The sequence below is a fragment of the Streptomyces sp. NPDC053542 genome, assembly GCF_044544685.1.
Lineage (GTDB): Bacteria > Actinomycetota > Actinomycetes > Streptomycetales > Streptomycetaceae > Streptomyces.
Genome location: NZ_JBITXL010000004.1, coordinates 56,578 through 112,986 on the forward strand (window position 1 = coordinate 56,578; position 56,409 = coordinate 112,986).

A 56,409-nucleotide genomic window follows, 5' to 3' on the forward strand; every position below is an offset into this window, starting at 1 on the left:
GCCGCAGGCGCACCTGGTGGTGGACGGCTACAACGTCACCAAGACCGGCTATCCGACGATGCCGTTGGACAAGCAGCGGCTGCGGCTGCTGGGCGGGCTGGCCGTACTGGCCGCGCAGACCGGCGCCGAGATGACGTGTGTCTTCGACGGCGCCGAGCTGGCCGCGCCGGTACTGCTCGCCCCACCGCGGGGCGTAAGGGTTCTTTTCAGCAAACCGGGCGTAACGGCCGATGAGTTGATTCGTCAGCTGGTACGGGCCGAACCGCCGGGCCGTCCCGTCGTGGTCGTCTCCACCGACCGCGAAGTGGCCGACGGCGTGGCGAAGGCGGGGGCCCGCCCGGTGGCATCGGCCTTGCTCCTCAAGCGACTTGCCCGCACTTGAGCGGGCGTCGGCCGCGGCGCGGACGGTGTGGGATAGAACACTCCGCGGCCCTTCCGGCCGTATCGGAGCGTCAGTTACCTGCTACGGGCGGTGCCACATTGGTAAAGGATGCGCGTGTGGCCAAGTTTTTTCCCGTGAAGATTTGAAGCGATCACAACTCGGTTACTAAGGTCAGCCCCGAGCCTTCATGCAGTTGATCATCCAACCGGGATGAACAGTGAAGGAACCGCCGAGTCCGCACCGTTCACGCGGAGCCGGGGACCAGTTCCCCCCACCACCCGGTAGGCGGCTGAAGGAAGAAGGAGCTCGCCCCCGTGGCGTCCCACCGTCGACCCAAGCAGCCGAGCCGCACTCGCGTCACCGTGTTCACCGCGACCGCAGCGGCGGCCGTCGCGCTCTCCTCCCAGGCCGGGTCCGCCCAGGCCGCCCCGAAGCCGACCAAGGAAGAAGTCAAGTCCCAGGTCGACAAGCTCTACGAGCAGGCGGAGCAGGCCACCGAGAAGTACAACGGTGCCAAGGAGGACCAGCAGAAGCTGCAGAAGGAGGTCGACCGCCTCCAGGACAAGGTCGCCCGTGGCCAGGAGGAGCTGAACAAGCTCCGCAAGGGCATCGGCTCCCTCGCCTCCGGCCAGTACCGCAGCGGCAGCATCGACCCCTCGGTACAGCTCTTCCTCTCCGGTGACCCGGACACCTACCTGGAGAAGGCGTCCACCCTCGACCAGTTGAGCGGCAAGCAGGCGTCGCAGCTCAAGGTCATCGCGGACAAGCAGCGCACCCTGTCGCAGGAGCGCGAAGAGGCCGCCGGCAAGATCAAGGACCTCTCCGACACCCGCAAGGCGCTGGGCGAGAAGAAGGACGAGATCCAGGGCAAGCTCGCCAAGGCGCAGGATCTGCTCAACAGCCTCACCGCCAAGGAGCGCGCGGCGCTGCAGGCGAAGGAGGAGCGCGCCAACCGCGCCAACAGCCGCGTGGACCTCGGCGGGGCCGTTCCCAGCTCGCAGCGGGCCGCCGCGGCCCTCGCCGCCGCGAAGACGAAGATAGGCTCGCCCTACGTCTGGGGCGCCACCGGTCCCTCCTCGTTCGACTGCTCGGGCCTGACCCAGTGGGCGTACCAGCAGGCAGGGCAGTCGCTGCCGCGCACCTCGCAGGAGCAGGCGACCGCCGGCACCCAGATCGGCCGCGACCAGCTCAAGCCCGGCGACCTGGTCATGTTCTACAGCGACCTGCACCACATCGGCCTGTACGCGGGCAACGGCCAGGTGCTGCACGCGCCCAAGCCGGGCGCCGCGGTGCGCTTCGAGGCCATGGACAACATGCCCTTCATGTACGGCGTCCGCGTCTGACGCGGTACGCGGCTGACGCTGCGTGACGACGGCCGGCCCGACACGCCGGAGACGTCCGAACGTGCCGCCCGATCGGGGGAATCGCGGCAGCCGCCGCTGACTTACCGCCTCGCCGGTGACCTGCGCAGTCACCGGCGAGGCGGATTTTTGTACGGGTCCGGAGGTCTTTGGCCGGGGTGTACCGGCGCGATTACTGTCTGCCCTCGCAGCCGCCGGACACGGACCGCCCGACCCCGGGCGGCAGGGGCTGCACGGGAAGGGAGTGCGGCCTCACGTGGCGTCCCACCGCCGTTCCTCGCCGGCCGGCCCGCAGGGCCCGGCACGGATCACCCTCATCTCGGCCGCCGCAGCGGCCGCCGCCGCCGCGCTGACCGCGGTCCCCGCGACCGCCGACCCCGGCACCGGCACCGGCCGCACCGCGAGCCACGCGCAGCTCACCTCGCGCGTCGACGCGCTCTACGCCCGCGCGGAACGGGCCACCGAGCGGTACAACGGCGCCAAGGAACGCACCGCCGAGCTGCGCGACCAGGTGACCGTCCTCCAGGACCGCGCGGCCCGCGCCCAGGAACGGGTGAACCGGCTGCACGACCGGCTCGGCGCGATGGCCGCCGCCCAGTACCGGTCCGGCGGCGTGGACCCCTCGCTCGCCCTGATGCTCTCCGCGCGCCCCGCCGACTACCTCGACAAGGCGCAGACCCTGAACCGGCTCGGCACCGCCCAGGCGGGGCGGCTGAACCGGCTGGTGGACGCCGAGCGGATGCTGCAGCGGCAGCGCCGGGAGGCCGCCGGGCGGCTGGCCCGGCTGGAGGAGGCCCGGCGCGCCGTCGCCCGCCACAAGCACGCCGTCGAACGCAAGCTCGGCGCGGCCCGGCAGCTGCTCGCCTCGCTGCCCGCGCGCGACCGGGCGGCCTACGCCCGCGCCTCGCGCGGCGCCCGCGCGGGCGCGCTCCCGGAGCTCACCGAACTCGCGGGGCTCTCCGGCCGGTCCGCGCTCGCGGTGGCCGCCGCCCGGTCCGCGGTCGGCGCCCCGTACGTCTGGGGCGCGTCCGGCCCGCGGTCCTTCGACTGCTCCGGGCTGATGCAGTGGGCGTACGCCAGGGCCGGGGTCTCCCTGCCGCGCACCTCGCAGTCGCAGCGGTACGCCGGGCGCCAGGTCCCGCTCTCCCAGGCCCGCCCCGGCGACCTCGTGATCTACCGCTCCGACGCCAGCCACGTCGGGATGTACGTGGGCAACGGGCAGGTCGTGCACGCGCCGCACCCGGGCGCGCAGGTGCGCTACGACCCGGTCGGCATGATGCCGGTGTCCGGGGTGACCCGCGTCTGAGCCCTCTCCCGCCGGAAGCGGCTGCCGGGCGTCCGAATGTCGCTCACCGGTATCCGCTCACGCGTACGATTCGGCGGGTGGCGGAAAAGCGGCGGCCGTACCGGCGGCACACGGCGGCGACCTGGGCGGCGGCCTGTCTGGCCCTGCTGCTCGCGGTGCTCACGGGCTGCGGGGGGCCCGCCCGCGAAGTGACCGACAGGACGGCCGTGCAGCGGGCGCTGGATGCCCGCGCCGCCGCCGTCCGCGACCACGACGAGGGCGCCTTCCTCGCGTCGGTGGACCCGGCGGCGGACGGCTTCCGGGACCGGCAGCGGGCGACGTTCGCGAACCTGCGCGGCGTGCCGCTCGCCGACTGGCGCTACCGCCTCGTGCGCACCGGTGCCTTCCCGCTCCCCGAGGCCGCGGGCGGCGGCCCCCGCGTCGCCGCCGAGGTCCGGCTGCGCTACCGCCTCGCCGGGTACGACACCGCGCCCGTCACGGCCGTCCAGTACCTCACCCTCACCCGGCGCGACGGCCGCTGGCGGATCACCTCGGACACCGACGGCGCGCTGAACGGCAAACGGACGGCGCGCCAGCTGTGGGACCAGGGCCGGGTCCGTCTCGTACGCGGCGAGCGCAGCCTGGTGCTGGGCACCGGGCAGCCGGCCGCGCGCCTGCGCGAGCTGGCCCGGCGCACGGACGCCGCGGTACCGGCCGTCGCGGACGCCTGGCCGGGCCGCTGGTCGCGCAAGGTGGTGGTCGAGGCGCCGGACTCGGTGCGCCGCATGGCCGAGCTGCTGGGCTCCTCGGACGACTCCGCGTACACGGGCATCGCGGCCGTCACCACGGGGGAGGCGGGCGCCTCGAACCGGGCACCCGCGGACCGGGTGATCGTGAACCCGCAGGCGTACGGCGAGCTGAGCGACCTCGGCCGGCGGATCGTCCTCACCCACGAGACGGCCCACGTCGCCACCCGTGCCGTGACGACGCCCGCCACGCCGCTGTGGCTCTCCGAGGGCTTCGCCGACTGGACCGCGTACCGCACGGCACGGCGCACGCCGCGCGCCGCCGCTCCCGAACTGACCCGCGCGGTGGCCGCGGGCCGCCTCCCGGAGCGGCTGCCGACCACGGCCGACTTCGGCTTCGACGCGGGCGCCGACCGCCTGAACCGCGCGTACGAGGGCGCGTGGCTGGCCTGCCGCCTGATCGCCGACACATGGGGCGAATCCCGCCTGGCGTCGTTCTACCGGGCCATGGCGACGGCCCCGAGGGGCGCGGCGGGCCTGGACCGCACGATGCGCGAGGAGCTGCAGGTCTCGACGGCGGAGTTCACGGCGAAGTGGCGGACGTACGTGCAGCAGGAGCTGGGAAGCGCCCCTTAGGGGCGCGGGGAACTGCGCGAGCAACCACAACGGCGCGTCGCTGGATCACCGACCGCACCCGGTACTGTCGCATCCGATGGACAAGACCCTGATCGTCACGAACGACTTCCCGCCCCGCCCGGGCGGAATCCAGGCATTTCTGCACAGCATGGCGCTCCGCCTCGACCCCGAGAAGGTCGTCGTCTACGCGTCGACCTGGAAGCGCAGCGCGGACGGCCTCGCGGCGACGGCGGCCTTCGACGCCGAGCAGCCGTACCCCGTCGTCCGGGACCGCACCACGATGCTGCTGCCCACCCCCCGCGTCACCCGCCGCGCAGCGGCCCTGCTGCGCGAACACGGCTGTACGTCGGTGTGGTTCGGCGCCGCGGCCCCGCTCGGCCTGATGGCGCCCGCGCTGCGCGCCGCGGGCGCGCGCCGGATCGTGGCCACCACCCACGGCCACGAGGCGGGCTGGGCGCAGCTGCCGGGCTCGCGGGAGCTGCTGCGGCGGATCGGCGAGGGCACGGACACGCTGACCTACCTCGGCGAGTACACCCGCTCCCGGATCGCGCGGGCGCTGACCCCCGCGGCGGCCGCGCGGATGACCCAACTGCCGCCCGGCGTGGACGAGAAGACCTTCCATCCCGGTTCCGGCGGTGACGAGGTGCGGGCCCGCCTGGGGCTCGCCGGCCGCCCGGTCGTGGTGTGCGTGTCCCGGCTCGTGCCGCGCAAGGGCCAGGACACCCTGATCGAGGCCATGCCCCGGATCCGTACCGCGGTCCCGGACGCGGCCCTGCTGATCGTCGGCGGCGGCCCGTACGAGAAGGACCTGCGCGCCCTCGCGGAGACCCGCGGCGTCGCCGACGACGTGTACTTCACCGGCGCCGTCCCGTGGGCGGAGCTGCCGGCGCACTACGGCGCGGGCGACGTCTTCGCGATGCCCTGCCGCACCCGGCGCGGCGGCCTGGACGTGGAGGGCCTGGGCATCGTCTACCTGGAGGCGTCCGCCACCGGGCTGCCGGTCGTGGCGGGCGACTCCGGCGGCGCCCCGGACGCGGTGCTGGACGGCGAGACCGGCTGGGTGGTGCCGGGCGGCTCCCCGACCGCCGCCGCGGACCGCATCGTCCCCCTGCTCCAGGACCCGGACCTGCGCCGCCGCATGGGCGAGCGCGGCCGCGCCTGGGTCGAGGAGAAGTGGCGCTGGGACCTGCTCGCGGAGCGGCTGCGGACGCTGCTCTGACGCGCGCCGGGCGGGGCGGCCGGGGGCTGGAAAAGTCCCCGACCCGCCCCTTCCCGGCTGTGACATATGCGGCTCCGCCGCGTGGGGGCTCCGCCCCGGACCCCGGTCCTCAATCGCCGGACGGGCTTGATTTTCAGCCGCGGTACAGCGCCTCGATGTCCTCCGCGAAGTCCTTCGCGACGACATTGCGCTTGAGCTTCAGCGACGGGGTGACGTGCCCCGACTCCTCGGTGAACTGGGTCGGCAGGACGCGGAACTTGCGTACCGACTCGGCGCGCGAGACCGCCGCGTTGCCGTCGTCCACCGCGCGCTGGACCGCGGCCAGCAGCTCCGGGTCCTCGGTCAGCTCGGCGGTGCTCTTGCCCACCTTGCCGTGCTCCGTGGCCCAGCGCGGCAGGAACTCCTCGTCCAGGGTGACCAGCGCGCCGACGAACGGCCGGCCGTCGCCGACGACCATGCACTCGGCCACCAGCGCGTGGGCGCGGATGCGGTCCTCGATGACGGCGGGCGCGACGTTCTTGCCGCCGGCCGTCACCAGGATCTCCTTCTTGCGCCCGGTGATGGCGAGGTAGCCGTCCTCGTCCAGGGTGCCGATGTCACCGGTGTGGAACCAGCCGTCGGACAGCGCGTCCGCGGTGGCCTGCTCGTTGTTCCAGTACGTGGTGAAGAGGTGCTCGCCGTGGAGCAGGACCTCGCCGTCGTCGGCGATGCGGACGACCGAGCCGGGGAGCGGCTGGCCGACCGTGCCGATCTTCTGGCGGTCCCAGGGGTTGAACGCGGTCGCGGCGCAGGACTCGGTGAGGCCGTACCCCTCCAGGACCGTGAAGCCGATGCCCCGGTAGAAGTGGCCGAGCCGCTCGCCCAGCGGCGCGCCGCCGGAGATCGCGTGCGTGGCGCGGCCGCCGAGCACGGCGCGCAGCTTGCCGTAGACGAGCCGGTCGAAGACCTTGTACTTGAGCTTCAGGCTCATCGACGGGCCGGCCGGGGTGTCCAGCGCGCGGCTGTAGGCGATCGCGGTGTCCGCGGCCTTGTCGAAGATCTTGCCCTTGCCGTCCGCCTGCGCCTTGGCCCGCGCGGTGTTGTAGACCTTCTCGAAGACGCGCGGCACGCCGAGCACCATCGTCGGCTTGAACGCGGCCAGTTCGTCGGTGAGGTGCTTGATGTCCGCGACATGGCCGAGCTTGATGGGGGCCATGACGGAGGCGACCTCGACCAGCCGCCCGAAGACGTGCGCGACGGGGAGGAAGAGGAGGACGGAGGAGTCGCCGGTACGGAAGAGGGGGCGCAGCCGCTCGACGATGTTGCCGCACTCGGCGAAGAACGCGCGGTGGCTGAGGACACAGCCCTTGGGGCGGCCCGTCGTGCCGGAGGTGTAGACGATCGTGGCGGGGGAGTCGGCGTCGGCGAGGGCGCTGCGCGCGTCCACCTCGTCGTCGGACATCCCGTCGCCCGCGGCGTGCAGCCGGGCTATCGCGTCCCGCTCGATCTGCCAGATGTTGGCGAGCGCCGGGAGCCGGTCGCGCACCGACTCCACCGCGGCCTCGTGCCCGGGCGTCTCCACCAGGCAGGCCACCGCGCCGGAGTCGCCCAGGATCCACTGGATCTGCTCGGGCGAGCTGGTCTCGTAGACGGGGACGGTGACCGCGCCCGCGCTCCAGATGGCGAAGTCCAGCAGCGTCCACTCGTAACGCGTGCGGGACATCAGGCCGATGCGGTCGCCGGGGCCGACGCCGGAGGCGATCAGGCCCTTGGCCACGGCGCGCACCTCGGCCAGGAAGGCGGCGGCGGTGACGTCCTGCCACTGGCCGGCGACCTTGCGGCCGATGACCGCGACATCGGGGTGCTGCGCGGCATTCCGGCGGATGAGATCCGTCAGGTTGCCGTCCGCGGGGACCTCGTACAGGGCCGGAAGGCTGAACTCGCGCAAGACTGCTGCTCCTCGGTGGCGCCGGCGTCACCACGCGGTGCGTCAGGCCGGCTGCGGTCCATGATGGGGCAAGGGGGATTGGACTGCCCGGACGTTACCCATCGGTATGCCTTCGGGGATAGGGGGTCCCGCCCAGATGTTTTATGCGTCACACATATCCGGACGGCCCCCGCGAAGCGTAGTCCAGACTTTCGGTGACCCGGAAGTAACCGCAGGTCGGTGCGGTCTCCCGGCGCCACGCCAGGGGGCCTAATCTGAGCCGTATGCGCGTACATGTGGTCAGTGACGTACATGGCAACAGCCGGGACCTCGCCACGGCGGGGGACGGGGCCGACGCCCTGGTCTGCCTCGGCGACCTGGTCCTCTTCCTGGACTACGCCGACCACTCGCGCGGGATCTTCCCCGACCTCTTCGGTGCCGAGAACGCCGGCCGGCTCGTCGAACTGCGCACGGCCCGCCGCTTCGACGAGGCCCGTGAGCTGGGCCGCAGGCTGTGGGCCGGGCGGGACAGGCACGCCGCCATCGAGGCCGCGGTACGCAAGCAGTACGCCGAAATGTTCGCCGCGTTCCCCACTCCGACGTACGCCACCTACGGCAATGTCGATCTCCCCAATCTTTGGCCGGAGTTCGCCGGTCCCGGCACCACCGTCCTGGACGGCCAGCGGGCGGAGATCGGCGGCCGGGTCTTCGGCTTCGTCGGCGGCGGCCTGCGGACCGCCATGAAGACGCCCTTCGAGATCAGCGACGAGGAGTACGCCGCGAAGATCGAGGCGGTCGGCGAGGTGGACGTGCTGTGCACCCACATCCCGCCCGAGGTCCCCGACCTCTGCTACGACACCGTCGCCCGCCGCTTCGAACGCGGCAGCCGCGCCCTCCTCGATGCCATCCGCCGCACCCGGCCGCGCTACTCCCTCTTCGGCCACGTTCACCAGCCGTTGTCCCGGCGGATGCGGATCGGCCGGACGGAATGCATCAATGTCGGGCATTTCAATGCCACCGGGACGCCGTTCGCGCTGGAGTGGTGAGCCGCGGAGCCCGTCGGGAACCGGCGGTCACCCGTGCCGTACCGGGCCATACCCACCGACCGCGGGTCGGGACGGCCCCCGCCGCGCGGTAGCCTTCAGCAGCAGGGTCGGACACGGTCGTCCGCACCGTCCGGACACGGGCCCACGAGTCGGCGCACCGGCATGAATCGGCATGGAGGAGTCACGGCGATGGCCGAACACACCAGCTCTAGCATCACGATCGAGGCGGCACCCGCCGATGTGATGGGAGTGATCGCCGACTTCGACCGCTATCCGGAATGGACCGGTGAGGTCAAGGAGGCCGAGGTACTGGAGAAGGACGACCAGGGCCGCGCCCAGCAGGTCCGGCTCGTGCTGGACGCCGGCGCCATCAAGGACGACCACACCCTCGCGTACACCTGGACCGGCGAGCACGAGGTCAGCTGGTCGCTCGTCAAGTCCCAGATGCTGCGCGCCCTGGACGGCTCCTACCGTCTGGCGCCGGTGGCCGGCGGCAAGCACACCGAGGTCACCTACCAGCTCACCGTCGACGTCAAGATCCCGATGCTCGGCATGATCAAGCGCAAGGCCGAGAAGGTCATCATCGACCGCGCGCTGGACGGCCTGAAGAAGCGCGTCGAGAGCGGCGCCCCGGGCTCCTCCGACGAGGCCGCGAGCAGCTGAGCGTGCGCACGGTCCTCGTCACCGGTCCCGGCGGCGCGGGCCGCACCACCGTCGCCGCCGCCACCGCCCTCGCGGCGGCCCGGCGGCGGCAGCGCGTCCTCTTCCTCACCCTGGAGAGCGGCGTCCCCGAGGCGGCCCTCGGCACGCCGCTGACCGGCGAGCCCACCGAGGCCGCGCCCGGCCTGTGGGCCCACAGGGTCGACACCGCCGACCACTTCCGCCGCGAGTTCCTGGCCTTCCAGGAGCGGGCGGCGGCCGCGCTCGACCTGCTGGGCGCCACGCCGCTGGACGAGGACGAGCTCACCGAGCTCCCCGGCGCGGAGATCTTCGCCCTGCTGCACGCGCTGCGCGCCGCGCACGAAGCCGGCGCCTGGGACCTGGTCGTCGTCGACCTGCCGCCCGCCGAGCGGGCCGTCCGGCTGCTCGCCCTGCCCGAGCAGGCCCGCCGCGGCCTGCGCCGGCTGCTGCCCGCCGAACGCCAGGCGGCCCGCGCGCTGCGCCCGGTACTCGCCCAGCTCGCCGGGGTGCCGATGCCCGCGCAGAAGGTGTACGAGACCGCCGCGCGCTGGGAACACGAACTCGCCGCCGTGCAGGCCGTCATCGAGGACCCGGGCACCAGCGTGCGGCTGGTCGCCGAGCCGGGCCCGGCCGGCGCCGCCGACCTGCGCACCGCCCGCGCGGGCCTCGCCCTCTTCGGCCACCGGCTGGACGCCGTGGTCGCCAACCGCATGCTGCCCGCCGACTCCGCCGACCCCTTCCTTGCCGGGCTCTCCGGTCAGCAGCAGACGGCCCTCAAGGCGCTGCGGGAGGACTTCGCCGGGGTGCCGGTGCACGAGGTGCCGCACCTGGGCCGCGATCCCCGCGGGACGGCGGAGCTGGCGGAGCTGATCGCCGGGCCGGCGGACGGGACGGACGGCGCGGCGGACGGCGGTACGCGCCGCGCGGACCTCGCCGGGACCGTCGCGGACCGCCTCGCCGAGGACGGGCTGCTGGTCTGGCAACTGCCGCTGCCCGGCGCCACCCGTGACGCCCTCGGCCTCGTCCGGCGCGGCGACGAACTGATCATCACGGTCGGCCCGTTCCGGCGCATCCGTACCCTCCCCTCCGCGCTGCGCCGCTGCACCGTCTCCGGCGCCGGGCTGCGCGACGGGGTACTGCACGTCCGCTTCACCCCCGACCCGGAGCTGTGGCCCCGGGAGCACGGCGGGCCGGCAGGGCCGTGAACGAAGGTGCTGGTCCCGGGGTTCCGGGGCCGCCAGGTACCGCCATTCCGGTAACGTCGGAAGCACCCGCACTCCGACGTACCGCCGCCAGGAGCCCGTCATGACCGATGACACCGAGCGCCCCGCAGACAACCCGCCCCGGACGGACGACGACGCCTGGGAACAGGCATGCGCCGAGGACCTGGCGGCGGAGCGGGCCCGCCGCCGCGCCGAGTACGGCCGGCAGCCGGGCAGCGCCGCCGAGGAGCTGCGCAAGCTCGCCGAGGCCGTCAGCGACAAGATCGCCGGCATCCAGCTGCCCGGCGCGGTCGGCGGAATGGCCGCGAAGGGCGCGGTCAACCAGTTCCTCCAGCAGGCCAGGGCCGCCGTCGAGCCGGTCATCGAGCGCAATCCCGAGGTCTTCGACCACCTCGCGGCGGCCGGCTCCGAACTGCTCGCCGCGTACCGCTCCGCCGTCGAGGCGGGCGAGCGGCGCTGGACCCGGGGCGCCGCCGAGGACCGGGACGCCACGGCGCGCGGCCCGCAGGCGGAGGGGCCCGAGCGGCCCCGTGGCGGGCGCGACGACGAGGGCCCGGCGGGCGCGGGCGGCAGCGAGCGCATTGACCTCGACTGATCGGCCCCGGCTGATCGGCCTCGGCCGGCGGCCCGGAGCGAGTCAGGTGTCCGGCTGGTGATCCATCGGCCTCCGGTGGGGCCCCGGCTCCGGTACGGTTGTCCGTTGGCGGGGTTCGACCGGAAAACTGAGGGACACATGGGACTCACCATCGGCGTCGACATCGGCGGCACGAAGATCGCGGCCGGCGTGGTCGACGAAGAGGGCACGATCCTTGAGACGTGCAAGGTGCCGACCCCGCCGACCTCCCAGGCGCTGACCGAGGCGATTGCCGACGCGGTCCGCAGCGTCGGGGCCGGCCATCAGATCGAGGCCGTCGGCATCGGCGCCGCCGGGTACGTCGACGAGAAGCGCGCCACGGTGCTCTTCGCCCCGAACATCAACTGGCGCCACGAGCCGCTCAAGGACAACGTCGAGCAGCGCGTCGGCCTCCCCGTCGTGGTGGAGAACGACGCGAACGCCGCGGCCTGGGGCGAGTACAAGTTCGGCGCCGGCCAGGGCCACAGCGACGTCATCTGCATCACGCTCGGCACGGGCCTCGGCGGCGGCATCATCATCGGCAACAAGCTGCGCCGCGGCCGCTTCGGCGTCGCGGCCGAGTTCGGCCACATCCGGGTCGTGCCGGACGGCCTGCTCTGCGGCTGCGGCAGCCAGGGCTGCTGGGAGCAGTACGCCTCCGGGCGCGCGCTCCTGCGGTACGCCAAGCAGCGCGCCTTCGCGACCCCGGAGAACGCCAAGATCCTGCTGGGCCTGGGCGACGGCACCTCCGAGGGCATCGAGGGCCGGCACGTCAGCGAGGCCGCGCGGCAGGGCTGCCCGGTCGCCGTGGACTCCTTCCGCGAGCTGGCCCGCTGGGCCGGCGCGGGCCTGGCCGACCTCGCCTCGCTCTTCGACCCCTCCGCCTTCATCGTCGGCGGCGGCGTCTCCGACGAGGGCGAGCTGGTCCTGGACCCGATCCGCAAGTCCTTCCGGCGCTGGCTGGTCGGCAACCAGTGGCGGCCGCACGCCCAGGTCCTCGCCGCCCAGCTCGGCGGCAAGGCCGGCCTCGTCGGCGCCGCCGACCTGGCCCGCCAGGGCTGAGCCGTGGTGGCCGAGCGCCCGGAGACCGCGGCCGGGTTCCCGCAGTCCGTGACCGAGTCCGACGGCTCCGCCGTCATTCGGGTGCTCAGCTACAACATCCGCTCGATGCGTGACGACCGGGCGGCGCTCGCCAGGGTCATCCGGGCCTGCGCCCCCGACGTCGCGCTCATCCAGGAGGCGCCGCGCTTCTTCCGCTGGCGGAAGGCCGCGGCGGCCCTGGCCCGGGAATCGGAGCTGGTGTACGCCACGGGCGGCGCGACCGCCTGCGGCCCGATGATCCTCACCTCGCTCCGCGCCCACGTGGAGCGCGCCGAGGACGTCCTGCTGCCGAAGACCCCCGGCCTGCACCGGCGCGGCTTCGCGACCGCGGTGCTGCGCATCGGGGGAGCGCGGCTCGGCGTGCTCAGCGCGCATCTGAGCCTGAGCGCGGCGGAGCGGTACGAGCAGGCGGGGCTGCTCCTGGAGCGGCTCGCGCTGCTGGACGCGCCGCACGCGGTGGCCGGCGGCGACGTCAACGACCGGCCCAGGGGCCGCAGCTTCCGGCGGCTGGCCGGGTCGCTGACGGACGCCTGGCAGGCCGCGCCGTGGGGCGGCGAGTACACCTCCACCCCGCACGATCCGCACCAGCGCATCGACGGCGTGTTCACGACCTCCGGCGTGGAGGTCCTGGCGTGCGGCGTACCGATCGATCTCCCGGGTGTCGAGGAAGCGGATCTGCTGGCGGCATCTGATCACCTACCGGTGCTCGCGGCGCTACGGGTGCCGGCCCTGGCCCCGTAAGGGGCGCGGGCAACTGCGCGACCGGCCACGACGGCGCGGCAGCCGTCAGACGACCGCACCGCCCCCGGGCCGGGGATCGTCATCCTCGTCATCGGTCTTCATCCGGGCGAACAGCGTCGCGAAACCGCCCAGGAACCCGCCGATGCCCAGCACGGTGATCCACCACGTGACGGGCTGCTGGAAGATCATCACCAGGATGAGCAGCAGCGGCCCGCCCAGTACCGCGATCCACGCGAACTTGGTCGTCACGTCGGCCTGCGGCAGCGGCGGCGGCTCGGGAGGCGTGAAGTGCCCCTCGTCGTCCTCGTCGAAGTCGTCGTCGGAGGGCGCCCCGGCCGACCAGTCGCGCGGCCCGACGCCCGGCGCGTACACGATGAAGCTGCCGGGCCGGTCACCGGACGCGTCCTCGGACCGGCCGGCGGGCGGGACCTCGCCCGGCACCTCGCCCGGCCCGTCCCCGGCACCGGACCGGTTCCCTTCGGACGCCTTCTCCCGCGCCGCGTCCGGCCCCTCCGCCGGCCCCTTCTCCGGGCCCTCGTCCGAGCCGCTCTCCGCGCTCTGCCCCTGGCTCTTCTCCAGGCCCAGCTCCTTCTCCCAGTTCGCCAGGCCCTTCTCCAGGTCCAGGTCCGTCACCGGGCGCTCCGGCTCCCCGGCCTCGGGCCGCGCCGAGACGGGCGCGGACGGCCGGTCCTCCGGTGCGGGAAAGGCCGGCTCCTCCCCGTAGGAGGCCACGATCTCTGCCCAGGCGGCGTCCTCGTCCAGAGGATCGCGCGGGTCACGCTCCCCCACTGGTGGTCGTCCCCTCCCCCTTCACGGCCGGTGCGAGGCGGGCGATGAAGTCGTAGGTGTCCTCGAAGATCTGCTCGGCGTCATGGTCCAGGGTGGCGACGTGATAGCTGCGCTCCAGCAGCTTCTGCCGCAGGTCCTTGGACGAGACCCGGCTCATGATGCGCTCGGAGTCGGCCGGCGGCACCACATGGTCCTGCGGGCTGGTCATCACCAGCAGCGGCTGGGTGACCTGCGGCAGCTCGGCGTCCACCAGGCGGAAGAACTGCCGTACGGAGTGCGCCGCGTGCAGCGGCACCCGGTCGTAGCCGGTCTCCATCGCGTTCGCCTGGCAGATGTCGCTGGTCAGGCCCTTGGTCGTACGGACGAGATGGCGCAGCACCGGCAGCAGCGGGGCCGCCGCGTCGTGCACCTTGTTCGCCGGGTTCACCACGGCCACGCCGCTGATCGCGTCGCCGTGCCGGGCGGCCAGCCGCAGCGCCAGCGCGCCGCCCATGGACAGTCCGCAGACGAAGACCTGGTCGCAGCGGGCGGTCAGCGCGCGCAGCTCGCGGTCCACCTCGGCGTACCAGTCCTGCCAGGTGGTGACCTGGAGGTCCTGCCAGCGGGTGCCGTGCCCGGGCAGCAGCGGCAGGGAGACGGTGAGGCCGCGGGCCGCGAGGTACTCGGCCCAGGGGCGGACGGACTGCGGGGAGCCGGTGAAGCCGTGACAGACGAGGACGCCGACCCGGCCGCCTTCATGGCGGAACGGCTCGGCCCCGGGGAGAAGCGGCACCGGAGGACTCCGTTCGGTAAAGGGGAAGCGAGCGGTAAGGGAGAAAGGAAGAGCGCCAGCCTGCGGCGAAAGCTGGTAACTGCAGGGTACGCAAAGCCCAGCCGCCCGGATAGGTCCGCAGGGAAGGGTGTGCCGTGCGGGGAGAGGCGGCGGGGACCGGCGGCGCCGTGCACGGTGAGGGGACGGGCCGCCGCGCGGGTTAAGGTCTTTGCGTCGGACCAAGAAGGAGTGGCGTTGATCTACGGCGCAATGAAGTTTTCCATCGGCAACTCGCTGAAGCTGGCGTTCCGCCCCTGGGTCGAGGGCCTGGAGAACATCCCTGCCGAGGGGCCCGCCATCCTGGCGAGCAACCACCTGTCCTTTTCGGACTCCTTCTTCCTGCCCGCGGTGCTCGACCGGAAGGTCACCTTCATCGCCAAGGCCGAGTACTTCACCTCGCCCGGCGTCAAGGGCAAGCTGACCGCCGCGTTCTTCAAGGGCGTCGGGCAGCTGCCGGTGGACCGCTCCGGCGGGCGCGGCGCCGGTGAGGCGGCGATCAAGAGCGGCATCGAGGTGCTGGAGCGCGGCGAGCTGTTCGGCATCTACCCCGAGGGCACCCGCTCGCCCGACGGCCGGCTCTACCGGGGCAAGCCCGGCGGCCTGGCCCGGGTGACGCTGGCCACCGGCGCGCCGGTGATCCCCGTGGCGATGATCGACACGGAGAAGGTGCAGCCGCCCGGCAAGATCGTGCCGAAGATGATCCGGCCCGGCATCCGCATCGGCAAGCCGCTGGACTTCAGCCGGTACCACGGCATGGAGGGCGACCGCTTCATCCTGCGGTCGGTCACCGACGAGGTCATGTACGAGATCATGAAGCTGTCGGGCCAGGAGTACGTCGACATCTACGCGACCGCCGCCAAGCGGCAGATCGCCGAGGCCGCCAAGAAGCAGGCCGAGGCGGAGAAGGCGGCGAAGAAGTCCGGGTCCGGCGCTTAGCCGGCCGGCGAGGGGGTGGGCCAGATGACAGCGGAGGACCGGATACCCGCCGTGCCGGCCGGGACGGCGAGCACGACGGTGGTCGAGGAAACGGCCGAAGGGGCCGGGGCGCGCACCCGTCAGCCGCGGGTGCTGCGGATGTCCGTCGAACTCCCGCTGTGGCGGGCGCTGACGGGGTACCGGGTGCTCACCCTGGTCTACGCCGTGGTGATCTTCTCCCTCAACTACACCGAGTACGCGCACCCGTTGGGCGGCGCCGCCTACATGGGGGCGCTCACCGTATGGATGGTGCTGACCTGGCGCTGCACCACCTCCGCCGAGCGGTGCAGCCGCCGCTTCCTCTTCGGCGACCTCGGCTTCGCGGTCGTCGGCATCATGGTCACCATGCTCGTCGACACCCATGCGCGGGTCGTGGGCGGCGCGCCCACGCTGCCGTCGATATGGACGGCCGGCGCGGCGCTGGGCTTCGCGATCAAGGGCGGCTGGCGCTGGGCGGCCGGTGCCTCCACGGTGGTGGCCCTCGCCAACCTCGCCGAGCGCCAGGAGTTCGCCCGCGACACGGTCCACAACGTGCTGCTGGTGTGGGTCGCGAGCGTGGCGATCGGCTACGTCGTCGAGGTGGCCAGGGCCAGTGAGCGCACCCTCGCGCGCGCCCTGCAGATCGAGGCGGCCACCCGGGAGCGCGAGCGGCTGGCCCGCGACATCCACGACAGCGTGCTGCAGGTGCTGGCGATGGTGCAGCGGCGCGGCGCCGCGCTCGGCGGCGAGGCGGCGGAGCTGGGCAGGATGGCGGGCGAACAGGAGGTCGCGCTGCGCACGCTGGTCTCCAGCGGGCTGGTGCCCGCGAAGCGGCGGACGACGGCGCCGGACGCGGCGGGCACGGAAGGCACGGGATACGAGGACGAGACGGACGGGCCCTCGTACGGGGACAACTGCGTGCCCGACGGGCAGGAGGCGCTCGCCGACGAGCCGTGCGATGTGCGGGCGCTGCTCGCGCCCCACGCGGGCGCCGGGGTGACCTTCTCCGAGCCGGGTGCCCCGGTGCTGCTCCCGGCGGCGCGCGCGGCGGAGCTGGCCGCCGCTGTCAGTGCCGCGCTGGACAATGTACGAGTGCACGCGGGGCCCGGCGCCCACGCGTGGATCCTGGTCGAGGACGAGCCGGAGTCGGTGATCGTGACGGTGCGGGACGACGGCCCGGGCATCCCCGAGGGCCGGCTCGCCGACGCCGAGCGCGAGGGCCGGCTCGGGGTCGCGCTCTCCATCCGGGGGCGGCTGCGGGACCTCGGCGGCCGCGCCGAGTGGATCTCGGTCCCCGGCCAGGGCACGGAGGTGGAGCTGATGGTTCCCAAGGGCGGCGCGCCCGAGGGCGGACGACGGGGGAAGGCAGGCGCATGAGCGAGCCCCAGGGCGTGAAGGTCATGGTGGTCGACGACCACCCGATGTGGCGGGACGCGGTGGCCAGGGACCTGGCCGAGGCCGGGTTCGACGTGGTCGCGACCGCGGGCGACGGGCCGCAGGCGGTCCGCAGAGCCCAGGCCGCCGGCCCCGACGTGCTGGTCCTGGACCTCAATCTCCCGGGTCTGCCCGGCGTCGAGGTCTGCCGCGAGCTGGTCGGCGCCAACCCCCGGCTGCGGGTCCTGGTGCTCTCCGCGAGCGGTGAGCACGCGGACGTGCTGGAGGCCGTGAAGTCCGGCGCGACGGGCTATCTGGTCAAGTCCGCCAGCACGGCGGAGCTGATCGAGGCGGTGCGCTCCACCGCCGTCGGCGACCCGGTCTTCACTCCGGGCCTGGCCGGGCTGGTGCTGGGGGAGTACCGCCGGCTGGCGAGCGACCCGGCCCCGGCCACCGAGGACGAGCCCGGCGCGCCCCGGCTCACCGACCGCGAGACCGAGGTGCTGCGGCTGGTCGCCAAGGGCCTCTCGTACAAGCAGATCGCCGAGCGCCTGGTCATCTCGCACCGCACGGTGCAGAACCACGTCCAGAACACCCTCGGCAAGCTCCAGCTGCACAATCGGGTCGAGCTGGTCCGGTACGCGATCGAGCGCGGGCTCGACACGCCCTGAGCGCCCCGGCACGGACCACTCGTACGAGTGAACGGCCGGGCTCCAACTCCCCGGAAAATCACCGGAATCAGCCCCTCGTCCCTCTCCTGAGTGACCTGGATCACCATTAGCGTGACCCGCGTCGGTCCATCACGGGACGAAGGGAAGAAGCGATGCGGGTAGGAGTGCTTACCGGTGGCGGCGACTGCCCCGGTCTGAACGCGGTCATCCGGGCGGTGGTGCGCAAGGGCACCCAGGAGTACGAGTACGACTTCGTGGGCTTCCGGGACGGCTGGCGGGGGCCGCTGGAGGGCGACACGGTCCCGCTGGACATCCCCGCGGTGCGCGGCATCCTGCCCCGCGGCGGCACGATCCTGGGGTCCTCGCGCACCAACCCCTTCAAGCAGGAGGAGGGCGTCAAGCGGATCCGGGAGAACCTCGCCAAGTACGAGGTCGACGCCCTGATCACGATCGGCGGCGAGGACACCCTCGGCGTCGCCGCGCGGCTCTCGGCCGAGCACGGCGTGCCCTGCGTCGGCGTGCCCAAGACCATCGACAACGACCTCTCGGCCACCGACTACACCTTCGGCTTCGACACCGCCGTCGGCGTCGCCACCGAGGCCATCGACCGGCTGCACACCACCGCCGAGTCGCACATGCGGGTCCTGGTCGTGGAGGTCATGGGCCGGCACGCGGGCTGGATCGCGCTGCACTCGGGCCTCGCGGGCGGCGCCAACGCCATCCTCATCCCCGAGCAGCGCTTCGACATCGACCAGGTCTGCGCCTGGGTCGAGTCCCGCTTCAAGGTGCGGTACGCGCCGATCGTGGTCGTCGCCGAGGGCGCCATGCCCAAGGACGGCCAGATGGTCCTGAAGGACGACTCCACCGACTCCTTCGGGCACGTCCGGCTCTCCGGGGTGGGGGAGTGGCTGGCCAAGGAGATCGAGCGGCGCACGGGCAAGGAGGCGCGCACGACGGTGCTGGGGCACACCCAGCGCGGCGGCACGCCCAGCGCCTTCGACCGCTGGCTGGCCACCCGCTTCGGGCTGCACGCCATCGACGCCGTGCGCGACGGGGACTTCGGGACGATGGTCGCGCTGCGCGGTACGGACATCGTGCGGGTGCCGCTCGCCGAGGCCACCGCGAAGCTGAAGACGGTCGACCCGAAGCTGTACTCCGAGGCGGGGGTGTTCTTCGGCTGACGTGGCGGCGCGCCCCGGCGGCGCGCCGCCCGTTCCGTACGGCGGTGCCGGGCGGTGGGCCGTATATTCGGCCCATCGCCGCAAGGTGCCCGATACGGGGATCAGTGGGAGGAAGCGTGGAAATCCTGGCGTTCGGCGTGCAGGCCGACGAGCGGCCGCTGCTGGAGCGCGCCTTCGACGGCCACCACCAGATCCGCTGCCTCGATGTCTCCCTCAACCGCGACACCGCCCCCCTCGCGGCCGGCTACGAGATCGTCAGCACGGCCGTCAACGACGAGCTGCACGCCGAGGTGCTCCAGGAGCTCGCCGTGGGCGGCACGAAGATGCTCGCCCAGCGCTCCACCGGCTACAACAACATCGACCTGCGGGCCGCCGCGGATCTCGGCCTCACCGTGGCCCGGGTGTCCGCCTATTCCCCGTACTCCGTCGCCGAGTTCGCCTGGGGTCTGGCGATGGCCGTCAACCGGCGCCTCGTCCGGGCCGCCCACCGCACCCGCGACTTCGACTTCCGGCTGGACGGCCTGATGGGCCGCGACCTGCGCGGCCGTACGGTGGGCGTCGTCGGCACCGGACGGATCGGTGAGGCGTTCACCCGCATCGCGCACGGCTTCGGGATGCGGCTGCTCGGCTGGGACGCCGCGGAGAACCCGGCCTGTACCGAACTGGGCATGGAGTACGTCGGCCTCGACCGGCTGCTCGCCGAGTCCGACCTGGTCTCCCTGCACGTACCGCTGCTGGAGAGCACCCGGCACCTCATCGACGGGCCCGCGCTGGCCGCGATGAAGGACGACGCGATCCTGATCAACTCCAGCCGCGGCGGCCTGGTGGACACCGCGGCCCTGGTCGACGTCCTCAAGGCCGGGCGGCTGCGCGGCGTCGGCCTGGACGTCTACGAGGAGGAGGCCGGCCTCTTCTTCTTCGACAAGTCACTCGAAGTCGTCGAGGACGACACCCTCGCCCGCCTGATGACCTTCGGGAACGTGCTGGTCACCTCGCACCAGGCGTACTTCACCGAGGACGCGGTCGGCCAGATCGTCGACACCACACTCGCCAATGCCGAGGACTACCTGGCCGGCCGCGCCGGGGAGAACCTCCTCGTCACCCCGGAGGGGCGGCTCACACCAGAACGGCAGCCAGCAGCTGGGAGGTGAGGGCCGCGCCGTCCAGCGTCAGCACCGACTCCGGATGGAACTGGACCCCCGCGAAGCCCGGCCCGCGCAGCGCGTGCACGTCCCCGGTCGCCGGGTCCCGGCTCAGCTCCACGCGGTGCATGGCCAGTTCGGCGACGGCCGCCTCGTCGCAGCGCGCGGTGAAGGTGTTGTAGAAGCCGACGGTCTCCTCGCGCCCGAAGAAGTCGATCCGCTCCTGCGCCCCCTGGAACGGCACGTCCTTGCGGACGATCTCCAGCCCGAGCACCGCCGCGATCAGCTCGTGCCCCAGGCAGACGCCGAGGAGGCCGTGCCGGTGCTCGCGTACCAGCTCGGCGGCGAGCGCGCGCAGCATCCGCATCTTCGGGTCGGCCGCGTCGGACGGGTTGCCGGGCCCCGGGCCCAGCACGATCGGCCCCTCGTGCGCGAGCGCCGCCTCCCGCAGCCCCGGCTCGTCGTACCGCCGTACCTCCACCGTCAGCCCCGAGGTGCGCAGCAGATGCGCCAGCATCGCGGTGAAGGTGTCCTCGGCGTCGATCACCAGCGCGTGGCCGCTCAGCGCCGCGGTCGGCGCGGTGGTCTGCATCCGCAGCCAGAACGGCGCGAGGCCGGCCCGGCGCGCGTCCAGCGCGGCCCGCACCCGCGGGTCCTCGGCCAGCCGCGGCGGCGCGGCGTCCGCGCGGCGGGCCGGCGCCTCCCGCACGCCCAGCGCGGTCAGCACGCCCGCGGCCTTGGCGTGCGTCTCGGCGACCTCGCTCGCCGGGTCCGAGCCGCGCACCAGCGTCGCGCCGACCGGCACCCGCAGCTTCCCGGCCGCGTCGATGTCGGCGGTGCGGATCAGGATCGGCGAGTCCAGGGTCTGCGCGCCGCCCGCGTCGCGGCCGATGAGCGCGAGCGCGCCCGCGTAGTAGCCGCGTCCGCCGGGCTCGTACCGCTCGATGACCCGGCACGCGTTCTGCACCGGCGAACCGGTCACGGTCGCCGCGAACATCGTCTCCTTCAGCACCTCCCGCACGTCCAGCGACGACCGGCCGCGCAGCTCGTACTCGGTGTGCGCGAGGTGCGCCATCTCCTTCAGGCGCGGCCCGATCACGACGCCGCCCTTGTCGCCGACGGTGCACATCATCTTGAGCTCCTCGTCGACGACCATCGAGAGCTCCTCGATCTCCTTGCCGTCGGCGAGGAACTCCAGCAGGTCCTCCGGGGTGGGGCCGCCGGCCGGGTAGCGGTAGGTCCCGCTGATCGGATTCATCACGGCCGTGCCGCCGCTCATCCGGACGTGCACCTCGGGGCTCGCACCGACCAGCGTCCGCTCGCCGGTGTGCACGACGAACGTCCAGTACGCGCCGCGCTCGGTGGCCAGCAGCCGCCGGAACAGGGCCAGCGCGTCGGCCCGCCCGAAGCCCGGGATCTCCCCCTCGTAACTCCGCCGGATCACGAAGTTCGCGCCCTCGCCCTGGCCGATCTCCTGGTCCAGCACCCGCCCGACGATCCCGGCGTACTCCTCGTCGCTCACGTCGAAGCCGCCGTCCGCGACCCGCACCGCGTGGTCCGGGAGCTGTTCCAGCGCGTCGGCGAGCGGCAGCTCGTGCCGCTCCTCGGGGACCAGTGCGACCAGCGGCGTGCCGTCGTCGCGCACGTCGAAGCCGCGCTCGCGGATCTGCCGGAACGGCACCAGGGCGAGGCCCTCGGGGAGGTCGGCGAGCCGGTCGTACGCGGCGACCGGACCGATCAGTACCTCGACGGTGTCCTGGTCGTGGCCGGGGGTGCGGCGGCGCAGCAGGGCAAAGGGCCGGTCGTCGGAGAGCAGCTCGGGCAGGTGCATGGTCCTCGTCCTTCTCACACAGGGTCTGGGGATCTGGGAGAGGAACGGCCCGTGAAACGCAGGAAGGCCGCCCCTCGGGCGGCCTTCGCGAAGTCTGTGGTGTGCGCGCGAATCAGTGGGCCGCCGGATGAGCGGTCCACCACCAGTTCATGGGTGTCTGCGCGAACATGGTGTGCACCTTACCCGATGGCGCGGCGGAGCAGCTTTTTCAGTGCGGCGTCGAAGGCTCCGGGCCGCTCCAGGTTCGGCAGGTGGGCGGCGCCTTCGATGACCGCGAGATCGCTGTCCGGGAGACGGTCGTGCAGGTACTGGGCGTCGGCGAGCGGCGTGTAGGTGTCCTCGCTGCCGACCACGACGAGGGCGGGGACGGTGATCCGGGGGAGCAGCGCCGTGTAATCGGGGCGCTCGGCCCGGCCCCGTAGGGCGGCGGCCGCCCCTTCGGGGGACGTGCCGCGCATCATCCGGCGGACGTGCGCGGCCACGTCGGGGCGGTCGGCGATGGTCCTCGGCGCGATCATCTTGTCCAGCACCTCGTCGGCGTACGGGGCCAGGCCCTCGCGCAGCAGCCGGTCCGCCATGGCGTTCCGCCACTCCTTGCCGGCCGCGGTCTCGGCCGGGGCCGAGGTGTCGGCGAGCAGGAGACCCCGTACCCGCCCGGGGAAGAGGCGGCAGAAGTCCAGCGCGATCTGGCCGCCCATGGACAGCCCGCCGAGGATCACCGGTCCGGTGACGCCCAGGTGGTCCAGGAGGGCCGCGAGGTCGCGGGAGAAGTCCGCGAGCCCGTCGAGCGGGCCACTGGTGGCCGGGGAAGCGCCGTATCCGCGCAGGTCGGGGACGATGACGCGGTACCCGCTGCCGGCCAGGAGCGCGGCTTGCGGTGCCCACATCGTCCGGTCGAAGGGGTGGCCGTGCACCAGGAGCACCGGCGGCCCCTCGCCCCGGTCCTCGTACGCGATCCGTACACCGCCGTTCAGCTCCGCGACGCCCATGGCAACTCGCCCCTCCCGTATGCCCGTTGAGGCGTCCACCGTGGGGTGCGCCTCTTGACGGCTCGATGCTATGGGCCGCACAATCTCGGTGCAATAAAAATATTGCTCTCGGTGCAATCTGGGGGATTCGTATGGCCGACACGGACGACTATCTGCGCATCGCCGACGACGTCGCCGCCGACATCGCCGCGGGGCGGCTGCGGCCCGGCGACCGGCTCGCGACCCAGCGCGCCTTCGCCCGTACGCGCGGCATCGCCAACTCCACCGCGCACCGCGTCTACCGCGAGCTGGCCCGACGCGGCCTGACCGTCGGCGAGGTCGGCCGCGGCACCTTCGTGCGCGCCGCCCAGCACGCTCCCGGCCCCGCGCTCGCCGAGCCCGCGGCGCCGGACGCCGGGACCCGCGTCAACCTGGAGCTGAACTACCCGGTCGTGCCCGAGCAGGCCGCGCTGCTCGCCGGGGGGATGGCCCCGCTGCTCCGCCCGGACGCGCTCGACGCGGCCCTGCGGCCCATCGGTCCGGCCGGGCACCCGGCAGCCCGGGCGGCGGCCGCCGCGCTCCTCGCCCGTACCGGCTTCGCCCCGGACCCCGACCGCGTCCTCTTCGCGGGCAACGGGCGGCACGCGGTGGCCGGGGCGGTGGCCGCGCTGGTCCCGCCGGGCGGCCGCCTCGGCGTCGAGGCGTACACGTATCCGCTGGTCAAGGCCATCGCGGCGCGGATCGGGGTGACGCTCGTGCCGCTCGCCATGGATGCCGACGGGCTGCGTCCCGATGCGGTGCGGGCCGCTCACCGCTCGGCGCCGCTGCACGCGGTCTACCTCCAGCCCACGCTGCACAATCCGCTCGGCGTGACCATGCCGGCCCCGCGCCGCGTCGAGCTGTCCGACACCCTCCGCGAGCTGGACCTGTGGGCCGTGGAGGACGCGATCTGGTCGTTTCTGCACGAAGATCCGGTCCCGCCGGCGCCGGCCGCTCCGCAGGCCGGGCCGGCTGCGTCACAGGCCGGCCCGGTCCCGCCGCCCCCGCTCGCCGCCCTGGCCCCCGAGCGGACCGTGCTCGTCGACAGCCTCTCCAAGCGGCTGGCTCCGGGGCTGACCGTCGGCCTCGTGCTTCCGCCCGCCGCCCGCCGGGACGCCGTCGCGTCCGCGCTGCGTTCCGGTGGCTGGACCGCCACCGGCTTCGCGCTGGAGGCCGTGACCCGCTGGCTGGCCGACGGCACGGTGGACCGCATCGTGCGGGCCAAGCGCCGGGACGCGGCGGAGCGGCAGGCCCTGATCCGCAAGCACCTCGGCGGATTCGCCGTCAGCGCCGACCCGCGCTCCTATTTCGCCTGGTGGGAGCTGCCGGAGGGGTGGCGCGCCGAGAGCTTCCTCGCGGCCGCCGCGCGGCGCGGCATCGCGGTCACCCCGGGCACCGCCTTCGCGGTGGCCCCCGAGGGCGCGCAGGGCACGGCGCCCGCGCCGCACGCCGTACGCCTGGCCCTGGCGGGCGCGCCGCCGGACCTGCTGCCGTACGCGCTCACCACCCTGGCGGCGGTGGCGCGCGGCACCCCGGAGGACGCGTTCCCGGAGTGAGCCGCGAGGGTTCCGGGGGCGGCGCGTCCCCTGTGTGCCGCTGTGTACCGCGTCTCATACTGCGGTCGGCGTACTGGACGGGCGTGAAGACCCCGTAATGTTGACGAGGTGACCGTGAACGCTGAAATCCACGCCGGTGGCAACACCTGGCGAGACCTGCCCGCGGCGCAGCAGCCTGACTGGCCGGACCAAGAGGCTCTGCGCGATGTGATCGCGGAGCTCGAGTCCTATCCGCCGCTCGTCTTCGCGGGCGAGTGCGACCAGCTGCGTGAGCGCCTGGGAGCCGTCGCCCGTGGCGAGGCGTTCCTGCTGCAGGGCGGCGACTGCGCCGAGGCGTTCGACGCGGTATCGGCCGAGCACATCCGCAACAAGCTCAAGACGCTGCTCCAGATGGGCGCCGTCCTCACGTACGCCGGGTCCGTGCCCGTCGTCAAGGTCGGCCGGATCGCCGGCCAGTACAGCAAGCCGCGCTCCAAGCCGACCGAGACCCGCGACGGCGTGACCCTGCCGACGTACCGCGGCGACTCCGTCAACGGCTTCGAGTTCACCGAGGCGGCCCGCATCCCGGACCCCCAGCGGCTGAAGCGGATGTACCACGCCTCCGCCGCGACGCTGAACCTCGTGCGCGCCTTCACCACCGGCGGCTACGCGGACCTGCGCCAGGTGCACGCCTGGAACCAGGACTTCGTGAAGTCCTCGCCCTCGGGGCAGCGCTACGAGGCGCTGGCGCGTGAGATCGACCGGGCGCTGAACTTCATGAACGCCTGCGGGGTGGACCCGGAGGAGTTCAAGACCGTCGAGTTCTTCGCCTCGCACGAGGCGCTGGTGCTGGACTACGAGACGGCGCTGACCCGTACGGACTCCCGTACCGGCAAGCTGTACGACGTCTCCGGCCACATGCTGTGGATCGGCGAGCGGACCCGGCAGCTGGACCACGCGCACATCGAGTTCGCGTCGCAGGTGCGCAACCCGATCGGCGTGAAGCTGGGCCCGACGACGACGCCCGAGGACGCCCTCGCGCTGATCGACCGGCTGGACCCGGACCGCGAGCCGGGCCGGCTGACCTTCATCACCCGAATGGGCGCGGACAAGATCCGCGACAAGCTCCCCACCCTGGTGGAGAAGGTCACCGCTTCGGGCGCGCAGGTCGCGTGGATCACCGACCCGATGCACGGCAACACCTACGAGGCGGCCTCCGGCCACAAGACGCGCCGCTTCGACGACGTGCTGGACGAGGTCAAGGGCTTCTTCGAGGTCCACAAGGCGCTCGGCACGCACCCGGGCGGCATCCACGTCGAGCTGACCGGTGACGACGTCACGGAGTGCGTGGGCGGTGGCGACGAGATCTTCGTCGACGACCTGCACCAGCGGTACGAGACGGCCTGCGACCCCCGGCTGAACCGCAGCCAGTCGCTGGACCTGGCATTCCTGGTCGCGGAGATGTACCGGGACCAGTAGACGGGCGCGTAGACGCGAAGTGGGGCGCGGATCCTGTGATCCGCGCCCCACTGCGTTGTTAAGCGCCCGCCATGGCGGGTAAGGTAAGGGTAACCTCACTCAAGATCATCCGAAGCTACGGGAAAGGTACGGGGGTGAACCGCGTGTACGTCTGCTCGTGCTTCGGCATCACCGAGGAGCAGGTGCGTGAGCACGCGGGCACGGGCGCCTGCACGCCGCGCCAGATCGCCTCCGCCTGCAAGGCCGGCACCGACTGCGGCGGCTGTGTGCGCCGCATACAGGCCCTCCTGGGCCGTGGCAGCTGCCCCCGCCGCGCGCTGATCGACCAGGGGGACGCGGCACCGCTGGCCGCCGATCCGGCGGACCCGGCAGTGGCCGGGACGTCCGTCGCCGAGCCGGTCGCGGCCGAGATCGTCGAGCCGCCCGCCCGGTACCCCGAAGCCGCCTGAGCGCTCCCGCGGCCCGTCAGCTCGGCTGTTCGACGAGCTGCGCGATGTACAGCGGCTCCCCGAGCTTCTCCACGAGCTCCAGCTGGGTGTCGAGGTAGTCGATGTGATGCTCCTCGTCCTCGAGGATGCTCTCGAAAATATTGGCCGACGTGATGTCGCCCTTGTTCCGCATGACCTCGATGCCGCGCCGCAGCCGGTCGATGGCCTCGGCCTCGATCTGCCGGTCCGCCTGGAACATCTCGGTGACCGTCTGGCCGATGCGGACGTGGAAGAGCCGCTGGTAGTTGGGCAGACCCTCCAGGAAGAGAATCCGGTCGGTGAGGATCTCCGCGTGCTTCATCTCGTCGAACGACTCGGACCGGGTGTACTTGGCGAGCTTGGGCCACCCATTGTTCTCCTGCATCTTGGCGTGCAGGAAGTACTGATTGATCGCGGTCAGCTCGGCGGTCAGCTGCTCGTTGAGGAACTCGATGACCTCGGGGTCTCCCTGCATGACTGCGGGGCTCCTTCCACACGTCGACTGAACAGGTGCCGGGCATCCTTGCACCGGGGCGCGCGGAGCGTCCAGTAAGTGCACGCTTAGTGGGAGTTGCCCGAATCAGTCCCGCCCTGGTCATCAGCACCCCTTCCGGTCTGACACCATGGGGGCATGGGTCAGCCGGATAGCCGCGAAGAGGAGCCTCCACAGCTTCCTCCGGGGCAGCGTCTGCAGCGCGGATGGCCGGTCACGCACTACGGGCCCGTGCCCAAGTTCCGCCCCGAGCGCTGGGAATTCCGGGTGTTCGGCGCCACGGCCGACGGTGACAAGCACTGCTGGACGCACGAGGAATTCACCTCGCTGCCGTATGCGACCGTCGTCGCCGATATGCATTGCGTGACGAAGTTCAGCATGCTGGGTGCCGAATGGGGCGGGGTGTTGACGCGTACGGTGCTCGACCTGGCGCCGCCGGCCCCCGATGTCACCCATGTGATGGTCTGGGCCGAGTACGGATTCAGCTCGAACATGCCGCTGGCGGACTTCGCGGACGAGCGCTGCATCTTCGCCGGCCACCGGGACGGCGAACTGCTCACCGCGGAGCACGGCTTCCCCGTACGGCTCATCGTGCCGCACCTCTATGCCTGGAAGGGCCCGAAGTGGGTGCGCGGCATCGAGTACATGACGGCGGACCGCCGCGGCTTCTGGGAGGAGCGCGGCTACCACAACCTCGGTGACCCGTGGCGCGAGCAGCGCTACTCCTACCAGGAGGAGCCGGGCGACGGTCCGGAGCTCTGAGCCGTACCCCTGAGCCGCGTACCCCAGGGCGGTATCAGTGGTACTGGTGCACCACGGCGTGCCCCTTGCCGCGCCCGATCATCCACTTGTTGACGGGCGTGGTCACCAGGAACGCCAGGACCAGCGAGAACGCCAGCGCCCCCCAGAACAGCCACTCCGAGAGGTGCGCGTCCATCGCCCCCGGCACGAGTGCGATCACGCCGTTGTCGATGAGCTCCATGACCGCGATCGAGAGGGTGTCGGCGGCCAGCGCGACCCTGACGGCCGCCTTGAAGTCCAGGCCGGCCTTCAGGACGCCGCGCAGCGTGAGCGAGTAGCCGAAGAGGAACGCCAGGGCGATGGCGAGGATCATCGTCGGCACGTTGTGCCAGCCGAGCGCGGTGCCGATCACCATGCCGAGGATCTCGCCGATCGCGCAGCCGGTGAGGCAGTGCAGGGTGGCCTTGGCCGCCATGGCCCAGCCGGCAGGCGCGGGTGCCGTGTGGTGGTGCTCGCCGTGTACGTGGTGGTCGGCGTGTGCGTGCTGGTGCTGCATGGGAGCCCCCATCCAGAGGAAACGGTTCCTGCCGAGAGCAGGAACCGTATACCCCCCTGGGGTATTCCTCAAGAGATCTGCCCGGGTGTGTCCCCGCCGTCCCGCAGCTCCTTGAGGCGCGCCACGTCCGCCGCGTGGCCCTCCTTGCCGCCCGGGGTCTCGATGACCAGCGGCACGCCCGCGGTCGCCGGGTGCCGGAACAGCTCGCGGAACGGCTCGGCGCCGATGTGGCCGGAACCGATGTTCTCGTGGCGGTCCTTGTGCGCCCCGGCCACGTCCTTGGAGTCATTGGCGTGGATCAGCTTCAGGCGGCCCTCGCCCGCGACGTCCACCAGCTCGTCCAGCAGCGCCTTCGTGCCGCCGGGCGCCGCCATGTCGTGCCCGGCCGCGAACGCGTGACAGGTGTCCAGGCAGAGCCCCGCACGGGGGTGCCGGTCCAGCGCGTCCAGGTACGGCCCGAGATCCTCCGCCAGCGAGCACAGCGAAGCGCCCTGCCCGGCCGTCGACTCCAGCAGCAGCCACGGGTCGTCGTCGTGGGTCAGCTCGTCCAGCAGCGGCAGCAGGTACTCGTGCACCTGCGCCAGCGCCGTGGCGCGCTCCCGCCCGCCGGTCGCCGAGCCGGTGTGCACGACCACGCCGAGCGCCCCGATCTCCCGGCCGCGCCGCAGCGAGTGCCGGAGCGACTCCACGGACTTCTCGACCGTCACCGGGTTGTGCGACCCGAAGTTGATCAGGTACGGCGCGTGCACGTACGCGGGGATGTGCCGCTCCGCGCACGCCTGGCGGAACGCCTCGTCCTGCATCGGATTGCCGGGCGGCGTGGCCCAGCCGCGCGGGTTGGCGACGAAGACCTGGACGGACTCGCCGCCGATCTCCTGTGCGTACGGGATGCCGACCTTGGCGAGACCGCCGGCCACGGGGACGTGGCCGCCGACCGGATTGCGCTGCTGCGGGGAAGTGCTCACACCGTCAAGGGTGCCAGGCGGCCGGGCGCACCCGGCTGTCAGGTACGCCTCAGCCGCCGGGTGCGGCTTACAGCTTGCTGTCCAGGGTGATGGTGATCGTGCTGCCCTTCGGGGCGGTGTCGCCGGCGTCGACGGACTGGCTGTCGACCGTGTCCGTGGGGAAGAAGAACGGCTTCTTCACCTCGACCTCGAAGCCCGCGTCGGTCAGCGCCTGCTTCGCGTCGTCCACCTTCTGGCCCTCGACGTCCGGCACCTCGACCATCTGCGGCCCCTTGGACAGCGTGAGCGTCACCGTGTCGCCCTCGCCCAGCCGTTCGCCCGCCGCCGGGGACTGCCGCGCGACCGCGCCCTTGTCCTCCTCCGAGTACACCGGCGCCGCGGCGAACTTCACGTGGAAGCCCTCTTCCCGCAGCTCCGCCGTCGCGTCCGAGCGGTCGTCGCCGACCACGTCCGGCACGTCGATCGCGCTGCCGCGGCTGACGGTCAGCGCCACCGCCGTACCGGGCCGCCGCTTGGCCCCCGCGTCCGGGTCCGTACGGATCACCGAGCCCTTGGCCACCTCGTCGCTGAACGCCCTGCGCTCGGTCCCCGGGGTCAGCCCCTGGTCGCGCAGCTTGCGCCGGGCGTCGGCGACCGGAGTGCCGGACAGGTCCGGTACGGAGACGATGTCCGGGCCCTTGGAGAGGGTGAGGGTGACCGTGCCGGTGCCCCGGATGCGCTGCCCGTTCTCCGGGTCGGTGGAGATCACGTGGCCGCGCTCCACGGTGGAGCTGTACGCCCGCCGCACCTTCACGTCCAGGCCCGCGCCGTGCAGCGTCCGCTCGGCCTTGGCCTGCGTCATGTCCAGCACCGCCGGCACGGTCGTGAACTGGCCGGTGGTGACGTACCAGACGCCGGTGCCCACGAGCAGCGCGGCCAGCAGCGCAAGAACGACGACGAGCGTCCTGCGGCGCGGCGCCCGGGCGGTCTCCGCGCGCCGTGCCCCTGTGGGCAGCCGGTCCGTCTTCTCGTTAGTGGCCGGCGGCACCTCGAGGCGGGCGGTGTGGCCCGCCGCGTCGTCGGCGGCGTCGGCCGTCCCGGGGAGCGAGAGCTGTACCGCGGCCGCGCGCTGGATCACGCTCGTACGGTCCTCGGCGCCGGCCGGCCCGGTCGCGGCCTTCGCCTGCGGCGGCACCGCGTCCAGCTGCTCGTCCGTAAGCGCGGCGCGCGCATTACGGGCCAGCGCGAGCAGCGTGACCGCGTCCTGCGGGCGCACCTCGGGGTTGCGCGCGGTGGCCTCGACGACCAGGTCGTCCAGCTCGGGCGGCAGCCCCGGTACGAGCGCGGACGGCGCCGGCACGTCCTCGTGGAGGTGCTGGTAGAGCACTTGGGCCGGGGTGCCGCCGCCGTGCGGCTTGCTGCCGGTGAGCATCTCGTAGAGCGCCACGCCACAGGCGTAGACGTCCGCGCGGGTGTCCGCGCTGCCGTCCTCGATCTGCTCGGGCGCCAGGTAGGAGACGGTGCCCAGCACCGTGCCGGTGGTGGCCGTCGTATTCGTGTCGACCGCGCGGACCAGGCCGAAGTCGGCGACCTTGACCCGGCCGTCGTCCCCGATCAGCACGTTCTCCGGCTTCATGTCGCGGTGCACCATGCCCGCCCGGTGCGCCGAGCCCAGCGCCGCCAGGATCGGCTCCAGGATGTCCAGCGCGGCGCGCGGCTGCAGGGCGCCGCGCTCGCGCAGCACGTCCCTCAGGGTGCAGCCCGCGACGTACTCCATGGCGAGGTACACGTACGTGCCGTCGGTGCCCTGGTCGAACACGCCGACGACGTTCGGGTGCGACAGCCGGGCCACCGACTTCGCCTCCCGGATGAAGCGCTCGACGAAGGAGGCGTCGGCGGCCAGGGACGGGTGCATCACCTTCAGGGCGAGCACGCGGTCCAGCCGGGTGTCGACGGCGCGGTAGACCGTCGCCATCCCGCCGGTGGCGATGCGCGCCTGGACGCGGTAGCGGCCGTCGAGCAGCTGTCCGACCAGGGGGTCCTGAAGGGTGGTATCCACGGCAGACGAGTCTACGAGCAGCTGTCCACCGCCCTCATGCCCTCCGTGCCGTACGGGCCGGACTGCGGCCGAACGGTGACCGGCGGAGGGGTACTAACCGCAGGTCGGAGCGGTTCGGGGCGCCGGTGGCGGGCCTTCCGGCGCCCCTGGCCGAAAGCCTCAGAAGGCGGGCCGCTCCGGGTCCAGCTCGGCCATTCCTGCCGCGGGCGAGGACGCCTCGGCGAAGTGGCGGCGCGGGATGCGGCCCGCGCGGTGGGCCAGCCGCCCCGCCTCGACCGCGTGCCGCATGGCGTGCGCCATCAGGACCGGCTCCTGCGCCCTGGTGACCGCCGAGGCCAGCATCACGGCGGCGCAGCCCAGCTCCATGGCCAGCGCGGCGTCCGAGGCCGTGCCGGCGCCGGCGTCCAGGATGACCGGCACCCCGGCCCGCTCGGTGATCAGCTGGAAGTTGTGCGGGTTGCGGATGCCGAGCCCGGAGCCGATGGGGGAGCCCAGCGGCATGATCGCCGCACAGCCCACGTCCTCCAGCTTCCGCGCGAGCACCGGGTCGTCGTTGGTGTACGGCAGGACCGTGAACCCGTCGTCGACCAGCGTCTCGGCCGCGTCCAGCAGCTCCACCGGGTCCGGCAGCAGGGTCCGCTCGTCGGCGACGACCTCGAGCTTCACCCAGTCCGTGCCGAGCGCCTCCCGGGCCAGTCGGGCGGTGAGCACCGCCTCGCCCGCGGTGTAGCAGCCCGCGGTGTTCGGCAGCGTACGGATTCCGTGTCTGTTCAGTACGGAGAGCACCGAGCCCTGCACGGTCGGGTCCAGCCGCCGCATCGCCACGGTGGTCAGCTCCGTACCGGAGGCCAGCAGCGCGCGCTCCATGATGTCCAGGCTCGGCGCGCCGCCGGTCCCCATGATCAGCCGGGACCGGAAGGCGGTACCGGCGATGACGAGCGGGTCGGCTTCGGGGGCCGCGCTCGGCGCCGCCTCAGGGGCGGCCGTCTCCTCGATGGTGTACGTATCGGCCATCTGTACGGATCAGCCTCCCTGGACTGCGGTGAGAACTTCGACGCGGTCCCCGTCGCCCAGTGGGGTCGCCGCCCACTGGCTGCGCGGGACGACCTCTTCGTTGACGGCGGCGGCGACCCCGCTGGCGGCGGTCGTCAGCGTGGCCACCAGCCGGTCGAGCGGCAGGCCGCCGGGGATCTCGCGCGGCTCGCCGTTCACGGAGACGGTCACGGGCGCGGCAACGGGGGCGGCGGGATCGGGTGCCTTCGAGGCGGTCATGCGGTCTGCTCCTGAAGTACGGCGCGCTGCGGCGCCGGAACGGGGGAAGAGGCGGCCGCGGGCCCGAAGCGCAGCGGCGTGAAGGGCCGCGCCTCCTCGGGCAGCGCGCCGGTGGTCAGCGCGTGGGCCATGACGTCGCCGGTCACCGGGGTGAGCAGCACACCGTTGCGGAAGTGGCCCGTGGCGAGCAGGAGGCCGGGCAGCGCGGTGGGGCCCAGCAGCGGCGCGTTGTCGGGCGACCCGGGGCGCAGCCCGGCGATCGTCTCGGTCAGCGGCAGCTCGGTGATGCCCGGCACCAGCTCGTGCGCGTCGCGCAGCAGCTCGTAGACGCCGCCCGCGGTCACCGTGGTGTCCCAGCCCAGCTCCTCGCTGGTGGCGCCGACGACCATGTCGCCGTTCTCGCGCGGCACCAGGTAGAGCGGTCCGCCGCGCACCACGGCGCGCACGGTGCGGGAGAGGAACGGGCCGTACGCGGCGGGAATCCTCAGCCGCAGCACCTGGCCCTTGACCGGCCGGACCGGCGGCCGTACGTGCTCGGGCACCCCGGCCAGCCGCCCGCTGAAGCTGCCCGCCGCCAGCACGACCTGCCCGGCCGGCAGCGCCGTGCCGTCCGCCAGCTCGATGCCGGTGGCCCGGTCCCCGGCCACGGTCAGCCGCCCGGCCCGCTCCCGTACGAACTCCACCCCGGCCCGCTCGCAGGCCGCCAGAAGGGCCGTGGCGAGCCGTCGCGGGTCGATCTGGTGGTCACCGTCCACCCGCAGCCCGCCGCGCACGCCCGGCGCGAGCATCGGTTCGAGCTTCCGGCACTCGCGGCCGGTCAGCCATTCCGATTCCAGGCCGCAGCGGCGCTGCAGCGCATGCAGCTCCCGCAGATGGGCGCGGTCGTCGGCGTCCAGGGCCACGGCGAGCGTGCCGCACCGCCGGTGCCCCAGATCCTGGCCGCTCGCCTCGGCCAGCTCGGCGGCGAACGCCGGATAGCGCGCAGCGGAGTCGAGATTCAGCCCCAGGAGCGTTTCCTCGCCGTAGTGCAGCTCCGTGACGGCGGCCAGCATGCCGGCCGCGACGCGCGCCGCGCCGCCGCCCGGCTCGGGGTCCACGACGGCGGTGCGCAGGCCCCGCTGGGCCGCCCGCCAGGCCGTCACGAGCCCCATGAGACCGCCCCCGACGATCACCGCGTCGGGCCGCCCGGCAGCTGTCTCCGCCGGTGTACGTGCAGGTGGATGCATGGGCTTCCAGCCCCTCCCTTCGCCGGCATGACCCGGATCAGGTTCGTACGGTCGGAGGCCGCCGCAGCCTCCCTCTCAGCCCGGTGCGTCCGGGCTCCCGCGAGTACAAGTGCCGTCAGAGTAGTACGCGTGACCGACGCACGGTAAGGGTGCTCTGCGCGGCCGGAGCGTGACCCTGTGTCAGAGATCTCGTCGCGCGGTGCTGAGTCCGGCCAGGGGGTGCGTCCTAGAGTGATCGAGTGAGCCAGCAGAGCAAGTACTCGCGGACCCCCGACCGCTCGCGCCGCGTCGTCATCGCCGGCGCGGGGATGGCGGGCGTGCAGACCGCCGTTGCCCTGCGCGAACAGGGCTGGCGCGGCACGATCACCCTGCTCGGCGCCGAACCGCACCCGCCCTACGACCGGCCGCCGCTCTCCAAGGCGGTGCTGCTCGGCAAGGCGGACGGCTCGGCCTTCGACGTCGACTTCGCCTCCCTGGCGATCGAGCTGGAGCTCGGCAGGGCCGTCACCGGACTCGACGCCGACGCCCATGAGGTGCTGACCGAGACCGGCCCGGTGCACTACGACCGGCTGGTCATCGCCACCGGGGCGGAGGCGATGACCCTCCCGGGCAGCGAGGGCGTACCGGGTGTGCACGTGCTGCGCACCCTGGACGACGCCGAGCGGCTGCGCCCGGTACTGGCCGCGCAGCAGCGCGTCGTGGTGGTCGGTGCGGGCTGGATCGGCGCGGAGTTCGCCACCGCGGCCCGCGAGACCGGCTGCGAGGTCACCGTCGTGGAGGCCGCCGACCGCCCGCTGGCCGGCGCGCTGCCCGAAGAGGTCGCCGCCCACATGGCCCGCTGGTACGCCGACGCGGGCGCCACGCTCCGTACCGGTACCCGCGTCGCCGCCGTACAGGAAGGCGCCGTCCTGCTCGCCGACGGCACGTCGCTGCCCGCGGACGCCGTGGTCATCGGCATCGGCTCGCGCTGTGCCACGGACTGGCTGGCCGGCTCCGGTGTCGAGCTGTGCGAGGACCGCTCCGTACGGGCCGACGAGCGGCTGCGCACCTCGGTGCCCGATGTCTACGCGGTCGGCGACTGCGCCTCCTTCCCGTCCGCGCGCTACGGCCGCCGGCTCCTCGTGCACCACTGGGACAACGCCCTTCAGGGGCCGCGCACGGTCGCGACGAACATCGCGCGGTGCGAGGCGGAGGGCACGGTGTACGACCCGGTGCCCTATTTCTGGTCGGAGCAGTTCGGCCGGTTCGTGCAGTGCGCCGGGTACCACGGCGTCGCCGACGAGCTGGTCTGGCGCGGCGACCCGGCGAGCACGGCCTGGACGGCGCTGTGGCTGCGGGAGGGCGCGCTGGTGGCGCTGCTGGCCGTGGGGCGGCCGCGCGATCTGGCGCAGGGACGCAAGCTCATCGAGCGGAGCGCGCTGCTGGACCGGACGGCCGCGGCGGACGCCTCGGTGCCGCTGAAATCGGCTGCGGTGCAGGCGGTTTAGCAGCAGCGCGGCCACCGGCTGTGGCTGGTGGTGTGCACTGATGGCGATGCCCGGCTACCGACTGTCAGTGGGGGATGGCACGCTTGGGGTGTGACCGAGATTGACGCAAAGATCGATGGACTGGTTTCCGCCTGGCTCACCCTCCCCGACATCGCCGAGGAATTCGGCGTCGAGGTGACGCGAGTCCGGCAGCTGGTCAAGGAGGGCCAGCTGATCGCGGTGCGCCGCGGTGAGAACAGGGCCCTCCATGTGCCGGCCGAGTTCATCAAGGAAGGCAAGGTCGTCAAGGGCCTGGTGGGGACGCTCACGCTCCTCCGGGACGACGGCTTCACCGACGAAGAGATGCTGGAGTGGCTGTTCACCGCGGATGAGAGCCTGCCGGGGACGCCCGCGCAGGCGCTGCGCGAGAATCGCGGCACGGAGGTGAAGCGCCGGGCACAGGCGCTCGCCGTCTGACACACCCGCCACCACCGCCGCAACCGAAGGCGTACGGACCGGCCGGCCCGGTCCGTACGCCCCGTCTGGGGGAAGACCCGATGAGCACCGCACGACAAGCCCTGTCCGACGCCCGCCTCTACCTCTGCACGGGAGCCCGCAAGGAGCAGGGCGACCTGCCGCAGTTCCTGGACGCGGTGCTCTCCTCGGGCGTGGACATCGTGCAGCTGCGCGACAAGGGCATGGAGGCCGGCGAGGAGCTGGCGCACCTGGAGGTCTTCGCGGACGCCTGCCGGCGGCACGGCAAGCTCCTCGCGGTCAACGACCGCGCCGACGTCGCGCACGCCATCGGCTCCGACGTGCTCCATCTCGGACAGGGCGACCTGCCGGTCCCCGCGGCGCGCGCCATCCTCGGCGAGGACGTCCTGATAGGCCGGTCCACGCACGCCGAGGCAGAGGTGGACGCCGCCCTCGCCGAGCCGGGCGTGGACTACTTCTGCACGGGCCCCTGCTGGCCCACCCCGACCAAGCCGGGCCGGCACGCCCCGGGCCTGGACCTCGTGCGGTACGCCGCGGCGCAGCGCCCCGACCGCCCCTGGTTCGCGATCGGCGGGATCGACGCGGGCAATCTGGACGAGGTGCTGGAGGCGGGCGCCCGCCGGGTCGTGGTGGTGCGCGCGCTCACCGAGGCGTCCGACCCCGGCGCGGCGGCGGCCGAGCTGGCGAAGCGGATCCGCGCGTACGAGGCGTGACGCAGCGGCGCACGCCGTGTGATGCCCTGCGTACAGCGGGTCGCGGCGCCTCGGGCCGATGATCAGCGGTCTGACGTGAAGTGTCCGACTGGTGAACAGGAACCCGGCAAACCGGGTCATAGTGCCGGGCATGGTTGGGGGCCTGCCTGGCCGGTGGTTAACCTGCCGGTATGGCCCTAGGTACTGCTTCCACCAGGACTGACCGCGCGCGTACGGTGCGCGAACTGCTTGCTGAGGGCAAGCGGTCCTATTCGTTCGAGTTCGCCGCCCCGAAGACCGAGAAGGGCGAGCGGACCCTGTGGAAGGCCATTCGCCGCATCGAGGCCGTGGCCCCGACCTTCGTGTCGGTGACCTACGGCGCCGGCGGCACCTCCCGTGAGGGCACCGTCCGGGCCACCGAGCGGATCGCCACGGACACCACGCTCACCCCGGTCGCGCACCTGACCGCGGTCAACCACTCCATCGCGGACCTGCGCAACATCATCGGCCAGTACGCCGACGCCGGTATCCGCAACATGCTCGCGCTGCGCGGCGACCCGCCCGGCGACCCGATGGGCGAGTGGGTGCGCCACCCCGAGGGCATCGCGTACGCCGCCGACCTGGTCCGGCTGATCAAGGAGTCCGGCGACTTCTGCGTGGGCGTCGCGGCCTTCCCCGAGATGCACCCGCGCTCCACCGACTGGGACACCGACATCCGGCACTTCGTGGACAAGTGCCGTGCGGGCGCCGACTTCGCGATCACCCAGATGTTCTTCTACGCGGAGGACTATCTGCGCCTTCGTGACAGGGTGGCCGCCGCCGGTTGCGAAACGCCGATCATCCCGGAGATCATGCCGGTCACGAACGTCCGGCAGATCGAGCGGTTCGCGCAGCTCAGCAACGCGGCTTTCCCGCCCGAGCTGGCGGAACGCATCCTGGCCGTCAAGGACGATCCCGCGGCGGTACGCTCCATTGGTATCGAGTACGCCACGGAGCTGTGTGCACGCTTGACCGCCGAGGGCATTCCGGGGTTGCACTTCATTACCCTGAACCACTCCACGGCGACGCTGGAAATCTACGAGAATCTGGGTCTGCACCAGCAGACCTGACCACGGTGGCCCACAGCGGCGGAAACAGGGGCGTACATGGGCTGGACGATCCTCTACATCGCGTTCGGCATCGTGGCGCTCTGGCTGCTGAGCGAGGTACTGCTCCAGTACAAGGCCCGGCTGCGCTGGCGGCTGCTGGCCTTCTGCGGCTTCCTCGGCGTCGTCGTCGGCGTGATCCTGCCGTCCATCGTGGTCATCGCGGCCGGCGCGATCGCCTTCGCGGTGGGCCAGACCTACGTCACGCTCTCCTTCCGGCGCGGCTTCACGATGGGCTGGGCCCTCGAGGCCGGCCGGCCGCGGGTGAGCGGCAGACGGCGCTCGCGCGGCCGGGGGACCGCCGCCGGGCCGGCTCCGGAAGCCGCCGACGCGGCCGTCGGCCCAGCCGGCGGCCCGTTCCCGGACGACGACCGGTACGGCCCGCAGGAGGCCGGTGACGGCCACGGCGCCGACGACTACGGCACGCAGGCCGGATACGCCGGTGCCGCCGGCTACTCGCCCGACGCCGTCGCGGCCTCGTACACGGACGCCTACGACGCCCGCCCGGACGGCTACGCCGACCCGTACGGCGCGGACGCCACCCAGGCCGCGCCGGTCTACGCCCCGCAGCCGCTGCCCGACGAGACCGGCCAGTACGGCATCTACAGCACCGACGCCCGGACCGGGCAGCACCCGCAGGACCCCTACGGCGGCTACTACGAGCCCGCCGCCGCCCACGACGGCTACGCCGCCGATCCCTACGGCGGTTACGGCCACGCCGATCCGTACGCGGGCCAGGACCCGTACGGCGCGCCGTACGACCCCTACGCGCAATACCCGCCCGCCGACCCCTACGGCGGACAGGACCCCTACGGCCAGGGCGGCCAGGTCCCGCCGCAGTACGGCGCGGGCTACGACGGCCAGCACTACGGCGCGGGCCCGGAGACCCCGCCCGGCGGCGTCTGGGTCCCCCAGCAGCGCGCGGGCGACCTCCCGCCCGAACAGCCTCCGCACCAGCCCGAATACCAGCCGGAGCACCAGGGCTACGGCTATCCGCAGCAGGGGTACGACGGGCAGCAGTACCGGTACTGAGCCTTCGCCGGTGCGCGGCGCCGGTACTGAGGGCGCAGCCCCTGAGGGCCCAGCCCGGTCCGGCGCGCGCGTCGGACCGGCGCCGTGATCGTGCGCCGCGTCGGCCGGTGCCGTTACTGCGAGCCGCGCCAGTCGTCGCCGTTGACCACGAGGCCCGCCACCAGCGCGCCGGACATGCCCGCATGGGCCAGCCCGCCGCCCGGATGGGACCAGCCGCCGGCCGTGTAGAGGCCCGGTATCCGCGTACGGTTGGCCGGGCGCAGGGCCTGTCCGTCCAGCCCGGCCAGCGCGGGGCCGGGCACCCCGCCACCCCGCGCGCCGGTGTCGGCGGCGGTGTCCACCGGCGTCCGTATCTCCCGCCACAGGACACGTTTCCCCAGGTCCGGCACCGCGGTGGCGGCCGCCGCGACCACCCGGTCGGCGAACGCCTCGGCCACCCCGTCCGCCGTCCAGTCGACGCCTCCCGCGCCGCCCTCCGCGTGCGCCGGGACCGTCACCGTCAGCGTCACCGCCTCGTGGTCCGCGTCGGGCCGCTGCGCCGGGTCGTCGGGGCGCAGCACCGTCACCGTGGGCGCCTGCGGCAGCCCGCCGCCCCCGAAGACGCCGGTCAGCTCCGCCTCCCGGTCCGCGGCGTGCACGACCGTACGGTGCGCCGCGCCCGCCTCCCGGGCGCCGTGCAGCGCCAGCAGCACGCTGAACCGCCCGCTCGGCGCCGCCGGCGGCAGTACGTCGTCCGCGCCGCGCACCCGCCCGGCCGCGCCGGGGGAGTCGCCGGTCAGCCCGGCCAGCGTCCACGGGTCGACGCCCGCGACCACCATGTCGGCGTCCGTCACCCGCCCGTCGGCCAGCTCCAGCCCGGCCGCCCGGCCGTCCTTGACGACCAGCCGCCGCACCTCGGCCCCGAAGGTGAACTCCACCTTCCTGGCCAGGCAGCGCTCGTACAGCGCCGTGGCCAGCGCGCGCAGCCCGCCGCCGACGTACCACGAGCCGAAGGTCTGCTCCATGTACGGCAGGACCGTGGCGCTCGCGGGGGCGGTGCGCGGGTCGAAGCCGTACGCCAGTGCGTGGCTCTCCAGCAGCGCGACCAGCCGCGGGTCCTTCAGCTCCAGGGCCGCGACCTCGGCGAGGGTGCGCGCCGGGCGCCGCTTGAGCAGGCCCTTGCGGCCGACGGCCGGATACGGCTCGCGCCCCAGCACCTGCCAGTCGGGCCACAGCGGCTCCTCCAGCAGAGGCCGCCGGGTCCGGTCCCAGGCTTCCCGGGCGCGGACCAGCAGCGCGCTCCAGCGCTCGCCCGCGCCCGCGCCGAGCGCCCGGTCCAGCGCCTCGGTGACGCCGGCCCGCGAGGCGTTCGGCAGGGCGACGTCCGTGCCGTCGGGGAAGACATGGCGGCTCGCCGGGTCGACCTGGACCAGGTCCACGAGCTTCTCCAGCGGCTCGCGGCCGGTCTTGACGAACAGGTCGCGCTGCACGGCCGGGAGGTGCAGCAGCCCGGGTCCGGTGTCGAAGCCGAAACCGGCGCGCTCGAACCGCCGCAGCGAGCCGCCGTACGTCTCGCCGCGCTCCCACACCGCCACCCGGTGGCCCGCGACGGCCAGCCGGGCGGCGGCCGCCATCGCGCCCGTCCCGGCGCCGATCACCGCAATCCGTGCCATGTCCCAGACTTTATCGGCGACCACTGACAACGCCGCGGGGCGGCCTCCCGCCGCAGGCCGGAGCGGGTGCGGGCCTCGGGCCGCGGGCCCTGGCGGGCATGAAAAAACGCGCTGCCCTGGCGCGGATCGTTCCCCCTTCGACCCGACCAGGACAGCGCGTCCCCCCGTACTTCCCCCGTTCCACCGGGTTTCCCCGGATTCCCCCGTGCTTCCCCCGTTCCACCGGGTCTCCCCGGCTTCCCCCGTGCTTCCCCCGTTCCACCGGGTCTCCCCGGCTTCCCCCGTGCTCCCCCGTGGAGCGTGGAGCCCCGTTCCCCCGTGGCTCCCCCGTGGAGCCCCGTTCCCCCGGGCTCCCCCTGCCACGTCGGGGAGGCCGCACCGTTCCGCCGCCCCGTGTCGGCGGTACCGGCGCCGGCTTCCCCTCCGTGGTCTCCACTTTCCCGTCCGCGCAGGTCGCGGCCCATCCGCGTACCTACTCATCTCGCCTTCTGAGTACGTGTACTCAGGGCTGGGTGCTCATCCTCATCAGCCGAGGGCGGTACCGGCCCCGGCGCCGGCCCCGCCCGCGCCCTGATGGCCGCTCACCCGCCCCTGCAGGAGCCGGGAGAGCGCCGCGTGCACGTCGTCGATCGACCGGTCCGGCTGGAAGGACTGCCAGTCCAGCGCCGCCACCAGCACCATCCCGAACAGGGCGGAGGCCGTCAGCGGGATGTCGATCTCCTCGCTCAGCTCGCCGCCGGCCACCGCGTCCCGGATGACGTCGGCGACCACGGAGACGGCCCGTTCCCGCACCATCATCAGCGTGGAGTTCCACGTCCGGTTCGTGCGCCACAGCTCGGCCACGTACAGCTGGGTGAGCGCCGGGTACTGCGAGATGAAGTACAGCCCCGCGTGGATCATCGCATCCAGCGCGTCGACCCGGGAGCCGCCCCGCTCCGCCACCTCGTCGGCGGCGTTCTGGAGCGAGGCGGCCAGCATCTCCACGCCGTGCCGGAGCAGCTCTTCGAAGAGCACGTTCTTGCTGGCGAAGTTGTAGTAGACCGTGCCCTTCGCGACGCCCGCCCGTTCGGCGATCTCGTCCACCGTGGTGGAGGAGAAACCCTGTTCGGCGATGAGCGTCACCGCGGCCTCGAAGAGCTTGCGCCGAGTTGCCTCGCGACGCGTGTTGGAGCTGTCCATGGAGGCGATTGTGCCCCCTGCGGACGGCACCGCGGTGCGCGCGCTCACAGGCTGAGCTCCGGGTGCAGGTCCTTCATCCGTACGACCTGCCGGCCGCGCGCGGTCCACGTGGTGAGCGCGAGCGCGCCCACGGTGAAGCCCGCCAGCACGATGCTGCCCTGCCACACCGGTGTCAGGTCACCGCCCGTGATGAGGCGGCGCAGGCCCCCGACGATGTACGTCATCGGCAGGTACGGGTGCAGCGCATTGAAGAAGCCGGGGCTGGTCTGCACCGGGTACGTGCCGCCCGCCGAGGTGAGCTGGAGCATCAGCAGCGCCAGCACCAGGATGCGGCCCGCGGCGCCGAATTGCGCGTTCAGCCACTGCACGATCGCCGCGAAGCAGGCCGTGGCCAGCACCAGGAATCCGATCGTGCCCGCCGCGTTCACCATCTCCAGGCCCAGCCCGAAGTGCAGCACGGACATCAGGGCCGCGATCTGCAGCACCCCGATGGCGAACACCGGGAGCCAGCCGGACACCGCGGTCCGCAGGGCGCTCGCGCCGGCCGCCAGCGCCCGCCGGTTCAGCGGCTGGATCAGCATGTAGGCGACCATCGCGCCGACCCACAGGGACAGCGGAATGAAGTACGGGGCGAAGCCCGTCCCGTAGTTGGGCGCCTGGTGCGCCGAGCCCGAGGCGAGCTGCACCGGGTCGGACATCACACCCGTACGGGCGTCGCGCTGGTCCTTGTCGTAGTCCGGGATCTGCTTGACGCCGTCGTGCAGCCCGCCGGCCAGCTTCGCCGAGCCGTCGGACAGCTTGAACATGCCGCCGTTCAGGGTCTCGGCGCCGTTCTTCAGCTTGCCCACGCCCTCGTCCAGGTCGCCGGCGCCGGTCTGCAGCCTGCCCATACCGGTGTCCAGGTCGGCGCCGCCCTTCTTGGCGGTGCCGGTCCCCTTGTGCAGGTCGCCCGCTCCGGTGGCCAGCTTGTCGGCACCCGTGGCCACCGCGTGGGCGCCCTTGTTGAGCTCGTTGACCTGCTTGACGGCCGTGTCCAGGTCCTGGCCGAGCGTGGGGCCGTGTTCGGCCAGCGTGCTCGCGAGCCGGTGCACCTGGTCCAGGTCCCTGCCCAGCTGCGCCAGGTTCTTCTCGTTCTGGACCAGGCCGCTGACCTCCTCGGCCTTGTCGGCCGCGGCATCGGACTTGTCCCGCATGTCCTTGAGTTCGGTGCAGGACGGGTCGCGGTCCGTCAGCGCGCTCTCGCAGCGCAGCTTGTAGAAGGCCGCGACCTGGTTGGCCAGCCCCCGGGAGGCCGTGGCCCCGTCCGAGGCGGCCTTCGGCAGCTTGCCGAGGTTGTCCCGGATGGCCTGCGAGCCGTCGGCCACCAGACGCGCGGCGTCGCCGATCTCCTTGCCGTGCGCGTGCACGAAGGGACCCACGGCCTTGTTGGCCTCGTTCACCTTGTCGGCGAGCTTCTGGGTGCCCTCGGCCACCTGGCCCGCGCCCTTGGAGACCTGGCCGGCCCCCGTGTCCAGCCTGCCCGCCCCGGAGTCGAGGTCCTTCAGGCCGTTCGCCAGGTCGTGGCTGCCCTTCTTGGCGGCGTCGATCCCGTCGGCCAGGTCGCTGCTGCCCTTCTTTGCGGTGCCCAGGCCGTCCTTCAGGTCACCGGTGCCCTTCTTGGCCTTCCCGATGCCGCCCTTCAGTTCGGAGGCGCCGTCGGCGGCCTTCTGGGTGGCGTCGTGCAGGTCGGAGAACGACACGAAGATCTTGTCCAGGAAGCCGCGCGAGGACTTCGCGGACGCCGCGGCGCGCACCTCGGAGAAGACCGTCTTGGAGATCTGCCCGACGATGTAGTTGTTGGCGTCGTTCGTACGGACCTTCAGCTCGCCGGTTTCCGGGTGGTCGCCGGAGCTGGACGCGATCGACGTACTGAAGTCCGCGGGGACGGTCAGCGAGAGGTAGTACGTGCCCGACTCGACCCCCTTGGCCGCCTCGGCGGCGCTCACGGGGTGCCAGTCGAAGGTGTCGCTGTCCTTGAGGCCCTTGACGAGGTCGTCGCCGGCGTTGATGTGCTCGCCCTTCGCCGAGGCGCCCCGGTCGGTGTTGACCAGCGCGACCGGGATCTTGTCCAGGCGCGAGTACGGGTCCCAGAAGGACCACAGGTAGAGCGCCCCGTAGAGCAGCGGCAGCAGCAGGAGGGCCACCAGCGCGGCGCGCGGCAGCTTCCCCCTGCCGAACCGCTTCAGCTCAAGCGCGGCCAGCTTCGGCGAGCGCATCCGCCGCCCCCTCCTCGTTCTTGATGTTCTTCTCGGTGCCCGTCTCCGGGGCCGCTTCGGCCTCCGGATCCGGTCCGTCTTCCGGAGCCGCTCCGGCCTCCGGCTCCGCCGCCGGCGAGCCGGACTCCGGCTCGGGCCGCGGCTTCTCCGGGCGGCGCGCCGTGGAGACCACGAGCGCGTCCTCGGGCGCCTGGCTGCACACCGCCAGTACCGTCGTCCCGGCGGCGGCCAGCCCGCGCAGCAGCGCCCACGCCTGCGCGCGCTCCTCGTCCGACAGCTTCATGTCGGTGTCGTCGACGGCCAGCAGCCGCGGCGCACCGATGAGCGCCAGCGCGACCGACAGCCGCAGCGCCTCCAGCCGCTCCAGATCCCGTACGGATGTCCGTACGCCCTTGGGCAGCGTCTCCGGGTCGAGCCCGGCGGCCTCCAGCGCGGCGTCGATCCGGCCCCGGGCCTCGGCGCGGCGCTCGCGGCGCGGGCGCAGCAGGGCGCGTACCGGGCTGCCGAAGCGGCGCTGCAGCAGGGCGCGCTCGTGCAGGTGCTCGGCGACCGTGAAGGCCGGGTCGAGCTCGGCGACACCCGGTACGTGGGCCAGCGCCGTGACCGCCCGTACGGCGGCCATCTTCTTGGGCAGCGACAGGCCGCCCACCCGGGCCTTGCCCGCGGCGGTCTTCATGCGTCCGGTGAGCGCGAGCAGCAGACATGTGCGGCCCGAGCCGGACGGCCCCTCGATAGCGATCAGCGAGCCGGGTTCGGCCGCGATGTCGACGTCCTGGAACGCCCAGCCGCGAGGTCCCTTGACTCCGAGCCCCTGGGCCTTGACCGCCGCCCCGTGCGGGGTGCTGTCCACGTTCCCTCCCTCTTGAACTGACCAGTCAGTGCAAAAAGTATGCCGCATGGTGCCCGGGTGGGCGCAAGTCGGCCGCGGGGGAGCGTGACGTGATCTCGACTACAGGCAGAAAGTGCAGGTCAGGTCGATTGTCAGTGGTGTGCCTCACGATGGGTTGTGCGGTTCCGAGCCGTTATGCGACGACAGGAGGTTCGTCATGGCAACTCGTCCCACTGGGGCAGGTTCCGCTGCGTACGGTCCCCCGAGCGATGTCCATCCCGTCCTGCGCCGGACGGCCGCCCCGCCGGCCGCTCTCGACCTGCTGGCCAAGGCCCAGCGCGGCCTGGAAGAGGCGGCGTCCCTGGAAGCCCCCAATGAGCGCTTCGCGACGGCTCACCTCGCCGCTCTGCGCGCCGCCGCCGCGGTCCTGGCCGTACGGGGCCGGCCCGAGCCGACGCTCCGCCGCCGGCAGCGCATCCGCAGCGCCTGGGAGGTGCTGCCCGAGGTCGCGCCCGAATTATCGGAGTGGAGCGCCCTGTTCGCCGCCGGTGCCGAGCGCCGGGCCCGCGCCGAAGCGGGCATACCCGGGGCGGCCGGCCCGCGGGAGGTCGATGACCTCCTGCGCGCCGCCGCCCACTTCCTCCGCCTCGTCGAGCGCCTGCTGGCTCTCCAGCCCCTGCTCCCGCCGCCGCGGACGCGTGCCGGGTGATGTGCGTCGGGTGACCTGCATGGCGCGGCCCTCGGGTGGCGCGTCGGCCGGACTGACGCGTGCTGCCCGCGGCGGCATGGCCGAAAACAGCCTGGCCGAAAAGGGGCGGGCCGGAAGGAGGTGCCCGGAAGCAGGCCACTCTCGGGCGGTCACCGGAAATGCGCGGGTGTATTCCCCGCCCCCGTCATTCCCGGCCCGCCGCCCGCTGCCCGCTCTCCGCCCGTGGCCGCCGCCGGCTTCCGTGTTTCCCGCTTTCCGCGGAGTTCCCGCCCGCGCCTGTCTTTTCTTCTCCCGCGGGCCTTCTCCGTCCGGCCCGGCCCCGCCTTTTCCGTTCGGTGGAACGAAAGGGAATCACCGGGAAGCGCGCCTCGGCGCGGGGCGGCCGCAATCCGCCCGGGAAAGGCCCGGGCGGGCCGCCGGGCACGGTTCGGGCGTGCGCGGGCGTGGCGGAGGCCGCGCGACCCCATAGGGTGGGAGGCGCTATCAGTACATGCCCCCGCGAGGAGCCACCCGCCGTGTCTGACCCGCTGCGCCCGCGCGCATCCCTTCGTACCGCCGTGGTCTGGGAGGTCCTGAAGGACGCCCTGGAGCGCCGGGCCAAGGCCGCCGGGCGAGACGCCCTGGACGTCCTGGACACCGGTGGCGGCACCGGCAACTTCGCCGTGCCCGTCGCCCGGCTCGGCCACCGCGTCACGGTGGTCGACCCCAGCCCCAACGCGCTGTTCGCCCTGGAGCGCCGGGCGGGCGAGGAGGGCGTGGCCGACCGGGTGCGCGCCGTCCAGGGCGACGCCCACGGCCTCTTCGATGTCGTCGAGCGCAGCGGCTACGACGCGGTCCTCTGCCACGGCGTCCTCGAGTACGTCGACGACCCGGCCGAGGGCGTCCGCAACGCCGTCGAGGCGCTGCGCCCCGCCGGCACGCTGAGCCTGCTCGCCGCGGGCCTGGGCGGCGCCGTGCTGGCGCGCGCCCTGGCAGGCCACTTCACCGAGGCACAGCACGCCCTGAGCGACCCCGCGGGCCGCTGGGGCGACGGTGACCCGGTGCCCCGCCGCTTCACCGCCGAGCAGCTCACCGAGCTGGTGACCCGTACCGGCCTCGCGGTCGGCGCGGTGCACGGCGTACGGGTCTTCGCCGACCTGGTCCCCGGCGTGCTCGTCGACACCGAGCCCGGTGCCATGGAGGCGCTGCTGAAGCTCGAGGCAGCGGCCGCCGAGCTCCCCTCTTTCCACTCCGTCGCCACCCAGCTGCACGTCCTCGCCGAGCGCGGCTGACGGGCCGCGGCCGGCGCCGTGGCCGCCGCATCGGCGGGGCGCGCGCCGCGAGGCGAACGCCGACTGCCGGGTGCAGTCGGCCACAGGGCCCCCGATCAGCCGCTTCGCCCCGTATGATCGGAGGTACAACGTCCGGCATGGCGGGAGGGCGGATGGGGAATGCAGGGTGCATCACCATCGGCCACCATGGTGGCGCGGACAGTGAATTGGCGTAGAGGGGCGGGTTTCACGGGGGCGATTCCCTGCCTATCCTGAAAGGGTCGCACCCGGTCGCCCCCCGCGACCGACGAGTAGGAGGACTCCGTGCCGCTCTCGGAGCACGAGCAGCGCATGCTCGAGCAAATGGAGCGAGCGCTGTACGCCGAAGATCCCAAGTTCGCGACAGCGCTTGAGGGAAGCGGGCTGCGTACGTACACCCGGCGACGGGTCTACCAAGCGGTCGCGGGCTTCCTGGTAGGTATCGCGCTCCTCATGGCCGGAATGGTCGCGCAGCAGATCTGGATCAGCGTAGTGGGCTTCCTCGTGATGCTCGGCTGCGCGGTCCTGGCCGTCACCAGCTGGCGCAAGGCGCCCAAGCCGGGTGAGCAGCAGGCCGGAGCGGGGGCCGCCCGCGGCGGAGGCGGACAGTCACGCCGTACGTCCCGGCCGAAGCGCTCGATGATGGACCGCATCGAAGAACGCTGGCAGCGCCGCCGGGACGAACAGGGCCACTGAGCGCCCCAGCGCCCCGCCCCTGCGTCCCGGACCCTTTCGACGCCTGAGGCTTCTGAGAGCTGAGAGTGGTGGGGGGGGGGGGGGGGGGGGGGGGGGGGGGGGCGCCCCCCCCCCCCCCCCCCCCGCCCCCCCCCCCCCCGCCGGCCCCCCCCCCCCCCCCCCCCCCCCCCCCCCCCCCCCCGTACGCGACCGTGCGCGTCGCAGGAGCTTGCCGCGCGCGCCGGCCCTTGCCGTATGCGCTGGACCTTGTACGCGCTAGATCTTGAAGGATGCCGCCAGCGGGAGGTGGTCGCTGCCCGTCGACGGCAGGCTCCACGCCGAGGCCGGGTCCACGCCCTTGACCATGATCTGGTCGATCCGGGCCATCGGGAACGCGGCCGGCCAGCTGAAGCCGAAGCCGTCGCCCGCCGCGCCCTGCGCCGACCGCATCTGCGCGGTGACCGGCGCGAGGGACCGGTCGTTCATCGTGCCGTTCAGATCGCCGAGCAGTACGACCTTGGACAGCTGCTCGGCGGCGATGGCCTCGCCCAGCGCGTCGGCGCTGTTGTCCCGCTGGTTCGCGGTGAACCCGGCCTTGACCTTCACCCGTACCGAGGGCAGATGCGCCGCGTAGACCGCGACCCGCTGCCCGTCGGGGGCGGTGACCGTGGTGCGCAGCGCCCGCGTCCACCCCATCTTGATGTCGACGGGGCGGGAGTCGGAGAGCGGGTACTTGCTCCACACACCGACCGTGCCCTCGACCGTGCGGTACGGGTACTTCGCGGCGAGCGCCTCGCGGTACGTGGGCAGCGCCTTGGCGGTCAGCTCCTCCAGCGCGACCACGTCGGCGCCCGAGTCGGCGACCTTCTTCGCGGTGCCGGCCGGGTCGGGGTTCTCGGCGTTGACGTTGTGCGTGGCGACGGTGAGATCGCCGCGGGCACCGGACTTGTCCGTGAGCTGCCCGCCGAAGAGGTTGGCCCAGACGACCGCCGGCAGCACCAGCGCGACCAGCGCGCTCGCCGACCTGCGCAGCAGCGCGGCGATGAGCAGCAGCGGGATGCCGATGATGCCCAGCCACGGCAGGAAGGTCTCCAGCAGGCTGCCGAGGTTCCCGATGGAGTTCGGTACGTCGGCGTGCAGGACCATCAGCAGGCCCAGCGCCACGGCCAGTACGGCGAGCAGGAGGCCGCGCCGCCACATGCCCTCGCGCCGCCACCGCCCGGTCAGGCGGCCCGTCCGGCGGCCGGTCCCGCCGGGGCCCGCGCCCCGCCCCGCCTCCGACATGTACGCCTGCGTCATCCCGATGCCCTCACTGCCGTGCTCGTGCGCCCCGCCTGGCTCCCGACCCTAGGGCCTTGACCATAGGCGATGCTCAGCCTCTGCTGTCTCCCCTGGGGACGAAGCGCGAATGGCCAGGGTTCCGCCGGCGCCTGCGCCGACAGGTGCTGTGACAGAACGGGCATGAACCGCTCATCGAGCGGTCGGAAACGAGCCGTCAGGAGCGAGCTGCCGGAAGGAGCCATCGGGAACGAGCCGTCGGGAACGAGCGGCGGAAAGATCATTGTGCCTGCCGTCCGGGAGGGGCGGCAAACGCCTCTCGTACGGGACGGCAAACGCCGCTCGTACGGGGCGCGGACGCGCGCCGACGGTCACGTGCGCGGCCGGACGCCGGTCCGTCACGTACGCGGCCGGACGCCGTCCAGAACCGTATCGACGATCTGTTCGGCGAGCCCCTCGGGCAGTTCCTTCCACTCGTGCAGCAGCGCCCGAGAGAGCATCGGCGCCACGAAGAGATCGGCGAGGACCTCGATGTCGCAGTCCCCGCGTATCTCGCCGCTCCCGATGCCGCGCCGCAGGACGGCCAGCAGCGCGTCGCGGCGCGCCTGGACGACCGTGTCGTGGTACTCGCGCCAGAGCTCGGGCTGCGCCTTGACCTGCGTGATCACCGTCCGCAGCAGGGCGGAGTTGCGCTTGGCCAGGCCGCGCCGGCGCAGGAACTCCAGCAGCAGTACCAGGTCGTCGCGGACCGACTCCCCGGGCAGCTCGGGGTTCTCCTCCTCCAGCGAGCGCATCACGTCGAGCATCAGGCCGGCCTTGCCGGACCAGCGCCGGTACACCGTGGCCTTGCCGACGCCCGCCTCCCTGGCGATGCGCTCCATCGAGAGGTCGGCGAGCGGGACGTCGCGCTCCAGCAGGTCCAGGACGCTCTCGATGATCGTGGACTCCAGCGCTTCGTTGCGCGGCCGCCCGGGCCTGCGGGTGGCCGCCACATCGGCCGGTGTCCCGCCCCGTTTCGCGCTCGTCACGCCTGGTCCGCCTCTCGTTCCGTACTGCCCGGAGCGTCCGTACTGCCCGGAGCGTCGTTCCGTACCGCCCGGAGCGCCGTGCGCCCTTACGGCTTCCCCGCCGGAGAAGTCTCTCGCGGCGTCTCCCGGCCCCGGCCGGCAGCCCGGTCGGCCGCCTTCCCGGGCAGGAAGAGCCCGACGACCAGCGCGCCGACGACCGCGACCGTGGCGGAGCCGAGCGCGGTGACATGCATGGCGTGCACGAACGCGTCGTTGGCGGCGGCCGCCAGCTGCCGGCCCGCGGGCCCCAGCTTCTCCGCGACGCCGAGCGTGGCCTCGATGGACTCGCCCGCCGCGTGCCGCGCGCCCGCGGGCAGGCCCGGTACGGAGTCCAGCGTGCCCTGGATGCGGTCGCGGTAGGCCGCGGACAGCAGCGAGCCCAGTACGGCGACCCCGAGCGTGCCGCCGACCTGCCGGAAAGTGTTGTTCAGCGCCGAGCCGGAGCCGGCCTTCTCGCGCGGCAGGGACTGCATGATCGAGACCGTGACCGGCGGCATGATGTGCGCCATGCCCGTGCCCTGGAGGAAGAAGAGCACCTCCAGCACGAAGATCGGGCTGTCGGTGTCCATCAGCAGGAAGCCGGACATCGTGACCGCGACCAGCAGCATGCCGACCGTGCAGACGGCCTTCGCGCCGAAGCGGTCGACGACGTGCCGGGCCCGCGGCGCGAAGATCATCTGGGCGGCGGCCAGCGGCAGGATCAGCAGGCCCGCCTGGAGCGGGGTGTAGCCGCGCACGCTCTGGATGTAGAAGACCATGAAGAACGTGACGCCCATCAGCGCGAAGAAGACCAGCGCGATCGCGGCCACGGCGGCGGAGAAGGCCGGCTTGCGGAAGTAGCTGATGTCGATCGACGGATGGTCGATGCGCTTCTCGTACAGGACGAAGCCGGCCAGGACGAGCAGCCCGGCGAGGATCGTGCCGAGCACCTGCGGGTCGGTGAAGTCGGCGAGCTGGCCGCCCTTGATGATGCCGTACACCAGGAGCACGAGGCCGACCACGGAGAGCAGCACGCCCACCGGGTCCAGCCGGCCGGGCCGGGGGTCCTTGCTGTCCGGGACCAGGATCATCATCGCGGCCAGCGCGATCAGCACGATCGGGACGTTGACCAGGAAGACCGAGCCCCACCAGAAGTGGTCCAGGAGCAGCCCGCCGGCGATCGGGCCGATGGCGATGGCCAGGCCGACGCCGCCCGCCCAGATGCCGATGGCCTTGGGCTGCTCGTCGCGCTCGAAGACGTTCATGAGGATGGCGAGGGTGGCCGGCATGACCAGCGCGCCGCCCAGGCCCATCACCGCGCGGAAGGCGATCAGCTGGCCGGGCGAGCCGGAGACGGCGGCCAGTACGGACCCCAGACCGAAGATCACCAGACCGGTCAGCAGGACCTTCTTCCGGCCCAGCCGGTCGCCGAGGAGCCCCGCGGTGAACAGCAGGCCCGCGAAGACCAGCGTGTACGAGTTGATCGCCCACTCCAGCTGGCTCTGGCTGGCGCCGAGCCCGGTGGGGGCCGGGGTGGCGATCGTCTTCATCGCCACGTTCAGGATGCTGTTGTCCAGGACGACGATCAGCAGGCTGAGCATCAGCACACCGAGGATCGCCCACCGGCGGCGGTGGACGTGCTCGGGGACGGCCGGGGCCGCGGCTATGCCACCACCGTCGGACGAGGCCCCGCCGCCGGAGGGCATGTCCCCGGCGCCGGGTGAAGAATCGGAAGAGCGTGCCATACGAACCAGCGTACGCCCTTTTCGATACGGCACCGTTCCGTATTTTTGTTGCACGTGGCAGGTATCGCTCCCCGCTCCTCTTCCACCGCCGCGCGCGGGCGTGTCAGCATGGGAGGTGAGTCCGGGGACGCCGTCAGGGCGCCTCGAGATGACCTGAACAGGAGCCGTCGTCATGACGCAGATTTCGCCTGCCCAGACACAGGACCCAACGACCGCCGGCGCACAGGACCCGAAGACCGGCGCCGCGCCCGAGAAGGCGGCGGCCGACAAGTCCGCCGAGAAGTCGCTGTACGGCGGCAAGCGGTCCCGCCGCGTCACCGTTCGCGACATCGCCGCCGCCAAGGCCCGCAGCGACAAGTGGCCCATGCTCACCGCGTACGACGCGATGACCGCGTCGGTCTTCGACGAGGCGGGCATCCCCGTCCTGCTCGTCGGCGACTCGATGGGCAACTGCCACCTCGGGTACGAGTCGACCGTCCCGGTCACGATGGACGAGATGACGCTGCTGTCCGCCGCCGTCGTACGCGGCACCGAGCGCGCCCTCGTCGTCGCCGACCTGCCCTTCGGCGCGTACCAGGAGGGCCCCGTCCAGGCGCTCCGGAACGCCACCCGGCTGGTCAAGGAGGCCGGCGTGGGCGCGGTGAAGCTGGAGGGCGGCGAGCGCTCGGCGGACCAGATCAAGCTGCTGGTCGACGCCGGTATCCCGGTCATGGCCCACATCGGGCTGACCCCGCAGTCCGTCAACGCCTTCGGCGGCTACCCCGTCCAGGGCCGCGGCGAGGAGGCGTCCCAGCAGCTGCTGCGGGACGCCAAGGCGGTACAGGACGCGGGCGCGTTCTCGGTGGTCCTGGAGGCTGTACCGGCCGAGCTGGCCGCCGAGGTCACCCGCTCGCTGCACATCCCCACCATCGGCATCGGCGCGGGCCTGGAATGCGACGCGCAGGTCCTGGTCTGGACGGACATGGCCGGCCTGACCAAGGGCCGGGTGCCGCGCTTCGTGAAGCAGTACGGGCAGCTGCGCGAGGCGCTCGGCGGCGCGGCGAAGGCGTTCGCGGAGGACGTGGTGGGCGGCACGTTCCCGGCGGAGGAGCACACCTTCCACTGAGGGGCGGGCCCGGCTCTCAGATGTAACGATCAGTGGGGCGCTGCCGGTGATCCGGCAGCGCCCCGCGCGTGTCTGTCGGTGATGTCTGTCGGTGGTTTGTCGGTGGCCCGTAGGCGTCCGGCCTGCGCTGTCGGGGCGTTGTCAGTGGTGCCTGTCACTGTGGATCCATGACGCAGAAGACACACTCCGCCGACGGCCGCGCGGCCGTCCAAGTCCGTGGCCTGGTCAAGCACTTCGGCGATGTCAAGGCCGTCGACGGAGTGGACCTGGACGTGCGGGAAGGCACGGTCATGGGCGTGCTCGGGCCGAACGGCGCGGGCAAGACCACGCTCGTGCGCTGCCTGTCCACGCTGCTCGTCCCCGACGCCGGCACGGCGGTCGTGGCCGGGTACGACGTCGTGCGCCAGCCCCGCGCCCTGCGCCGCACGATAGGGCTGACGGGGCAGTACGCCTCCGTCGACGAGAAGCTCTCCGGCCGGGAGAATCTGTACATGATCGGGCGGCTGCTCGATCTCTCCCGCAAGGACGCCCGGGCGCGCGCTGACGAGCTGCTGGAGCGGTTCTCGCTCACCGAGGCCGCCAAGCGCCCCGCCGGGAAGTACTCGGGCGGCATGCGCCGCCGCCTCGACCTGGCCGCTTCGATGATCGGCCGCCCCGCGGTGCTGTATCTGGACGAGCCGACGACCGGCCTCGACCCGCGCACGCGCAACGAGGTCTGGGACGAGGTCAACAACATGGTCCGGGACGGCGCGACGGTGCTGCTGACCACGCAGTACATGGAGGAGGCCGAGCGGCTGGCCGACGAGCTGACCGTCGTCGACCGCGGCCGGGTGATCGCCGAGGGCCGGGTGGAAGAGCTGAAGGCCAAGGTCGGCGGGCGCACGCTGCAGATCCGGCCGGCGGTCCGCGGCGAGCTGGACCGGATGGTCGGCGCGATCGCGCAGGCCGGCCTGGACGGCATAGCGGGCGCCACGGCGGACCCCGAGGACGGCGTGGTGAACGTCCCCATCATCAGCGACGAGCAGCTGACCGCGGTGGTCAACGTCCTCGGCGAGCGCGGCTTCGCGCTCGCCGGCATCAACACCCATCTGCCCAGCCTGGACGAGGTCTTCCTGGCCATCACCGGCCAGAAGACGTCCGAGGCCGACGCGGCCGCCGAGCCGGCGTCCGCCCAGTACGAGGAGGTCGCGGCATGAGCGCCGCAACGATCACGGCGCCGGCCGCGAAGCCCGGGGCCGCCGAGGGCCGGATCGGCCTGCGGGCCAATCTGCGCCACATCGGCGCGCTGGTCCGGCGGAACGCCCTCCAGATCAAGCAGGACCCGGAGTCGATGTTCGACGCCCTGCTGATGCCCGTCGTCTTCATCCTGCTGTTCGTGTACGTCTTCGGCGGCGCCATCGCCGGCAAGGGCAATCAGCAGCAGTACGTCCAGTATCTGGTCCCCGGCATGATGGCGATGATGGGCATGAACATCGCCATGGCGGTCGGCTCGGGCGTCAACGAGGACTTCCGCAAGGGCGTGATGGACCGCTTCCGCACGATGCCCATCGCGCGCTCCTCGGTCCTGATAGCCAAGATCGTCGTCGAGGTCGGCCGGATGCTGGTCGCCACCGCGATCCTGCTGGGCATGGGCTTCCTGCTCGGCCTGGAGATCAAGGGCTCGGCGCTGGAGTTCGTCGGGGCCATCGCGCTGTCGACCGTCTTCGGTGCCGCCGTGATGTGGATCTTCATCCTGCTGGGGCTGGCCCTGAAGACGCCGCAGGCGGTCCAGGGGATGGCGTTCCTGGTGCTGATGCCGCTGCAGTTCGGCTCGTCGATCTTCGCGCCGACCGCGTCGATGCCGGGCTGGCTGGAGGGTTTCACGAAGATCAACCCCCTCTCGAACCTCGCCGACGCGGCCCGCCACCTCATCGCCGGCGAGGGCCCGATAGCCCACCCGGCCCTGATCACGCTGGCCTGGGCGATAGCCATCACGGCCGTCGCGATGCCGCTGGCGGTCCGGAAATTCCGGTCGAAGACCTGACCCGGCCGAAGGCCGGAGGTCCCGGTGCCCGCCGCGGCCGAGCGGTCGGTTCCTGGGGAGCGGAGACGTCGGATTCGGTATCGGGGGAGGTCAGATGAGGTCGAGGGCCTCGTCGAGGGAGAGGGTGGCGCCCTCGGCGTGGGCGGACGCGTAGTCCGCCGCGCCGAGGACGGCGCGTACGGCCGCTTCCGCCGCCTCGCGGGAGATGCGGAGGATGCGCGGCGTGTGCTGCCGGGGCGCGCGCACCGCGTCGAAGGCGCCCAGCAGCCGGGCCCCGGCCGCCGCGCCGTCCGGGCCGCCGGTCAGGCCCAACACGCGGGCAGCGATGGGGAGTTGGGACAGCGGCACGTCGGGGGCGATGGCCTGGGTGAGCGGGCCGCGCATCTTGGCGACGGCCCCGCGCACGGCCGCCAGCGCCCCGTCGTACCGCCCCTCGTCCACGTCCAGCGCGGCCAGCGCCCCTTCGACCATGCCGAGGAACATCTCCGGCGCCGAGCGCTCGGAGAACTCCTCCCGCACCAGCCGGAGGTGGTGCCGGGACTCCTCGGTCCGGCCGGCCGTCGCCAGCCAGGTGGCGAGCTGGATGCGGGCGTAGGGCACGGCGTCGCGGCTGTGCCGGCCTTCGTCCAGCACCTCGTGCAGCAGCCGCTCGCCCTGCTCGACGTCGCCCGACTCGATCAGCGCGCCGCCCAGCCGGGTCTTGAGCAGCGGGAGCTGGCCGTGCGCGCCGAGGTCCGCCGCGTACCGCATCGCGGCGCGGTAGTCGTCGGCGGCGGGGCCGTACTCGCCGTGTCCCTCGCGGGACTCGCCGCGTCCGGCCAGTGCCTCGGCGACTCCCCAGGCGTCGCCGATCCTGCGGAAGATCTCCAGCGCCTCGTCGGCGTCGCGGGCCGCCTGCTCCAGGCCGCCGGGCCGGTCGTTCTGGATCCTCGCCCGCAGCTGGAGGATGAACGCCAGCTCCCAGTCGTAACCGAACTCGCGGCAGCCGCGCACGGTTTCGTCGACCATGCCGGACAGGTCCGCGAACTCCCCCGTCAGCATGACGGCGTAGAACCACATCACGCCCGGCACCCGGCAGGTCTGCGGCAGCCCGCCGCGGTAGGCGCTGACGATGCCCCGCAGCTCCTCCTGCTGCTCGAAGCGCCGCAGCGCCTCCATGTCGCCGTCCGTGCTGGCCAGCGCGACCAGCCGGACCTCCCGGCGGGCTTCGAGGAACTGCTCGGGTGTCATCGGCGGCGGGGTGTCGATGGGGCGCTCGTGGAGCGGCGGGGCCGGGGTGACCGGCGGCAGGAAGGGGTTCGGGCCGAGCGCGGCGGCCGCCTTCGACCAGGTACGGGCGTCGCCGCGGTGGTCGCGCAGCGTCCAGAACCACTGCAGGGACAGGACGAGGCAGAGCGCCTCGTGCTCGTCGCGGGCGGCGACGGCGCGGCGCAGGGCGGTGCGGAGGTTGTCGTGCTCCCGCTCCAGCCGGTCCAGCCAGTGGCGCTGTTCGGGGCCGCGGAGCAGGGGGTCGGCGGCGCGGGCGAGCTCGCGGTACGCGACGAGGTGGCGGCGCTCGGCCGCGGCCCGCTCCCCCGCCTCGTCCAGCCGTTCCCCGGCGTACTCCCCGACGGTCTCCAGCAGCCGGTACCGCATCTCGCCGCCGGCCGACGGCACGGCCACGACGAGCGACTTGTCGACAAGCGACCCGAGCAATGGGGCGATGTCGCCGGGGGCGACGAGTCCGGCGGCGGGCGTGTCCGGTGCGGCGGGTGCGGCGGGCGTGTCCGGTCCGGCCGGTCCGGCAGGTGCGGCAGGTCCGCCAGGTCCGGCGGGCGTGTCCGGCGTGGCCTCCGGGGCGTCCGCGCAGACCGCTTCCGCCGCGGTGAGGTCCGTGCCGCCGGAGAAGACGGAGAGGCGGCGGAGGACCGCGCGTTCGGGTGCGTCGAGCAGGTCCCAGGACCAGTCGACGACCGCGCGGAGGGTCTGCTGGCGCGGCAGTACGGTACGGCTGCCGCTGGTCAGCAGCCGGAAACGGTCGTCCAGGCGGTCCGCGAGCTGGCGCGGCGCGAGCGACCGCAGCCGGGCGGCGGCCAGTTCGACGGCCAGCGGCAGGCCGTCCAGGCGGCGGCAGATCTCGGCGCACGCCTCCGGGTCGTCCTCGATACGGAAGCCGGGCCGGGCCGCGGCGCCCCGGTCGGCGAGCAGCCGCAGCGCGACGGGGTCCGGCAGCGGCTCCACCGGCCGGACCAGTTCGCCCGGTACCGCGAGCGGCTCCCGGCTGGTGGCCAGCACGCTCACGCCCGGGCACTCGGCCAGCAGCCGTTCCGCGAGCCGGGCCGC

General features: G+C 73.0%; 52 protein-coding genes and 1 riboswitch (2 of these 53 cut by a window edge). Of the genes, 31 read left to right on the forward strand and 21 right to left on the reverse strand.

Going from position 1 to position 56,409, the window contains the following annotated elements:
* The 5 genes from ACIGXO_RS11940 to ACIGXO_RS11960 all read left to right on the forward strand — a co-directional run.
* Positions 1–382: the end of an NYN domain-containing protein gene (locus tag ACIGXO_RS11940; RefSeq protein ID WP_399784046.1), read on the forward strand. It extends 989 nt beyond the left edge of the window; only the last 382 of its 1,371 coding nucleotides appear in the window; the start codon falls outside the window, past its left edge; it ends in the stop codon at positions 380–382.
* A 314-nt stretch (positions 383–696) separates the two neighbouring features.
* Positions 697–1,725, forward strand: a complete 1,029-nt coding sequence (locus tag ACIGXO_RS11945; RefSeq protein WP_399784049.1) for an NlpC/P60 family protein — start codon at positions 697–699, stop codon at positions 1,723–1,725.
* 274 nt (positions 1,726–1,999) lie between these two features.
* Positions 2,000–3,049, forward strand: coding sequence for an NlpC/P60 family protein (locus ACIGXO_RS11950; protein ID WP_399784052.1), 1,050 nt, complete (start codon positions 2,000–2,002; stop codon positions 3,047–3,049).
* A 77-nt stretch (positions 3,050–3,126) separates the two neighbouring features.
* Positions 3,127–4,410, forward strand: coding sequence for a hypothetical protein (locus ACIGXO_RS11955; protein ID WP_399784055.1), 1,284 nt, complete (start codon positions 3,127–3,129; stop codon positions 4,408–4,410).
* A gap of 76 nt (positions 4,411–4,486) precedes the next feature.
* On the forward strand, positions 4,487–5,629 hold the full coding sequence (locus ACIGXO_RS11960) for a glycosyltransferase family 4 protein (RefSeq protein ID WP_399784058.1): 1,143 nt from the start codon (positions 4,487–4,489) through the stop codon (positions 5,627–5,629).
* 133 nt (positions 5,630–5,762) lie between these two features.
* Here the strand turns inward: ACIGXO_RS11960 and ACIGXO_RS11965 are convergent, their stop codons facing one another.
* Complete coding sequence (locus tag ACIGXO_RS11965) at positions 5,763–7,556, reverse strand: AMP-dependent synthetase/ligase (RefSeq protein WP_399784061.1); 1,794 nt, start codon at positions 7,554–7,556, stop codon at positions 5,763–5,765.
* Positions 7,557–7,819: 263 nt separating this feature from the next.
* Between ACIGXO_RS11965 and ACIGXO_RS11970 the strand changes: the two genes are divergently transcribed.
* The 6 genes from ACIGXO_RS11970 (at position 7,820) to ACIGXO_RS11995 (ending at position 12,940) form a co-directional block, all read left to right on the forward strand.
* Positions 7,820–8,581: a metallophosphoesterase gene (locus ACIGXO_RS11970; protein WP_399784063.1), complete on the forward strand. Its 762-nt coding sequence runs from the start codon at positions 7,820–7,822 to the stop codon at positions 8,579–8,581.
* Between the two features lie 189 nt (positions 8,582–8,770).
* Positions 8,771–9,244 carry an SRPBCC family protein gene (locus tag ACIGXO_RS11975; RefSeq protein ID WP_399784066.1) on the forward strand — a complete coding sequence of 158 codons (474 nt, stop codon included), beginning with the start codon at positions 8,771–8,773 and terminating at the stop codon, positions 9,242–9,244.
* A gap of 2 nt (positions 9,245–9,246) precedes the next feature.
* The gene (locus tag ACIGXO_RS11980) at positions 9,247–10,467 is read left to right on the forward strand and encodes an ArsA family ATPase (protein WP_399784069.1); all 1,221 of its coding nucleotides are present in this window, start codon (positions 9,247–9,249) and stop codon (positions 10,465–10,467) included.
* Between the two features lie 100 nt (positions 10,468–10,567).
* On the forward strand, positions 10,568–11,080 hold the full coding sequence (locus ACIGXO_RS11985) for a DUF5304 domain-containing protein (RefSeq protein ID WP_399784072.1): 513 nt from the start codon (positions 10,568–10,570) through the stop codon (positions 11,078–11,080).
* A 138-nt stretch (positions 11,081–11,218) separates the two neighbouring features.
* The gene (locus tag ACIGXO_RS11990; RefSeq protein ID WP_399784074.1) at positions 11,219–12,160 is read left to right on the forward strand and encodes an ROK family glucokinase; all 942 of its coding nucleotides are present in this window, start codon (positions 11,219–11,221) and stop codon (positions 12,158–12,160) included.
* Positions 12,161–12,163: 3 nt separating this feature from the next.
* Positions 12,164–12,940 carry an endonuclease/exonuclease/phosphatase family protein gene (locus ACIGXO_RS11995; RefSeq protein ID WP_399784077.1) on the forward strand — a complete coding sequence of 259 codons (777 nt, stop codon included), beginning with the start codon at positions 12,164–12,166 and terminating at the stop codon, positions 12,938–12,940.
* Between the two features lie 45 nt (positions 12,941–12,985).
* On the opposite strand, the gene ACIGXO_RS12000 is transcribed toward ACIGXO_RS11995, so the two are convergent.
* The gene (locus ACIGXO_RS12000) at positions 12,986–13,729 is read right to left on the reverse strand and encodes a hypothetical protein (RefSeq protein WP_399784079.1); all 744 of its coding nucleotides are present in this window, start codon (positions 13,727–13,729) and stop codon (positions 12,986–12,988) included.
* Positions 13,716–14,501, reverse strand: a complete 786-nt coding sequence (locus ACIGXO_RS12005) for an alpha/beta hydrolase (protein ID WP_399784082.1) — start codon at positions 14,499–14,501, stop codon at positions 13,716–13,718. The genes ACIGXO_RS12000 and ACIGXO_RS12005 overlap by 14 nt, the downstream gene beginning before the upstream one ends.
* A 249-nt stretch (positions 14,502–14,750) precedes the next feature.
* Here ACIGXO_RS12005 and ACIGXO_RS12010 point away from each other — a divergent pair, with 249 nt between their 5' ends.
* From ACIGXO_RS12010 to ACIGXO_RS12030, 5 genes are all read left to right on the forward strand, one after another.
* The gene (locus tag ACIGXO_RS12010; RefSeq protein ID WP_399784085.1) at positions 14,751–15,476 is read left to right on the forward strand and encodes a lysophospholipid acyltransferase family protein; all 726 of its coding nucleotides are present in this window, start codon (positions 14,751–14,753) and stop codon (positions 15,474–15,476) included.
* A gap of 138 nt (positions 15,477–15,614) precedes the next feature.
* Entirely contained in the window at positions 15,615–16,871 is a 1,257-nt protein-coding gene (gene macS / locus ACIGXO_RS12015; protein WP_399785605.1) for a MacS family sensor histidine kinase, read from the forward strand.
* A complete protein-coding gene (locus tag ACIGXO_RS12020; protein ID WP_223733714.1) occupies positions 16,868–17,539 on the forward strand; it encodes a response regulator transcription factor in 672 nt (223 codons plus the stop codon). Before macS ends, ACIGXO_RS12020 begins: the two co-directional genes overlap by 4 nt.
* Positions 17,540–17,691: 152 nt before the next feature.
* Complete coding sequence (locus tag ACIGXO_RS12025; RefSeq protein WP_399784088.1) at positions 17,692–18,720, forward strand: 6-phosphofructokinase; 1,029 nt, start codon at positions 17,692–17,694, stop codon at positions 18,718–18,720.
* A 116-nt stretch (positions 18,721–18,836) separates the two neighbouring features.
* Entirely contained in the window at positions 18,837–19,871 is a 1,035-nt protein-coding gene (locus tag ACIGXO_RS12030) for a 2-hydroxyacid dehydrogenase (RefSeq protein WP_399784091.1), read from the forward strand.
* Here ACIGXO_RS12030 and ACIGXO_RS12035 read toward each other — a convergent pair.
* From ACIGXO_RS12035 to ACIGXO_RS12045, 3 genes are all read right to left on the reverse strand, one after another.
* Entirely contained in the window at positions 19,837–21,693 is a 1,857-nt protein-coding gene (locus tag ACIGXO_RS12035) for an anthranilate synthase family protein (RefSeq protein WP_399784094.1), read from the reverse strand. The genes ACIGXO_RS12030 and ACIGXO_RS12035 overlap by 35 nt on opposite strands.
* A 112-nt stretch (positions 21,694–21,805) precedes the next feature.
* On the reverse strand, positions 21,806–21,862 hold the full coding sequence (locus ACIGXO_RS12040) for a trp operon leader peptide (RefSeq protein WP_399785609.1): 57 nt from the start codon (positions 21,860–21,862) through the stop codon (positions 21,806–21,808).
* Positions 21,863–21,872: 10 nt separating this feature from the next.
* Positions 21,873–22,682 (reverse strand): alpha/beta fold hydrolase, encoded by an 810-nt coding sequence (locus tag ACIGXO_RS12045; RefSeq protein ID WP_399784097.1) that lies wholly within the window; start codon positions 22,680–22,682, stop codon positions 21,873–21,875.
* Positions 22,683–22,813: 131 nt separating this feature from the next.
* Here ACIGXO_RS12045 and ACIGXO_RS12050 point away from each other — a divergent pair, with 131 nt between their 5' ends.
* The 3 genes from ACIGXO_RS12050 (at position 22,814) to ACIGXO_RS12060 (ending at position 26,163) form a co-directional block, all read left to right on the forward strand.
* The gene (locus ACIGXO_RS12050) at positions 22,814–24,256 is read left to right on the forward strand and encodes a PLP-dependent aminotransferase family protein (protein WP_399784100.1); all 1,443 of its coding nucleotides are present in this window, start codon (positions 22,814–22,816) and stop codon (positions 24,254–24,256) included.
* 108 nt (positions 24,257–24,364) lie between these two features.
* Positions 24,365–25,714, forward strand: coding sequence for a class II 3-deoxy-7-phosphoheptulonate synthase (locus tag ACIGXO_RS12055; protein WP_399784102.1), 1,350 nt, complete (start codon positions 24,365–24,367; stop codon positions 25,712–25,714).
* A 143-nt stretch (positions 25,715–25,857) separates the two neighbouring features.
* Positions 25,858–26,163 (forward strand): bacterioferritin-associated ferredoxin, encoded by a 306-nt coding sequence (locus ACIGXO_RS12060; protein WP_399785612.1) that lies wholly within the window; start codon positions 25,858–25,860, stop codon positions 26,161–26,163.
* 16 nt (positions 26,164–26,179) lie between these two features.
* Here the strand turns inward: ACIGXO_RS12060 and bfr are convergent, their stop codons facing one another.
* On the reverse strand, positions 26,180–26,656 hold the full coding sequence (bfr, locus tag ACIGXO_RS12065) for a bacterioferritin (RefSeq protein ID WP_399784105.1): 477 nt from the start codon (positions 26,654–26,656) through the stop codon (positions 26,180–26,182).
* Between the two features lie 156 nt (positions 26,657–26,812).
* Here bfr and ACIGXO_RS12070 point away from each other — a divergent pair, with 156 nt between their 5' ends.
* A complete protein-coding gene (locus ACIGXO_RS12070; protein WP_399784108.1) occupies positions 26,813–27,436 on the forward strand; it encodes a sulfite oxidase-like oxidoreductase in 624 nt (207 codons plus the stop codon).
* A gap of 34 nt (positions 27,437–27,470) precedes the next feature.
* On the opposite strand, the gene ACIGXO_RS12075 is transcribed toward ACIGXO_RS12070, so the two are convergent.
* The 6 genes from ACIGXO_RS12075 to thiO form a co-directional block, all read right to left on the reverse strand.
* Complete coding sequence (locus ACIGXO_RS12075; protein ID WP_399784111.1) at positions 27,471–27,971, reverse strand: DUF4396 domain-containing protein; 501 nt, start codon at positions 27,969–27,971, stop codon at positions 27,471–27,473.
* 68 nt (positions 27,972–28,039) lie between these two features.
* A complete protein-coding gene (locus ACIGXO_RS12080; protein WP_399784114.1) occupies positions 28,040–28,936 on the reverse strand; it encodes a deoxyribonuclease IV in 897 nt (298 codons plus the stop codon).
* Between the two features lie 67 nt (positions 28,937–29,003).
* Positions 29,004–30,974 (reverse strand): Stk1 family PASTA domain-containing Ser/Thr kinase, encoded by a 1,971-nt coding sequence (pknB, locus tag ACIGXO_RS12085; RefSeq protein ID WP_399784117.1) that lies wholly within the window; start codon positions 30,972–30,974, stop codon positions 29,004–29,006.
* A 159-nt stretch (positions 30,975–31,133) separates the two neighbouring features.
* Positions 31,134–31,988 carry a thiazole synthase gene (locus tag ACIGXO_RS12090; protein WP_399784120.1) on the reverse strand — a complete coding sequence of 285 codons (855 nt, stop codon included), beginning with the start codon at positions 31,986–31,988 and terminating at the stop codon, positions 31,134–31,136.
* 9 nt (positions 31,989–31,997) lie between these two features.
* On the reverse strand, positions 31,998–32,246 hold the full coding sequence (thiS, locus tag ACIGXO_RS12095) for a sulfur carrier protein ThiS (protein WP_399784123.1): 249 nt from the start codon (positions 32,244–32,246) through the stop codon (positions 31,998–32,000).
* Positions 32,243–33,472 carry a glycine oxidase ThiO gene (thiO, locus tag ACIGXO_RS12100; protein ID WP_399784125.1) on the reverse strand — a complete coding sequence of 410 codons (1,230 nt, stop codon included), beginning with the start codon at positions 33,470–33,472 and terminating at the stop codon, positions 32,243–32,245. Before thiO ends, thiS begins: the two co-directional genes overlap by 4 nt.
* A riboswitch (TPP riboswitch) is annotated at positions 33,470–33,583 on the reverse strand. (Overlaps the previous gene by 3 nt.)
* 197 nt (positions 33,584–33,780) lie before the next feature.
* Here thiO and ACIGXO_RS12105 point away from each other — a divergent pair.
* From ACIGXO_RS12105 to ACIGXO_RS12125, 5 genes are all read left to right on the forward strand, one after another.
* Positions 33,781–34,959, forward strand: a complete 1,179-nt coding sequence (locus ACIGXO_RS12105; protein ID WP_399785615.1) for an NAD(P)/FAD-dependent oxidoreductase — start codon at positions 33,781–33,783, stop codon at positions 34,957–34,959.
* 90 nt (positions 34,960–35,049) lie between these two features.
* Positions 35,050–35,415, forward strand: coding sequence for an Rv2175c family DNA-binding protein (locus ACIGXO_RS12110; protein WP_399784127.1), 366 nt, complete (start codon positions 35,050–35,052; stop codon positions 35,413–35,415).
* A gap of 80 nt (positions 35,416–35,495) precedes the next feature.
* On the forward strand, positions 35,496–36,146 hold the full coding sequence (gene thiE / locus ACIGXO_RS12115; protein WP_399784129.1) for a thiamine phosphate synthase: 651 nt from the start codon (positions 35,496–35,498) through the stop codon (positions 36,144–36,146).
* A gap of 170 nt (positions 36,147–36,316) precedes the next feature.
* Positions 36,317–37,234: a methylenetetrahydrofolate reductase [NAD(P)H] gene (metF, locus tag ACIGXO_RS12120; protein WP_399784131.1), complete on the forward strand. Its 918-nt coding sequence runs from the start codon at positions 36,317–36,319 to the stop codon at positions 37,232–37,234.
* A gap of 36 nt (positions 37,235–37,270) precedes the next feature.
* Complete coding sequence (locus ACIGXO_RS12125) at positions 37,271–38,302, forward strand: hypothetical protein (protein ID WP_399784133.1); 1,032 nt, start codon at positions 37,271–37,273, stop codon at positions 38,300–38,302.
* Between the two features lie 113 nt (positions 38,303–38,415).
* Here the strand turns inward: ACIGXO_RS12125 and ACIGXO_RS12130 are convergent, their stop codons facing one another.
* The 4 genes from ACIGXO_RS12130 to ACIGXO_RS12145 all read right to left on the reverse strand — a co-directional run bounded on the left by ACIGXO_RS12130 (position 38,416) and on the right by ACIGXO_RS12145 (position 44,238).
* Positions 38,416–39,954: a phytoene desaturase family protein gene (locus ACIGXO_RS12130; RefSeq protein ID WP_399784134.1), complete on the reverse strand. Its 1,539-nt coding sequence runs from the start codon at positions 39,952–39,954 to the stop codon at positions 38,416–38,418.
* Positions 39,955–40,479: 525 nt separating this feature from the next.
* Positions 40,480–41,133: a TetR/AcrR family transcriptional regulator gene (locus tag ACIGXO_RS12135; protein ID WP_399784136.1), complete on the reverse strand. Its 654-nt coding sequence runs from the start codon at positions 41,131–41,133 to the stop codon at positions 40,480–40,482.
* 44 nt (positions 41,134–41,177) lie between these two features.
* The gene (locus ACIGXO_RS12140) at positions 41,178–43,388 is read right to left on the reverse strand and encodes a YhgE/Pip family protein (RefSeq protein ID WP_399784138.1); all 2,211 of its coding nucleotides are present in this window, start codon (positions 43,386–43,388) and stop codon (positions 41,178–41,180) included.
* The gene (locus ACIGXO_RS12145; RefSeq protein WP_399784141.1) at positions 43,360–44,238 is read right to left on the reverse strand and encodes an ATP-binding cassette domain-containing protein; all 879 of its coding nucleotides are present in this window, start codon (positions 44,236–44,238) and stop codon (positions 43,360–43,362) included. The genes ACIGXO_RS12140 and ACIGXO_RS12145 overlap by 29 nt, the downstream gene beginning before the upstream one ends.
* Before the next feature lie 196 nt (positions 44,239–44,434).
* Here ACIGXO_RS12145 and ACIGXO_RS12150 point away from each other — a divergent pair, with 196 nt between their 5' ends.
* From ACIGXO_RS12150 to ACIGXO_RS12160, 3 genes are all read left to right on the forward strand, one after another.
* Positions 44,435–44,926 carry an SAV_6107 family HEPN domain-containing protein gene (locus tag ACIGXO_RS12150; protein ID WP_399784144.1) on the forward strand — a complete coding sequence of 164 codons (492 nt, stop codon included), beginning with the start codon at positions 44,435–44,437 and terminating at the stop codon, positions 44,924–44,926.
* 515 nt (positions 44,927–45,441) lie between these two features.
* Complete coding sequence (locus tag ACIGXO_RS12155; RefSeq protein WP_399784147.1) at positions 45,442–46,197, forward strand: methyltransferase; 756 nt, start codon at positions 45,442–45,444, stop codon at positions 46,195–46,197.
* 303 nt (positions 46,198–46,500) lie between these two features.
* A complete protein-coding gene (locus tag ACIGXO_RS12160; RefSeq protein ID WP_399784151.1) occupies positions 46,501–46,911 on the forward strand; it encodes a DUF3040 domain-containing protein in 411 nt (136 codons plus the stop codon).
* Positions 46,912–47,166: 255 nt separating this feature from the next.
* Here ACIGXO_RS12160 and ACIGXO_RS12165 read toward each other — a convergent pair whose 3' ends face one another.
* From ACIGXO_RS12165 to ACIGXO_RS12175, 3 genes are all read right to left on the reverse strand, one after another.
* Positions 47,167–48,090, reverse strand: coding sequence for an endonuclease/exonuclease/phosphatase family protein (locus tag ACIGXO_RS12165; RefSeq protein WP_399785618.1), 924 nt, complete (start codon positions 48,088–48,090; stop codon positions 47,167–47,169).
* Positions 48,091–48,566: 476 nt separating this feature from the next.
* Positions 48,567–49,196, reverse strand: coding sequence for a TetR/AcrR family transcriptional regulator (locus ACIGXO_RS12170; RefSeq protein ID WP_399784154.1), 630 nt, complete (start codon positions 49,194–49,196; stop codon positions 48,567–48,569).
* Between the two features lie 86 nt (positions 49,197–49,282).
* Complete coding sequence (locus tag ACIGXO_RS12175) at positions 49,283–50,920, reverse strand: MFS transporter (RefSeq protein ID WP_399785621.1); 1,638 nt, start codon at positions 50,918–50,920, stop codon at positions 49,283–49,285.
* A gap of 211 nt (positions 50,921–51,131) precedes the next feature.
* Between ACIGXO_RS12175 and panB the strand changes: the two genes are divergently transcribed.
* From panB to ACIGXO_RS12190, 3 genes are all read left to right on the forward strand, one after another.
* Complete coding sequence (gene panB, locus ACIGXO_RS12180; protein WP_399784157.1) at positions 51,132–52,064, forward strand: 3-methyl-2-oxobutanoate hydroxymethyltransferase; 933 nt, start codon at positions 51,132–51,134, stop codon at positions 52,062–52,064.
* 167 nt (positions 52,065–52,231) lie between these two features.
* Positions 52,232–53,260, forward strand: coding sequence for an ATP-binding cassette domain-containing protein (locus tag ACIGXO_RS12185; RefSeq protein ID WP_399784160.1), 1,029 nt, complete (start codon positions 52,232–52,234; stop codon positions 53,258–53,260).
* Positions 53,257–54,087, forward strand: a complete 831-nt coding sequence (locus ACIGXO_RS12190; protein ID WP_399784163.1) for an ABC transporter permease — start codon at positions 53,257–53,259, stop codon at positions 54,085–54,087. Before ACIGXO_RS12185 ends, ACIGXO_RS12190 begins: the two co-directional genes overlap by 4 nt.
* 90 nt (positions 54,088–54,177) lie before the next feature.
* Here the strand turns inward: ACIGXO_RS12190 and ACIGXO_RS12195 are convergent, their stop codons facing one another.
* On the reverse strand, positions 54,178–56,409 hold the 3' portion of the coding sequence (locus ACIGXO_RS12195; protein ID WP_399784165.1) for an AfsR/SARP family transcriptional regulator. 1,386 nt of this gene lie beyond the right edge of the window; 2,232 of the gene's 3,618 nt are visible here — the last part of the coding sequence; its start codon lies beyond the right edge, outside the window — the gene reads right to left on this strand; it ends in the stop codon at positions 54,178–54,180.

Coding starts and splice junctions, on each gene's coding strand:
- ACIGXO_RS11960 (WP_399784058.1), top strand. CDS start 4,487: ATGGACAAGACCCTGATCGTCACGAACGACTTCCCGCCCCGCCCGGGC.
- ACIGXO_RS11970 (WP_399784063.1), top strand. CDS start 7,820: ATGCGCGTACATGTGGTCAGTGACGTACATGGCAACAGCCGGGACCTC.
- ACIGXO_RS11975 (WP_399784066.1), top strand. CDS start 8,771: ATGGCCGAACACACCAGCTCTAGCATCACGATCGAGGCGGCACCCGCC.
- ACIGXO_RS11985 (WP_399784072.1), top strand. CDS start 10,568: ATGACCGATGACACCGAGCGCCCCGCAGACAACCCGCCCCGGACGGAC.
- ACIGXO_RS11990 (WP_399784074.1), top strand. CDS start 11,219: ATGGGACTCACCATCGGCGTCGACATCGGCGGCACGAAGATCGCGGCC.
- ACIGXO_RS12010 (WP_399784085.1), top strand. CDS start 14,751: ATGAAGTTTTCCATCGGCAACTCGCTGAAGCTGGCGTTCCGCCCCTGG.
- macS (WP_399785605.1), top strand. CDS start 15,615: ATGTCCGTCGAACTCCCGCTGTGGCGGGCGCTGACGGGGTACCGGGTG.
- ACIGXO_RS12020 (WP_223733714.1), top strand. CDS start 16,868: ATGAGCGAGCCCCAGGGCGTGAAGGTCATGGTGGTCGACGACCACCCG.
- ACIGXO_RS12025 (WP_399784088.1), top strand. CDS start 17,692: ATGCGGGTAGGAGTGCTTACCGGTGGCGGCGACTGCCCCGGTCTGAAC.
- ACIGXO_RS12035 (WP_399784094.1), bottom strand. CDS start 21,693: ATGCACCTGCCCGAGCTGCTCTCCGACGACCGGCCCTTTGCCCTGCTG.
- ACIGXO_RS12045 (WP_399784097.1), bottom strand. CDS start 22,682: ATGGGCGTCGCGGAGCTGAACGGCGGTGTACGGATCGCGTACGAGGAC.
- ACIGXO_RS12050 (WP_399784100.1), top strand. CDS start 22,814: ATGGCCGACACGGACGACTATCTGCGCATCGCCGACGACGTCGCCGCC.
- bfr (WP_399784105.1), bottom strand. CDS start 26,656: ATGCAGGGAGACCCCGAGGTCATCGAGTTCCTCAACGAGCAGCTGACC.
- ACIGXO_RS12070 (WP_399784108.1), top strand. CDS start 26,813: ATGGGTCAGCCGGATAGCCGCGAAGAGGAGCCTCCACAGCTTCCTCCG.
- ACIGXO_RS12075 (WP_399784111.1), bottom strand. CDS start 27,971: ATGCAGCACCAGCACGCACACGCCGACCACCACGTACACGGCGAGCAC.
- ACIGXO_RS12090 (WP_399784120.1), bottom strand. CDS start 31,988: ATGGCCGATACGTACACCATCGAGGAGACGGCCGCCCCTGAGGCGGCG.
- thiS (WP_399784123.1), bottom strand. CDS start 32,246: ATGACCGCCTCGAAGGCACCCGATCCCGCCGCCCCCGTTGCCGCGCCC.
- thiO (WP_399784125.1), bottom strand. CDS start 33,472: ATGCATCCACCTGCACGTACACCGGCGGAGACAGCTGCCGGGCGGCCC.
- ACIGXO_RS12105 (WP_399785615.1), top strand. CDS start 33,781: ATGGCGGGCGTGCAGACCGCCGTTGCCCTGCGCGAACAGGGCTGGCGC.
- thiE (WP_399784129.1), top strand. CDS start 35,496: ATGAGCACCGCACGACAAGCCCTGTCCGACGCCCGCCTCTACCTCTGC.
- metF (WP_399784131.1), top strand. CDS start 36,317: ATGGCCCTAGGTACTGCTTCCACCAGGACTGACCGCGCGCGTACGGTG.
- ACIGXO_RS12125 (WP_399784133.1), top strand. CDS start 37,271: ATGGGCTGGACGATCCTCTACATCGCGTTCGGCATCGTGGCGCTCTGG.
- ACIGXO_RS12130 (WP_399784134.1), bottom strand. CDS start 39,954: ATGGCACGGATTGCGGTGATCGGCGCCGGGACGGGCGCGATGGCGGCC.
- ACIGXO_RS12135 (WP_399784136.1), bottom strand. CDS start 41,133: ATGGACAGCTCCAACACGCGTCGCGAGGCAACTCGGCGCAAGCTCTTC.
- ACIGXO_RS12140 (WP_399784138.1), bottom strand. CDS start 43,388: ATGCGCTCGCCGAAGCTGGCCGCGCTTGAGCTGAAGCGGTTCGGCAGG.
- ACIGXO_RS12150 (WP_399784144.1), top strand. CDS start 44,435: ATGGCAACTCGTCCCACTGGGGCAGGTTCCGCTGCGTACGGTCCCCCG.
- ACIGXO_RS12165 (WP_399785618.1), bottom strand. CDS start 48,090: ATGTGGCGGCGCGGCCTCCTGCTCGCCGTACTGGCCGTGGCGCTGGGC.
- ACIGXO_RS12175 (WP_399785621.1), bottom strand. CDS start 50,920: ATGCCCTCCGGCGGCGGGGCCTCGTCCGACGGTGGTGGCATAGCCGCG.
- panB (WP_399784157.1), top strand. CDS start 51,132: ATGACGCAGATTTCGCCTGCCCAGACACAGGACCCAACGACCGCCGGC.
- ACIGXO_RS12185 (WP_399784160.1), top strand. CDS start 52,232: ATGACGCAGAAGACACACTCCGCCGACGGCCGCGCGGCCGTCCAAGTC.
- ACIGXO_RS12190 (WP_399784163.1), top strand. CDS start 53,257: ATGAGCGCCGCAACGATCACGGCGCCGGCCGCGAAGCCCGGGGCCGCC.